Origin of the sequence: Nostoc sp. PA-18-2419 (genome assembly GCF_005869855.1) — a bacterium.
Lineage (GTDB): Bacteria > Cyanobacteriota > Cyanobacteriia > Cyanobacteriales > Nostocaceae > Nostoc.
Window position 1 is genome coordinate 57,672 of record NZ_SZNH01000006.1, and the last position, 57,671, is coordinate 115,342.

At 40.6% G+C, this 57,671-nt stretch carries 44 protein-coding genes and 1 tRNA gene (1 of these 45 only partly in view); 19 read left to right on the forward strand and 26 right to left on the reverse strand.

All coding sequences use genetic code 11. The features are described from left to right. Positions 1–459 precede the first annotated feature (459 nt). From FCR06_RS08360 to FCR06_RS08375, 4 genes are all read left to right on the forward strand, one after another. A complete protein-coding gene (locus FCR06_RS08360) occupies positions 460–1,179 on the forward strand; it encodes a helix-turn-helix domain-containing protein (protein ID WP_138498519.1) in 720 nt (239 codons plus the stop codon). After that, entirely contained in the window at positions 1,076–3,799 is a 2,724-nt protein-coding gene (locus FCR06_RS08365) for a peptidase domain-containing ABC transporter (RefSeq protein WP_138498521.1), read from the forward strand. The genes FCR06_RS08360 and FCR06_RS08365 overlap by 104 nt, the downstream gene beginning before the upstream one ends. Positions 3,800–3,872: 73 nt before the next feature. Further along, on the forward strand, positions 3,873–5,399 hold the full coding sequence (locus tag FCR06_RS08370) for an HlyD family efflux transporter periplasmic adaptor subunit (protein WP_138498523.1): 1,527 nt from the start codon (positions 3,873–3,875) through the stop codon (positions 5,397–5,399). Between the two features lie 81 nt (positions 5,400–5,480). Then, a complete protein-coding gene (locus FCR06_RS08375) occupies positions 5,481–6,215 on the forward strand; it encodes a peptidylprolyl isomerase (protein WP_138498525.1) in 735 nt (244 codons plus the stop codon). Between the two features lie 125 nt (positions 6,216–6,340). On the opposite strand, the gene FCR06_RS08380 is transcribed toward FCR06_RS08375, so the two are convergent. The 9 genes from FCR06_RS08380 to trmB form a co-directional block, all read right to left on the reverse strand. Beyond that, positions 6,341–6,529, reverse strand: coding sequence for a hypothetical protein (locus tag FCR06_RS08380; RefSeq protein ID WP_138498527.1), 189 nt, complete (start codon positions 6,527–6,529; stop codon positions 6,341–6,343). Positions 6,530–6,608: 79 nt separating this feature from the next. After that, positions 6,609–6,788: a hypothetical protein gene (locus FCR06_RS08385; protein ID WP_138498529.1), complete on the reverse strand. Its 180-nt coding sequence runs from the start codon at positions 6,786–6,788 to the stop codon at positions 6,609–6,611. Positions 6,789–6,867: 79 nt separating this feature from the next. Continuing rightward, the gene (locus FCR06_RS08390) at positions 6,868–7,047 is read right to left on the reverse strand and encodes a hypothetical protein (RefSeq protein WP_138498531.1); all 180 of its coding nucleotides are present in this window, start codon (positions 7,045–7,047) and stop codon (positions 6,868–6,870) included. A gap of 87 nt (positions 7,048–7,134) precedes the next feature. Beyond that, positions 7,135–7,311 carry a hypothetical protein gene (locus tag FCR06_RS32465; protein WP_189523354.1) on the reverse strand — a complete coding sequence of 59 codons (177 nt, stop codon included), beginning with the start codon at positions 7,309–7,311 and terminating at the stop codon, positions 7,135–7,137. An 840-nt stretch (positions 7,312–8,151) separates the two neighbouring features. Further along, the gene (locus tag FCR06_RS08395) at positions 8,152–9,273 is read right to left on the reverse strand and encodes a T3SS effector HopA1 family protein (RefSeq protein WP_138498533.1); all 1,122 of its coding nucleotides are present in this window, start codon (positions 9,271–9,273) and stop codon (positions 8,152–8,154) included. Positions 9,274–9,298: 25 nt separating this feature from the next. Then, positions 9,299–10,459 carry a phosphotransferase family protein gene (locus tag FCR06_RS08400; RefSeq protein WP_138498535.1) on the reverse strand — a complete coding sequence of 387 codons (1,161 nt, stop codon included), beginning with the start codon at positions 10,457–10,459 and terminating at the stop codon, positions 9,299–9,301. Between the two features lie 96 nt (positions 10,460–10,555). After that, positions 10,556–10,993, reverse strand: a complete 438-nt coding sequence (locus tag FCR06_RS08405; protein WP_138498537.1) for a nitrogen fixation protein — start codon at positions 10,991–10,993, stop codon at positions 10,556–10,558. 126 nt (positions 10,994–11,119) lie between these two features. Continuing rightward, entirely contained in the window at positions 11,120–11,368 is a 249-nt protein-coding gene (locus FCR06_RS08410) for a hypothetical protein (RefSeq protein WP_138498539.1), read from the reverse strand. 555 nt (positions 11,369–11,923) lie between these two features. Further along, positions 11,924–12,571, reverse strand: coding sequence for a tRNA (guanosine(46)-N7)-methyltransferase TrmB (trmB, locus tag FCR06_RS08415; protein WP_138498540.1), 648 nt, complete (start codon positions 12,569–12,571; stop codon positions 11,924–11,926). A 233-nt stretch (positions 12,572–12,804) separates the two neighbouring features. On the opposite strand from trmB, the gene FCR06_RS08420 reads away from it, so the two are divergent. Next, positions 12,805–13,932, forward strand: a complete 1,128-nt coding sequence (locus tag FCR06_RS08420; RefSeq protein WP_138498541.1) for a metallophosphoesterase family protein — start codon at positions 12,805–12,807, stop codon at positions 13,930–13,932. Positions 13,933–14,049: 117 nt separating this feature from the next. On the opposite strand, the gene FCR06_RS08425 is transcribed toward FCR06_RS08420, so the two are convergent. Beyond that, positions 14,050–15,282 (reverse strand): FIST N-terminal domain-containing protein, encoded by a 1,233-nt coding sequence (locus FCR06_RS08425; RefSeq protein WP_138498542.1) that lies wholly within the window; start codon positions 15,280–15,282, stop codon positions 14,050–14,052. A 374-nt stretch (positions 15,283–15,656) separates the two neighbouring features. Here FCR06_RS08425 and FCR06_RS08430 point away from each other — a divergent pair, with 374 nt between their 5' ends. The 3 genes from FCR06_RS08430 to FCR06_RS08440 all read left to right on the forward strand — a co-directional run bounded on the left by FCR06_RS08430 (position 15,657) and on the right by FCR06_RS08440 (position 17,699). Next, on the forward strand, positions 15,657–15,902 hold the full coding sequence (locus tag FCR06_RS08430) for a Calvin cycle protein CP12 (protein WP_138498544.1): 246 nt from the start codon (positions 15,657–15,659) through the stop codon (positions 15,900–15,902). A gap of 858 nt (positions 15,903–16,760) precedes the next feature. Then, a complete protein-coding gene (locus FCR06_RS08435) occupies positions 16,761–17,357 on the forward strand; it encodes a DUF3177 family protein (protein WP_138498545.1) in 597 nt (198 codons plus the stop codon). Between the two features lie 45 nt (positions 17,358–17,402). Further along, on the forward strand, positions 17,403–17,699 hold the full coding sequence (locus tag FCR06_RS08440) for a hypothetical protein (RefSeq protein WP_138498547.1): 297 nt from the start codon (positions 17,403–17,405) through the stop codon (positions 17,697–17,699). Positions 17,700–18,056: 357 nt separating this feature from the next. On the opposite strand, the gene crtR is transcribed toward FCR06_RS08440, so the two are convergent. Then, the gene (gene crtR / locus FCR06_RS08445) at positions 18,057–18,947 is read right to left on the reverse strand and encodes a beta-carotene hydroxylase (RefSeq protein ID WP_138498781.1); all 891 of its coding nucleotides are present in this window, start codon (positions 18,945–18,947) and stop codon (positions 18,057–18,059) included. Between the two features lie 385 nt (positions 18,948–19,332). On the opposite strand from crtR, the gene pyk reads away from it, so the two are divergent. Continuing rightward, a complete protein-coding gene (gene pyk / locus FCR06_RS08450; protein WP_138498549.1) occupies positions 19,333–21,099 on the forward strand; it encodes a pyruvate kinase in 1,767 nt (588 codons plus the stop codon). Between the two features lie 92 nt (positions 21,100–21,191). On the opposite strand, the gene FCR06_RS08455 is transcribed toward pyk, so the two are convergent. From FCR06_RS08455 to FCR06_RS08470, 4 genes are all read right to left on the reverse strand, one after another. Beyond that, entirely contained in the window at positions 21,192–22,973 is a 1,782-nt protein-coding gene (locus FCR06_RS08455) for a M61 family metallopeptidase (RefSeq protein WP_138498551.1), read from the reverse strand. An 850-nt stretch (positions 22,974–23,823) separates the two neighbouring features. Then, a tRNA-Gly gene (locus FCR06_RS08460) sits at positions 23,824–23,894 on the reverse strand. A gap of 54 nt (positions 23,895–23,948) precedes the next feature. Then, the gene (locus FCR06_RS08465) at positions 23,949–25,202 is read right to left on the reverse strand and encodes a hypothetical protein (RefSeq protein WP_138498553.1); all 1,254 of its coding nucleotides are present in this window, start codon (positions 25,200–25,202) and stop codon (positions 23,949–23,951) included. Positions 25,203–25,301: 99 nt separating this feature from the next. After that, complete coding sequence (locus FCR06_RS08470; RefSeq protein ID WP_138498555.1) at positions 25,302–28,895, reverse strand: response regulator; 3,594 nt, start codon at positions 28,893–28,895, stop codon at positions 25,302–25,304. A gap of 1,262 nt (positions 28,896–30,157) precedes the next feature. Here FCR06_RS08470 and FCR06_RS08475 point away from each other — a divergent pair. Further along, positions 30,158–30,760 carry a GNAT family N-acetyltransferase gene (locus FCR06_RS08475; protein ID WP_223280077.1) on the forward strand — a complete coding sequence of 201 codons (603 nt, stop codon included), beginning with the start codon at positions 30,158–30,160 and terminating at the stop codon, positions 30,758–30,760. A 709-nt stretch (positions 30,761–31,469) separates the two neighbouring features. Continuing rightward, complete coding sequence (locus tag FCR06_RS08480) at positions 31,470–32,027, forward strand: hypothetical protein (protein WP_138498559.1); 558 nt, start codon at positions 31,470–31,472, stop codon at positions 32,025–32,027. Between the two features lie 4 nt (positions 32,028–32,031). On the opposite strand, the gene FCR06_RS08485 is transcribed toward FCR06_RS08480, so the two are convergent. The 4 genes from FCR06_RS08485 to FCR06_RS08500 all read right to left on the reverse strand — a co-directional run bounded on the left by FCR06_RS08485 (position 32,032) and on the right by FCR06_RS08500 (position 37,065). After that, a complete protein-coding gene (locus FCR06_RS08485; protein ID WP_138498561.1) occupies positions 32,032–33,177 on the reverse strand; it encodes a histidinol-phosphate transaminase in 1,146 nt (381 codons plus the stop codon). A gap of 170 nt (positions 33,178–33,347) precedes the next feature. Next, complete coding sequence (locus tag FCR06_RS08490) at positions 33,348–33,989, reverse strand: YqiA/YcfP family alpha/beta fold hydrolase (RefSeq protein ID WP_138498563.1); 642 nt, start codon at positions 33,987–33,989, stop codon at positions 33,348–33,350. Positions 33,990–34,085: 96 nt separating this feature from the next. Next, on the reverse strand, positions 34,086–35,462 hold the full coding sequence (gene gor, locus FCR06_RS08495) for a glutathione-disulfide reductase (protein WP_138498564.1): 1,377 nt from the start codon (positions 35,460–35,462) through the stop codon (positions 34,086–34,088). 304 nt (positions 35,463–35,766) lie between these two features. Beyond that, entirely contained in the window at positions 35,767–37,065 is a 1,299-nt protein-coding gene (locus tag FCR06_RS08500; RefSeq protein ID WP_138498566.1) for a FecR family protein, read from the reverse strand. 624 nt (positions 37,066–37,689) lie between these two features. On the opposite strand from FCR06_RS08500, the gene FCR06_RS08505 reads away from it, so the two are divergent. After that, positions 37,690–38,937 carry a hypothetical protein gene (locus tag FCR06_RS08505; RefSeq protein WP_138498568.1) on the forward strand — a complete coding sequence of 416 codons (1,248 nt, stop codon included), beginning with the start codon at positions 37,690–37,692 and terminating at the stop codon, positions 38,935–38,937. Positions 38,938–39,061: 124 nt separating this feature from the next. On the opposite strand, the gene FCR06_RS08510 is transcribed toward FCR06_RS08505, so the two are convergent. Next, a complete protein-coding gene (locus tag FCR06_RS08510; RefSeq protein ID WP_138498570.1) occupies positions 39,062–39,880 on the reverse strand; it encodes a sulfurtransferase in 819 nt (272 codons plus the stop codon). 54 nt (positions 39,881–39,934) lie between these two features. Here FCR06_RS08510 and FCR06_RS08515 point away from each other — a divergent pair, with 54 nt between their 5' ends. The 3 genes from FCR06_RS08515 (at position 39,935) to glmU (ending at position 44,294) form a co-directional block, all read left to right on the forward strand. Next, on the forward strand, positions 39,935–40,909 hold the full coding sequence (locus tag FCR06_RS08515; RefSeq protein WP_138498783.1) for a tRNA (5-methylaminomethyl-2-thiouridine)(34)-methyltransferase MnmD: 975 nt from the start codon (positions 39,935–39,937) through the stop codon (positions 40,907–40,909). Positions 40,910–41,500: 591 nt separating this feature from the next. Continuing rightward, positions 41,501–42,685: a two-component system response regulator gene (locus FCR06_RS08520; protein ID WP_138498572.1), complete on the forward strand. Its 1,185-nt coding sequence runs from the start codon at positions 41,501–41,503 to the stop codon at positions 42,683–42,685. A 229-nt stretch (positions 42,686–42,914) separates the two neighbouring features. After that, the gene (glmU, locus tag FCR06_RS08525; protein ID WP_138498574.1) at positions 42,915–44,294 is read left to right on the forward strand and encodes a bifunctional UDP-N-acetylglucosamine diphosphorylase/glucosamine-1-phosphate N-acetyltransferase GlmU; all 1,380 of its coding nucleotides are present in this window, start codon (positions 42,915–42,917) and stop codon (positions 44,292–44,294) included. A gap of 429 nt (positions 44,295–44,723) precedes the next feature. On the opposite strand, the gene FCR06_RS08530 is transcribed toward glmU, so the two are convergent. Next, positions 44,724–46,826: a flotillin family protein gene (locus FCR06_RS08530; protein ID WP_138498576.1), complete on the reverse strand. Its 2,103-nt coding sequence runs from the start codon at positions 46,824–46,826 to the stop codon at positions 44,724–44,726. Positions 46,827–47,115: 289 nt separating this feature from the next. Between FCR06_RS08530 and FCR06_RS08535 the strand changes: the two genes are divergently transcribed. Next, the gene (locus tag FCR06_RS08535) at positions 47,116–48,570 is read left to right on the forward strand and encodes a GTP-binding protein (protein ID WP_138498578.1); all 1,455 of its coding nucleotides are present in this window, start codon (positions 47,116–47,118) and stop codon (positions 48,568–48,570) included. Between the two features lie 57 nt (positions 48,571–48,627). Here FCR06_RS08535 and FCR06_RS08540 read toward each other — a convergent pair whose 3' ends face one another. From FCR06_RS08540 to FCR06_RS08545, 3 genes are all read right to left on the reverse strand, one after another. Next, positions 48,628–49,659 (reverse strand): HNH endonuclease, encoded by a 1,032-nt coding sequence (locus tag FCR06_RS08540; protein WP_138498580.1) that lies wholly within the window; start codon positions 49,657–49,659, stop codon positions 48,628–48,630. 88 nt (positions 49,660–49,747) lie between these two features. Then, positions 49,748–49,930 (reverse strand): hypothetical protein, encoded by a 183-nt coding sequence (locus FCR06_RS32470; RefSeq protein ID WP_223280078.1) that lies wholly within the window; start codon positions 49,928–49,930, stop codon positions 49,748–49,750. Positions 49,931–50,325: 395 nt separating this feature from the next. Beyond that, positions 50,326–51,990, reverse strand: coding sequence for a mechanosensitive ion channel (locus tag FCR06_RS08545; RefSeq protein WP_138498582.1), 1,665 nt, complete (start codon positions 51,988–51,990; stop codon positions 50,326–50,328). A 262-nt stretch (positions 51,991–52,252) separates the two neighbouring features. Between FCR06_RS08545 and FCR06_RS08550 the strand changes: the two genes are divergently transcribed. Beyond that, entirely contained in the window at positions 52,253–52,702 is a 450-nt protein-coding gene (locus FCR06_RS08550) for an SRPBCC family protein (RefSeq protein ID WP_138498584.1), read from the forward strand. 60 nt (positions 52,703–52,762) lie between these two features. On the opposite strand, the gene FCR06_RS08555 is transcribed toward FCR06_RS08550, so the two are convergent. Continuing rightward, positions 52,763–53,587, reverse strand: a complete 825-nt coding sequence (locus FCR06_RS08555) for a SirB1 family protein (RefSeq protein WP_138498586.1) — start codon at positions 53,585–53,587, stop codon at positions 52,763–52,765. Positions 53,588–54,391: 804 nt separating this feature from the next. On the opposite strand from FCR06_RS08555, the gene atpD reads away from it, so the two are divergent. Continuing rightward, positions 54,392–55,840, forward strand: a complete 1,449-nt coding sequence (atpD, locus tag FCR06_RS08560) for a F0F1 ATP synthase subunit beta (RefSeq protein WP_138498588.1) — start codon at positions 54,392–54,394, stop codon at positions 55,838–55,840. A 101-nt stretch (positions 55,841–55,941) separates the two neighbouring features. Further along, complete coding sequence (gene atpC / locus FCR06_RS08565) at positions 55,942–56,355, forward strand: ATP synthase F1 subunit epsilon (RefSeq protein ID WP_138498590.1); 414 nt, start codon at positions 55,942–55,944, stop codon at positions 56,353–56,355. A gap of 263 nt (positions 56,356–56,618) precedes the next feature. On the opposite strand, the gene secA is transcribed toward atpC, so the two are convergent. Continuing rightward, on the reverse strand, positions 56,619–57,671 hold the end of the coding sequence (gene secA, locus FCR06_RS08570; protein ID WP_138498592.1) for a preprotein translocase subunit SecA. Its footprint extends 1,740 nt past the window's final position; the window shows 1,053 of its 2,793 coding nt (coding positions 1,741–2,793); the start codon falls outside the window, past its right edge; the stop codon is at positions 56,619–56,621.

The following is a 57,671-nucleotide window of genomic DNA, read 5'->3' on the forward strand; positions in this document are numbered from 1 at the left end:
CGGTAATTTTCTGAGTTTAAAACTGGGGAACTGTCATTTCTCAAGAAAATTAAAAGCGACTGTTTGAGCATTGGATTGAAAACCGCTCTCAAAGGGATTTTTATCCGTGCTAATAGCGATCCCGCCACAACTCCTTTTTTCTCTGTTTACCAGAATTTTATTTATCTTTACAAAAAGTTTATTAAAGTTGAGCGGCCATTTTCGGAATTTATCAATCTGATTTGTAGCTTAATCTAGACTTCAAAAAGCAACAACCAAACTTGGTTGTCAAAAATATCACTGGATGATCTGAATTTTCTTGCATAAAAGAAAAAGAAAACAGTGATAAGTATTACATATAGGAAGTGAATCACCTTTCACAATTTTCTAGTTATTTCTACTAATTTTTAGAGATGACTGCCAAGATATGCATCAAGCATAAGGTATTCGTGTGTCTACAAACCGATTTATTTTACATATATGTCTGACTGTGAAACGAAACTTGAAACAAAATATACGAGTGAAACTAACAGTAAATATTTAACATCATTCCAACGAAAATTACTGTTAGTAAATTTAGAGAAAAGTTTACCGGAGTCTTACCAACAACGTATTGAAATCATGTTGTTGGCAGATGAGGGAAAAACTCAAACCCAGATTTGTCAAATTTTAGGGTGTTGTCCAGCAACAGCAAGGCATTGGACGCACATAGCCAAGATGGGGATGGCGCATCAATGGCAAGATTGTCCAATTGGTCGTCCCAAAGCAGTGAATGACGAGTATTTGGAACGTTTAAAAGAATTAGTTAATAGTAGTCCCCGCGATCATGGCTATTCTTTTCGGCGGTGGACAGCAAATTGGTTAGGGAAACACCTGGCAAAAGAATTTGGAGTTGAGGTAAGCGATCGCCATCTCAAGCGACTACTCAAACAGATGGGATTATCTACACGACCAAAAGCTAACAATTCTCAAGCAAATAGTAACGAACAGGCTAAAAATTCCAAAATATTGATTAGTGACCTTAAATCAGCAAATATTCCAGATAATTCGGAACTATTACCTATTAACTTCACAAACTTAGCCAAATCAGAGATTTATGGTACACAATCTATCGAATCAGTTGTCCCTCCAACAACTCAACAATATTCTGGGGTATTCCATTCCAACAGAGGAATATCAACAATGTTTTCCACAATTTAAAGAAAGTAACCCCAAAGTCGGTAAGTTTTGGCAAGCAACTGATGCTGAACCAGGTATACATATTGCGATCGCTGGCAAGGCAAGATTGCTTGATAGTGCCGATGAGTTAATCGCTACTGTAGAGACGGGACAATCGTTTGGGGAATCTACCTTGTTCCCAGATGCAAAATTTCCGCCCTATAGTGCTAGGGCTTCGGTAAATTTGCAACTATGCTTTATTCCGAGTCAGGTGTTGTCATCATTGATGGCTAAATATCCTCAAATTCGGGAAAATTTGTGGGCTAGGGCAATAGCCCTGACTCCCCAAGAGGAATTAGCTAACTCTACTGCGAACACAGTTGAGTCAAGTACAGTTTATAAAACAGATATTTTGTCACAACCAGAGGATTTGCCGTATGGGAAGAAGATAAGCAAAGCCTATTTTCCCAATCCCACTCAGCAAGTTGGGCATTTATGGCAACGAGTAACGCGGCGCTATCCGTTTTTTGCCCAACAGAGTGCATCAGACTGCGGCGCAGCTTGTTTAGTAATGGTGTCTCGCTATTGGGGGAAACGCTTTAGTGTCAATCGCTTGCGGGATATTGCCAATGTAGACCGTAATGGTGCATCTTTGCGGGGACTATTGACAGCAGCCGAAAGTCTCGGCTTTGCCACACGACCTGTAAAAGCTGGTTTGAAGCAATTGGCAAAACAAAGCTTGCCAGTCATTGCACATTGGGAAGGCAAACATTACATTGTTGTCTACGAGGTTACCCCTAAATATGTGATTGTAGCCGACCCAGCGATCGGTCAACGCACCCTCAGCCACGCTGAATTTAAAGCTAACTGGACTGGTTATGCATTGCTGCTGCAACCGACAGCCATGCTTAAAGAGACTCCAGAGAGTTCTACACCCTTTTGGCAATTCTTTGAGTTGATGAAGCCTCACGCTTTAGTGATGCTGGAGGTGTTTATTGCCTCAGTATTTATCCAGATATTTGGACTTGTGACCCCCTTATTCACCCAGTTAATTTTAGACCGGGTGGTGGTGCAGCGATCGGAACTGACCTTAACAGCGGTAGGGATAGGGTTGCTGATGTTTAACCTGTTTCGAGTAGCGATGACAGGCTTGCGCCAATATCTCCTAGACCACACAGCCAATCGGATCGACTTGGCACTAATTGTAGGGTTTATTCGCCATACCCTACGGCTGCCCTTGAGTTTTTTTGAGTCCCGTTACGTGGGAGATATTATCTCTCGCGTCCAAGAAAATCGTAAAATTCAACGCTTTCTTTCTGGTGAAGCATTGTCAATCCTGCTCGATTTACTCACCGTCTTTATCTATGTGGGATTAATGTTTTGGTACAGTTGGAAAATGGCGTTACTGGTATTGTTAATTATTCCGCCTTTTGCCTTACTGGCATTGATTGCCACACCTTTTTTACAAAAAATTTCTCGGGAAATATTTAATGCTGTTTCTCAAGAAGGTAGTTATCTAATTGAAGCCCTAACAGGTGTGCGGACAGTCAAAGCTACAGCAGTGGAACAAACAGTGCGTTGGCATTGGGAGGAATTATTAAATAAAGAAGTAAAAACTAATTTTTCTGGACAAGTTATTAGCAATTGGCTGCAAATTTTCAGTAACACAATTCAAGCACTAATTACTACAGCTTTGCTCTGGTTCGGTGCATACCAAGTAATACATAACCAATTAACTATTGGACAACTAGTGGCATTTAATATGTTACTAGGGAATATTATTACGCCCTTTCAACGCTTAACTGTATTGTGGAATCAATTTCAAGAAGTCGTGATAGCGATGGAACGTATTAATGATGTATTAGATGCCGAACCAGAAGAAGATTTACATCACCAACCACGGCAAAATTTACCAAAAATTCAAGGTAATATTCGCTTTGAAAAAGTTACTTTTCGTTATCACCCAGAAAGTGAGATGAATATCTTAGAAAATCTCAGCTTTGAAGTAAGACCGGGGCAAATGGTGGCACTGGTGGGGCGTAGTGGTTCTGGGAAAACTACCATTTCTAAGTTGGTTTTAGGGTTGTATCCTCCGACAGATGGGAAAATTTTAATTGATGGACAAGATATTACCAGCATTTCCTTAAGTTCCTTACGCCAGCAAGTAGGGGTAGTTGACCAAGATACCTTTTTATTTGGGGGCACAATTCGAGATAATATTAGCTTAGGGCATCCTGGGGCTGCTTTAGAAGAGGTAATCCAAGCAGCAAAACTAGCAGGTGCTGATGAATTTATTAAAAAATTACCAATGGGGTATGAAACCCAAATTGGTGAAGGTGGAGGATTATTATCTGGTGGACAAAGACAGAGGATAGCTATTGCCAGGGCTTTATTAGGTAATCCTCAATTATTGGTTTTAGATGAAGCAACTTCCCATCTCGACACCGAATCAGAGAGGATTATTCAGCAAAATTTCAATACAATTCTTCGGGGAAGAACCACTTTGGTAATTGCCCATCGTCTTTCAACGATCCGAAATGCCGATTTAATTTTAGTACTAGACAGAGGCGTTTTAATTGAGAGTGGAAATCATGAAGAATTGATGGCGAAACGAGGACATTATTTCTATCTCAATCAACAGCAGCTACAGGTGGCAGCGTAAGCTTAAAAATATAAAAAATATAATTAATTATTAATAGATTATCCACCTTTTAAAATCTGTATCGAGAACAATTATGCCAGATACTATATTGAATGGACGAGTGACTAACTCAGTACCAGCAGAAATATTTGAGCAAGAAATATTAGCTCCACAAACATCATTCAGAGCAACTGATGATTGGTCTGAAATTACCAAGGAATCGCTTGACAGCTTTCCCCAGGTTTGGACAAGAGGATTACTATATTTTTTAATGATATTTGTCTCTATAGTTTTACCTTGGACAATGCTATCTAAGGTCGATGAAACTGGTACAGCAAGAGGGCGAACCGAGCCTAAAGAAAAAACAATTAAACTTGATGCTGCTGTAGGAGGAACTGTTGCCCAAATTAGAGTTAAAGAAGGTGATACTGTAAGGGCTGGGCAGACTTTATTGGTGCTAGAATCAGAACTTGTAAAATCAGATTTGCAGCAGGCGCAGGATAAATTAGAGGGACAATTAAATAGACTTGCTCAATTAAATGCTTCTAAAAATCAATTATTTGTATCTTTAGCAACTCAACAGCAACAAAATCAATCTCAACAATTAGAAAAACAGACACAAATCGACCAAGCACGCCAAAATTTGGATGCGTTGAAGAATGCCTATGAATTACAAAAAGATGAAAAATTAGCTCAAGTTAATCAGGCACGGCAAACTCTGGAACATAGTCGAACTACTACTAAGTTAGTTGAGAGTAGTTTGATAAGTACTCAGCGGGAAGTTGAACGCTATAGCAAGCTAAAACAAGAAGGAGTTGTTCCAGAAATTAATGTTGTAGAAAAAGAAGACATAGCTAAAGAAAAACAAAAAATATATGAACAAAGTAAATCAGATATTGAACAAGCAAAATTAACTTTAGCAGAACAAAAAAGTAGTTACGAGCGTAGTATTCGCCAAACTAATGCAGATATTGAACAGGCTAAATTACGACTAAAAGAACAAGAAAGAAGTTATGAAACTTTGACTCGTTCTAATCAGCTAGCTGTGCTAAAAATTGCAGAGCAGCAAAAAAGCCTGGAAACTGACATTACTTCATTACAATCAGAAATTGCTCAAAATAAAAGGCAAATTTTATCATTAAGATTCCAATTAGGGCAACGAGAAATCAGAGCTACTAGTAGTGGAACACTATTTCATTTACCCATTGAAAAAGCTGGTTCTGTTGTGCAGTCTGGGACAATGGTGGCGGAGATTGCATCTCTAAATTCACCTTTAATTATTCGGGCGCAAATGGCAACCACAGAAAGTGGTTCTTTGCGGACAGGATTACCAGTCAAAATAAAATTTGATGCATATCCATTTCAAGATTATGGAGTTGTATCAGGTGAATTAATTAAAATTTCTCCTACTACTACAGAAATAGATACACCTAATGGAAAAGTGGCAGCTTATAACTTAGACATTTCTCTAAAACAGAATTGTATTCCGTCTGCAAATAAATGTATTCCCTTGCGTCCTGGAGATACAGCAACAGCTGAGGTGATTGTGCGCCAGCGCCGAATTATTGATTTTCTACTCGATCCGTTTAAAAAGTTGCAGCAGGGAGGTGTTAAATTGTAAGGATTTTACATTACTTTTACATTTTTCAATTTCACCACCCACGCCCATTAATTTTGTTTAGCTAATTTCAGGAAAAATCTTATGTCACAATCTATCACTATTACCAATGAAGATATTCTTAATCAAGTCAAGCTATCCTGTAAAACTCCTGAGCTTGTTGAACAGATTGCTAACCGCAAGGTTATTACATTTGCTGCTGAAGAAGCTGGCATTAAAGTAGAGACAGAAGAATTACAAAAAGCAGCAGATTTATTACGGGTAATGAATAAACTCACCAGTGCTGATGAGACATGGAAGTGGTTAGAAAAACACGGTTTATCCTTAGATGATTTTGAGGAAATGGTCTATCACGGTATACTTGTGAGCAAATTAAGCCAACATCTGTTTTCAGAGAAAATTGAACCTTATTTTTTTGAACATCAGCTAGAATTTGCTGGCGTAGTTATGTATGAGGCAGTCTTAGATGATGAAGATTTGGCGCTAGAACTTTTCTACGCTATTCAGGAAGGTGAGATGAGTTTTTATGATGTTGCTCACAAATACATCCAGGATATTGAGTTACGCCGAAAATCTGGATATCTGGGGTTAGTTCACCGTAAGGATTTGAAGCCGGAAATTTCTGCTGCTATTTTTGCAGCTAAGCCACCACAGCTTCTCAAACCCATTGTGACATCTAAGGGCATACACTTGATTTTAGTAGAGGAACTAATTCAACCAGAATTAAACGAAAAACTCCGCACAAATATAATTTCAGATTTATTCATAGAGTGGCTCAAACAACAGGTTGAAAAATCTGAAGTAATTCAAACCTTTTAGATATATAGCTATTTCTCTCTCAAATTGACTATCGAAATGATTTTTATCTGCTAAAAAAATACCTGCATCTGAATTTTATGATGTAGGTATTTTGACTTTAAACTCTTAAAATAATCAATTAATTTTTACTTTAGCAAGTAGCTAATAGCAACACCAGCAGCAACCCCAGCAGCAAAGCCAAGAACAAACGCTGGAGTAAAACCACCCTTAGTAATATCTAGTTCGCTATCGGTTAAATCATTCATAAAGCTTTCAGAACCATCGAACAAATCAGCGCCAGCAGGACGTAGATTTGAAATTGCAATGTTAGCCATAGTAACTTTACTCCTAAGTTAATTTGTTTGAGTTTTTGTGAGGAGTTGTATTTCCTCCTCACATCTATATCATCGATTTTTACTTCAGCAAGTAGGTAATAGCAATACCAGCGGCAACRCCAGCAAAAAACACTGCTGGAGTCAAACCACCTTTAGTCATATCCAGTTCGCTATCAGTTAAATCATTCATAAAGYTTTCAGAACYATCGAACAAATCAGCACCAGCAGGACGTAGATTTGAAATTGCAATGTTAGCCATAGTAACTTTACTCCTAAGTTAATTTGTTTGAGTTTTTGTGAGGAGTTGTATTTCCTCCTCACATCTATATCATCGATTTCTACTTCAGCAAGTAGGTAATAGCAATACCAGCGGCAACGCCAGCAAAAAACACTGCTGGAGTCAAACCACCTTTAGTCATATCCAGTTCGCTATCAGTTAAATCATTCATAAAGCTTTCAGAACTATCGAACAAATCAGCACCAGCAGGACGTAGATTTGAAATTGCAATGTTAGCCATAGTAACTTTACTCCTAAGTCAATTTGTTTGAGTTTTTGTGAGGAGTTGTATTTCCTCCTCACATCTATATCATCGATTTATCGATTTCTATTTCAGCGCATAAGTAATAGCAATACCAACAGCAACGCCAGCAAAGAATGCTGGAGTCAAACCACCTTTAGTCATATCCAATTCGCTATCAGTTAAATCATTCATAAAGCTTTCAGAACCATCGAACAAATCAGCACCAGCAGGACGTAGATTTGAAATTGCAATGTTAGCCATAGTAACTTTACTCCTAAGTCAATTTGTTTGAGTTTTTGTGAGGAATTGTATTTCCTCCTCACATCTATATCATCAATGATTTTATTAAAAACTACAAGGCTTTAATAACTATAAAACATGACATAAAAAATCCATTTATAGGCTTTATATTAATAAAAAAATAAATTTTTTAACCTGTTTACTAAAACATACAACTAAAAATTTCGGAAACTACTCTTGATGTTGTGGATACTCTTTACATCGTCTATTGTTCAAAGTTAAAATAAAAAGTTTTTAGCCCCGGAAATACAATTGATATAAATATATTCAAATACATTTGGTTTTTATACACACAATTACAACATTTATGTCTCTTTTTATTTTTAGTATTAAATCCGATTTATTGAACCTTCTCTTCTGCTTCTTAAATCAGTTTTTCCCGTACTCCTAGTTAACGCATCGCATTTCTCTACAAGACACTTAGCTTAGTTCTGTGCAGGAGTTCCGCATGGGAATGGGAATGCCTATCTAAAAGTTAATAAAACCCTGCTTCTTTATGCCTCTTAATGCATCTACCGTAGGGGTGTCCTACACCTAGATTCATTAAATAAAATTAGACACTTTGATTTTTATTTGATGAGAGTAATATACAAGGGATAAATATACTGCGATCGCCAAAATAAAATCGACCTTAAATCACAGGTTTTACGATACTTGTATTCAGCTTTATAGGCATAATTTATGCAAAAGTATGAAAAAAAAAGCAGTCCAAGAATTATCTTGAACTGAAAGAAAAAATTAACTATAAGTTGTCATGTATTTTCGGTCAAATCGAGGTTCTTTGACACGCCTCTATAAACATTAGCGACTTATATCTAAAATTACATAAATATCTTCAGATTTAGAATTCAAGTAGCTCCGATCTAGGCTGATACCTAAAAGAGAAAATTTATCACATATAGCCTGTTTTCGTTCCTGTGGTGAGTCATTACTTTCATGCCGAGCAGCCAGCAATCCATTTGCCACAATTTGGCAGCGATTCATGCCAAAACTTTCCTGAATAGCAAATTTATGATCTGGTTCTTCTGCCAACCCCAACCCTGGTGCTAGCTGTTTGGTAAATAGAGGAATTTCTGGCTTAAAAAATGATTGATATTCTTGATAAATATTTGTTAAAACTTGTCGGACTATTTCATAGTCTCTGCGATCAAAGTAAAGTACCCCTGAATCATAACGTTGGTATTCTTTTGGGTTATACAGAACTTTAAAACTAAAAGGAACTGCTAACTCATTCAACTGTTGTGTTAGACGACCCATGACGGCAACAGCACCTTCAGGAGTTATATTGAAATAGATTCGCACAGTTACAGACTGATTTTGTACATCGTCAAGATAATTGAGTCCTACATTGCTAACTGCCATATAAAAGCCGTTTTGTACCCTATTTTTGGGCAATTTGATAGAGACAGTATCACCAACTAAGGCATCTTTTTCGATAGTTTTAAGATGCTTATCTCGCTGAATATATAATCTCAAACCGCCTTTATTTACTGCTAAACTACCACCATTTTCTTCTCTAATAACACACCAACCTGGGTCAAAATAACCTTCGCCGGAATTACTTTTATCTAATCGTTCATAAAAATCCAAATCTACCCCTAAGATTGTATTATTCTCTAAATTTAGAGGCAGACTATTGTTTTCTCCATCCAGTGCTAATGCAGTTCGCATTGAACCATTGTAATAGATACCGTAGAGAAAACTCCTTAGTTGCAGACTTATATATTTCTGCTGCATCTGGGTTGGCATTTTCTGAAAACGAGTAACCACCCCAGATGGTAATTCCAAAGGTTTATAATCTGGATGGCGAATTGAAAAATCAGACTGAATCTCAACTTTGCGAACAATGTCTTCTACAACTTCGGGCAATCGTCCAGTTAACTCAGTTAAAGTCTGCGGTTCTGTAAAGTTTAATAATGGCATGATAATTTAGTAGTAACAAAATCTTTTAAGCTACGGAAGCACTAAGGTAAGTTAATTCAAAAGCAGCAGAACCAAAAATAGTTGGTATTGATTGTTCCGGACGACATAATAACGCTTTAGCAACTTGAAGCATGGCGATTTCTATATTTCCAAAAGATTTTTGATATTGAATCACAGCTTGAATCTGTTGAATCAAAGCAAAACCTGCAAATTGTAACACCCGTAGCAAAAAATCAGGGCGGTATTCTACAATTTCTGAAAATTTGTTGAAATAAGCTTGAGTTAATGTAGCAATTGAAGGTTGAAGAAGTTCTAGGGGCGTTATTGCTAAACGCAGAGATTCTTCAATGCTCAAAGAATTACTAATAACTAAGCTACTTAACCAGATTTGCACATAGCTGCTAATGAGTGTTCCTAAATCAGAAGCAGGATCTCCCCAAGTAGAGCGTTCCCAATCAATTAGCCGCACAATACTGTTACTTGAATTCTGCCAATCTTTTTGCAAAAGAATATTATTTAGTTTTAGATCGTTGTGAGTCAGACAACAGGGATTCATAGCGTTACCCAGTTCAGTAATTGCCTTACTCAAACTATCAAATCGCTGATAAAGGACAAAAAATCTTAACCCATCATCAGGCACCGAACCAAAAATTTCTGGTTCAATTTGTTCCAATCTCTGGATCAAATGTGATACTCGATCTTTTACAAGATTATGCTGTTTTTGAGAAAAAAAATCTTGATATTTTTGGTGATTGTAAGTATCACGGTGGATGGTTGCTAAAATAGTGCCTATGACCCTAACTATTTCTGTAGGAAAGCTATTTTCTTGAGCATAGAAATCCATTAAATCCCGATAGTCATCCAGATATCTGAAGACAATAATGGAATTCTCGGCATCAAAATGCAGTACTTCTGGCAAAAATTGGCGATAGTGGTTAAGTTCTGGAAATCGGTGTGATAACTCTTGAATTTGCCACTCCCTGAAAAACTCACCAGCGGCTTTGCCTTCCCTGTTGTGTCGTTCTTGCTTAACTAAAAGCTGGCGATCGCCTGGTAAACTTAGTAATAAATTAAAGTTCTTCGCTACAACTGGTTCCACTGTAGTCAGTAGTTTGTCAGACTGCTTACATAACCCTTGTTCAACTAAATAATCAATAACATTATGAGAGTTTAAGATAAATGTCATAAGCTTTAAATGTATCAACCTTTGATGTAGAGAAAACTGTGGTAGTTAAGTTACTACCACAGGCTGTTCTAGCAAGGAATCTTAAAACTAGTACTGCTAACTAATAGTTGGTGTTGCTACTTTTACTAGTAATTCTGAAGCATTGTAATTATCTGTAATCACTTGCGGACAACGCATACAAGCTGCCTTGCCTTCTTGTTGCCACCAGCGACAATCTCGGCGTATGGAACAAGGTGGTAAATCCTCTACTACCTTTGGAAAGTTTTCTACAATTCGCATTGCCAGACGACAATCTTTGCCATCAAAATGTTGACAACTTTTAGTTGCACAGGGTGCCGCGGTGCGAAAAATTTCCGTGGGTGTTACTGGCGCAGCTTTTGCTATCAGTTCATCTGTGAGGGCTTGTGGCTGCTTGAGATAAGCTACGCGGGGTTCTGTGACTGTGCCACTAACGACGCCGAAAACAACACTATCCTGCCATTCTGGTCTGGCACTAGGGCAAAGTGTAGTCTTTTCTGTAGCCATGTCTTCCATAAATTGAACCTATAGTGAATTATATTTTTAAGCTGATGGAGAGTTACAGCCAGTATTAAGTCAAACTCGTCTCCATCAACCTAAATAAGCAAATTAAATGTGCAAGAGTTTATACTAATTACTAACTTAATAAACTGATGTTTGATTGATTTGTGGTAGCACTCGTGGTAGTGCAATCAATCCACAAATAATCGGTATTTTCACAAGAGAAACGCTTGCAATACCACCTTCAACTTTTGCTGTTTCTTCATCAGACAGATTTAGCAAAGTATCTTCTGAATCCTCACCTAAGTTCCGTCGTGCTACTGCATTGTTAACAGCGTCATCAATTAGATTATTGATTTCTAAGCGCATATTTGAATTCTTCCTTTCCATTGTGCTTTTCCTCAAAATATATAACTAGATATAGGCTTAATTACAAATTACTGTAATTCCCAAATCTGTTTATATTTTAGGCATCAATGAAATGATTTAAGTGTGTTTTTAAATTTTAGACTAGACAGAAGTAGAACTTTTATGTCACCAAATAATAAATTTACAGTTTTTAGTTAAAACTATTTATTTGTCTAACTTATATATCTAGGAATTACTTCAGTAAAAAGCTTTTACAGCAATTATTAGGGTATATTTTATTAACTTTTCGACCCATAATAAAACATTTAAGTCCCCAACTTTTACCCAATCTGTAGGCAATGTCTAACTAGAAAACAACAACTAATACTTAAATCTATATAGGACTCATATTTGATTTTTCAAGAAGCTAGGTACACCTTTATTCCTTCTTCCCAGTCCCCAGTCCCCAGTTTCTACGAGTAATTCATCAATCAAATCGGATTTCTACAGTACTATAGCAGTTGGCAATTACATGAGATACAGCAATTTGTCGGTTGGCGCAACTAGTTGTGCTAACCTAGCTTGTACCACAGTGTACTAGCCTAAACTTGTCACCTTTTCAAACAGAGCTCGATAAACAGGTTCACCCTTGTTTTGAGTATATATTTCTCGTTCTGTGGGGACTGGTAAGGGATTTTCGTCTAACCATTCTCCTGTACCAATTTTCTGATAAGCTGGGTGAGCAGCAAAGCGATCGCGCATTTCCACCGCAATAAATTTCATATCTGATTGCAGAAATACAACGGAACCAACTGCAAGATAATTTGCTAATTCTGCCACTAGTTCTGGTTGGACTACACGGCGTTTAGCATGGCGGGTTTTAAACCAAGGATCGGGGAATTGAATTGTCACCCGCTGTAAACTTCCCAAAGGCAGAGAAGATAAAAGCGATTCCAACGAATTATTTACATTACAAAATAAGTAATGCAAGTTTGTTAAACCTAACTGAGAACGCAACTTATTCGCCTCCAGTACAAGCGGTTCCCGAATTTCTAAACCAAGAAAATTCCAGTTTGGTTCAATCTTGGCCATATTCAACAAAAATAGTCCCTTAGCACAGCCAATATCTAGATGTAGCGATTGATTTGGCTTTGAATAAACTTTTTTCCAGTCAAGAGGACTTACTGGTGTTTGATACTTTTGGGCAAGTGGATTAACATGTTGGCGGACTCGGACTGCTGCCAAAATTTGCTCTCCTGATTAGTATTCCTAATTTTTAGTAATCAAATTTTTGTTTAATTTATGCAGATTGAATATATTTCATAACTATTAAAGTTAATTGTTACTATAACGTGTAATTGATGCTAAATGTGTACAAATGTTAAGTATACTTATTCCCCTGCACCAACATTGAGTAAGGGTTATACTTTTTGGAAAAGACTTGTTTTAACTCCTCCTTTTAACATTTTCATAAATCGATGACTCTCAATTTTCGCTTTGCGGTAGTCAGTGACTTACACCTGGCACTTCCCCACACAATCTGGAATCATCCTAGTCGGTTTCATTTAGTGGAAGTCAGTATTTCAGCGTTTGAAAGTGTACTACAACATTTAACACAGCTCGATTTAGATTTCCTCTTGTTGCCAGGAGATTTAACTCAACACGGCGAACCGGAAAATCACGCTTGGTTGCAACAACGCTTAGCCCAGCTACCTTTTCCCGTCTATGTTGTTCCTGGCAATCATGACGTTCCGGTACTGCTGGCCGATCGCCAATCAATTGCTTTTGCAGATTTTCCCTACTATTACACTAAGTGTGGCTATGACGATCCACAACAAATGTACTACATTCATCAGTTGCTACCAGGAGTGAAGCTGATTGGATTGAATTCTAACTCTTTTAATGACCAAGGCGAGCAGGTCGGATGTTTGGATCTCGAACAGCTACGCTGGTTAGAAGATGTGCTAGCGGCGTCTGCTAATGAATTAATTTTGGTGATGGTGCATCATAATGTGGTCGAACATTTGCCCAATCAATCGAACCACCCACTAGCAGATCGCTATATGTTGGCAAATTCAGCCGAAACGTTGGAGTTACTCAAGCGCTACGGAGTAAAGCTAGTGTTTACTGGGCATTTGCACGTTCAAGACGTTGCTTACTCAGATGGAGTATATGATATTACCACTGGTTCTTTGGTTAGCTATCCTCACCCTTATCGCCTGCTGGAGTTTCATCGGGATAACCAAGGTAAAGAATGGCTACAAATTTTATCCTATAGAGTAGAGTCAGTACCCGATTTCCCCAACTTGCAACAGTCATCACGGCAGTGGATGGGCGATCGCTCTTTTCCCTTTTTAATTAAACTACTAACTAACTCTCCCTTAAACTTACCATTATCGCAGGCAAAAGAATTAGCTCCTAGTTTGCGCGACTTCTGGGCGACTATTGCCGATGGCGATGCCGTATTAGACTACCCACATTTTCCAATAGAAGTACAGCGCTACATTCAGACTTATGGTGCATCCCAGCCTAACTCAGGCATCGCTACTGGTGGAACTCTGACTTTGATTGATAATAACAGCACACTTTTACTAGATAGGAGTTAGGAGTCATTGAATTTTGGATTTTAGATTGGGTATTAGGGATTGGGGATTGTATACTGAGTAAGAAAGTATTCCTAAATATTTATTTTCTAGTTCCCAGTCCCCAGTCCCCAACCCCACTCATAACTGATTTTGCCGACAAATTCCAAATGCACAAGTGTAAGCGTGTAAGAAAGTTCTACCACCAACAGGGCCGATTTCACCGCCACAGAAAAACCCGCCTACAGGAATATCTTTGAGGTATTGGCTAAATAGTTCTGAATCAAAATTAGGTTTACCATACAGTCCTTCGCCTCTTCCCACACAGGCAAACATCAAAGCAGCTACGGCAGAGGGTTCGGCGTTGCGTTGGTCTTGATAACTTTGGAGAAGTAATTCTAAATCTTGAGCAGAGGCTTGAGCATCGCGCAGGTGGAATTGCAGCCTTTGTCCGGGACGAACCCGATCGCCAATTGCGATTGCTCCTGCTGTCGGATCTACACCAAGAATACCGCGAATTAAAAAGTCTCCCTGTTGTAAAGCCAGCTTAAATTCATCCATTGCCACACCCACAAACAAAGAGTGTTGTGCTAGAGTACGTTCCTCTTCGCTGAGACTGGCGATTAAATCTCGTAACACTATTAAAGGTACTTGCTCATCTAATTCGATGATGATGTTGCGATCGGCTTTTGTGACTTGCAAAGGTTTGCCAATAGGTCGGCATCCTTGGGCAACAATTGTTTCCAAAACAATATTCCCAGTCAAAGCTATGCCAATAGTGCCCTCACGATACAAGCTTTGACCAAAATCGCTGTGGTCATCTTTACAAAATAGAGCAACACGACCACCCATACCCCCACCACTAGCTTGTCCCCCGATTATTACCGATCCTGGATAAGCAAAATCTAGCCCCTGCAACAAATCGTTAATTCCAGAGGCGAAGGAACTAGACAGCAAAATAAACTGGGGTGTGGGGAAGGGTGGTAGACCAACCAAATCAAGCCAAGCATCTGGTGGACTGTCTAAGTCTGGCAATTCTTCAGCAACAACATGAAACACTTGCACCTTCACGCCTGGAAGGTGGGCTAAAGTCAGGCTGATAGCTGGTTCAGCTTCTAGTTCTTGGATTTCTCCCTTAACCGTTGTCCCAATCACACCTCCGCCACTACAGCCAATTAACACCGGCACAGAAAGTTTCTCAGCTAACAAAGGTAATAGTCGAGAATACTCACTCGTAAAAGCAGACGAAATGAATACCAGCCCTAAATCCGCAGGTGCTGTTAACGACGAGACAGCTCGTTGTACCACATCTGCAACTGCTGCTTCCAATGAATGATGGGTTGATAGGGCATTTGACCACTGCATTTGTGCCATGAGTTTTGGGCTTCTTTTGCTTTTTAGGCTAGTAGTTTTTGATTTTTCATTTTGCGAAGAATTGCATTCTACAAGAGTTGCCCCCAGTTGTTTGTATTCGCCATTCCACGAAACTGGAGTTATCATTCCCTAATACATGCATCTAAATATATTGTATGATTATCTATCTGTAGTACTGATTCCATAAAATCTTAAAAAATAAAGGTCAATGCACTATACATTTGGCAATTTGCTGTGTTGGCTAGAAATCAATAGGCTCAAACGCTAACTTAATTCTCGGCCAAGTGGTTAAAATGGTTAGTAATAAAACCAAAAACTGTCATTTTTGAAGTTTTTCTATACTAGTAGTAACAACACGCAACGAGACTAAAACAATGACTAACATTCAAGGAACAGCAAAGGGCGATATTCAACAAAAAATTCAACAAGAAGTGGAAGAAGCACGTACTGTCTGTGACACCAGCGGTGACACCTCACCAGAGTGTGCTGCTGCTTGGGATGCAGTAGAAGAATTACGAGCCGAAGCTTCTCACCAACGCCAAATCAAGCCAAAAAACTCTTTTGAACAATATTGCGATGATAACCCAGACGCAATTGAATGCCGAGTTTACGACGACTAGAAATTGAGGCAAATGAATTTTCTGTTTGTTCGGTCAACAGGCAGCTAGAATCTATTTAATGATATCTTGCACCTTGGCATCACTCCCCGATAAAATCACATTCTCGCCTTTTTGCCATCTTTGCCAAAAGTGGAAAATTGGTAAAAATGTCTAGAATTAGGGATTTTCATTTTGGAAGTAAATCTTTACACCCTAAAAAATTCCGAGTTTTGCCTGAAGCTGTTATATGTATAGGCACTGGGTAGATTTTCCAAGTCTTTCTAATGCTGTTACATCTACTTAGGTGCAGAATCAAAGTTTAGAATCTTCGAGTTGGTTGTTGTTTTGGCAAATAGAGAGATTCACAAAAATCAATTCATTAACGTATTACTGTAGTACTTGTTACGAAAAATTTTTGTAACAAATCGACTGGTTGTAGGGGTGTACAAATGTATGCCCCTACAAACATGTTTTATAGTACAATCCGTTTAGTGTGAGACCTAAAAACTATTTGGCTGTATAGGTTGAGAAGCCACTGTATTGGCGTTAACGAAGTTATAGCAACAACCTGCGGTCATCCTTGAGGTAATGAAATTTTCTGTTTCTACATCTTCATATTATTTGCATCCTTGTGATACGTTAAAAAAGTAATTTTCATAACTGGGATAGAATTGCTATAGTTAATAGCTTAGAGGTATGTCAGAGTTGATTTACCTAAAAAATAACTTTTCATACTAATTTTGATGTCATTTGTGTAATTTATAAATTTCTACTTCTTATCCATCTAAACTAAAAATTACACTTTCTAAAGTAGATTAGTCTTAGTTCTATATATTTGGTCTTGGTTGAAAATGTTTTATTTATCACTTGATAAAAACTATGGATTATAATGTTTGGTTTCGCCCTTTTGTCTGGATTGATTATCGGCTAGCAGTATTATTTCTGGTAATTATTCCATTAATTCTGCTAATTTGGGCGTTTGTGCAAAAAGCAGAAGGCATACAACGCTTATTAGGCATATACTGGCGAATATCAAGTTTACTGGCAATCACCGTTTATCTAATGATTGCCCAATATCCAGTTAGCTTTATTTCTGGATTTATGGCTCGGATTTTGATTCCGATTTCATTATGGTTTTGGGTAGATCTCAATGATGAAATTGAGTATCAAACGACTAAATATTTAAAGTTAGTTTTTACTTCTTGGCGCTGGGCTACAACTGTTTATTGTATTTTAGGCGCAGTAACCTCTGCACTTTTTTTAAGTTGTGCTTTTTCTGGAAATGCGCTCAAGACGCCCTATTGTCGTGTCTGGTTCGAGGCTCCATTACTATTTAAAGAATATTTTCATGCTAATAGTAAAGCTGAATTCTTAGGTTTCCTTGGCATAATTGGTTTAGTAATTTATGTACTTTACTTAAGCTACTTTGTTCTAATTAAACTAGGCAAGCAGGGACGCACAGCTACACCTCAATAATTATGCTTGTGCTTTAATTGAAGATTGAAAATTTAACCTTCAAAAATGAATTCCATTGGCCAGCGACTGGAACAATATACCGCTAAACGCCCTCAAGAAGTCTTACTTGTAACAGTAGAAATTGCTGGTGAGCAAGATTCAATTGCTGTTTTCAAAGGTTTTTCCAGTTCTTTGATGCATCCAACAGCATTTGATCCAGATGTACCTGTTTTGCCAGATGAGGCAATTATTCTTAATATCGACCGACTAGCTAGTCCTTACAATCCTGAAGCCCCTCGTTACATTCAACAAGGACTTTCTTGGGAAGCTATGCAAGCTCTATTATTAGAAGTAGGTGTTTAACTAACAAACTTTTTATAAGGGAACTCCACGAAATAAAATAACTACTTGAAGTTGCTGACTGACTCTCATCAGTCAGCAACTTCAAATCGGGAAACCCGCCTACAGCGCTGTCTACCCCACGCACTGGTTCCTGTTGAGTGTGAACACCGGGATATTATTTTGATTAACTTTGTTTGGTGCATTATAGTGCAACGTAACGCACTATTAATCTAGGTGCGTTACGCCAAAAATATTTATTTTTACTATCTTTAATCGGAGAGTAGAGAGGTTTCAAGTATATATTTTGACTTTTCAAACATGCTTTGAGCTACACCTGGCTCCCTTACTTCAGATTCACTTTATAAATATGCAACAATTTTATTTTTCATGATGATGAAATCTAATTCCTAAAAAGATGTCGTAAACAAACTCAAAAAAGTCTTTTTTCTGTAGTAAACCAGAAGTTTGATAACAGCCTTTTTCATCTAACAGAGGCTTCATCAGGTAATAAGTAGGCTGATAATTATACCAAGGAATAGAAGGCCATAAATGGTGAATTAAGTGGTAGTTCTGTCCTAATATTAGGATATTGAGAATTGCATTAGGATAAACGCGGGCATTTTTCCAGCGATCGCGCTCTACAAATGGACGATGGGGTAAATAATCGAAAAATAATCCTAGTGTTATCCCTACTACAAAAGCAGGTACAAACCAAAAATTCAAAATATAACCTAAAAAGTCGTACTGAACTGAAATATAAACAATTAAACCGACAATTAAACGGCTAATCAACCATTCTAGTAGCTCATATTTACGCCACAATCGGCGTTGAAAGAAAAATACCTCATGGTACAAAAACCGAAATGCAATCATCCACAAAGGCCCACCTGTAGAGACATAATGATCCGGGTCGTCTTTCGGATGGTTGACATGACCATGATGTTGTAAATGTACCCGCGTAAACACTGGAAAAGCAAAAGCCAACATCAATGCACTGCCATGCCCTAACATTGCATTAATTAGCCGATTGCGATGGGCAGATTGGTGACAAGCATCGTGAATTACTGTCCCAGCACAATGCAAGGCAATAGTGTTAACAGCAAAACACAGCCAGTGCGGCCATTGCCACAGCCAGTAACCAAAGTTAGATAATACCAACATTCCCACAGCAACCGAAAATAGCAGTTGTGTTGGATTGAAATCACCAGGAGGCGCTAAAAATTCCTTAGGAGGAATTGTTAATCGCTTTTGTGCCTCCGACGTGAGCATTATTGACATCGACTCCTTCTTTATCAAACATTACGAATATACGATAAAAATTAGTGAATAGTAAAGTTTTATGAAGTTTTGTATAGCAAGATTTATCCGCAGCTTAGCATATCGGCAGATGAATAACGCTATGATTCCAGACGAGGCTTAGTCTTTACCTATAAGTGAGGTATGAGAATTGGCAAGATGTTGATAGGATAAACTGCGCCGTGAAGAAGATAAGGAAGCAGCCTTTGCCCTGTGTCCCGTGTCTTTTCTATTCTCTCCATCTCCCTTGTCTCTCATAATCCTACTTTAACTGCTTAAATCTGATAGCAGTGACCAAAAAGGAGATGCCATTTAAAGTTACGATGACTTCCCAGATAGCTCCCTAAATTCAGCTCCTATGCAATTAAGAGATTCTCTACGCCGGACAAAAATTGTCGCTACTATCGGTCCCGCCACAAGCAGTCCTGAAATGCTCAAGGCGATTATTGAAGCGGGAGCAACGACACTGCGGCTAAACTTCTCCCACGGGACTCATGCAGATCATCAGCGTAATATTCGCTTAATTCGACAAACAGCTTTTGAACTAAATCAACCAGTGGGTATTCTCCAAGACTTGCAGGGACCAAAAATTCGCTTGGGGAAATTTGACAATGGATTTATAGTTCTGGCAAAAGGCGATCGCTTCACCTTAACAAATCGTCCGGTTATTGGTACCCAGGAAATAAGTTGTGTCACCTACGACTATTTAGCAGAAGAAGTCCCGGTTGGTGCAAAAATCCTCCTTGATGATGGACGAGTAGAAATGGTCGTGGAGGAAATTAACCGTGACAAAGGTGATTTGCATTGTCGCGTGACTGTGGGTGGTAAACTTTCTAACAATAAAGGTGTAAACTTTCCTGGAGTTTACTTATCAATTAAAGCGATGACCGACAAAGACCGAGAGGATCTAATGTTTGGTCTAGATCAGGGTGTCGATTGGGTAGCACTTTCTTTTGTCCGCAATCCTCAGGATTTGATCGAAATTAAAGAGCTAATTTCTAGTACAGGCAAGCAAGTGCCAGTGATCGCCAAAATTGAAAAGCACGAAGCTATTGAACAAATGGAAGCAGTTCTGGCTTTGTGTGATGGCGTGATGGTTGCTAGAGGCGATTTAGGCGTAGAACTGCCAGCAGAAGATGTCCCAGTGCTGCAAAAGCGGCTGATTGCCACAGCAAATCGCTTAGGGATTCCGATCATCACCGCTACTCAGATGTTAGACAGTATGGTGAGTAATCCCCGTCCCACTCGTGCTGAAGTGTCAGATGTGGCAAACGCGATTTTAGATGGCACAGACGCGATAATGCTGTCCAATGAAACTGCTGTAGGAAACTACCCAGTAGAAGCAGTGGCGACGATGGCACGTATTGCCGAACGTATCGAGCAAGAGGAGGCACAATCAACAGTACGTCAACTCAGAGATGCCAGGCGTTCTATTCCCAATGCTATTAGCCAAGCTGTGAGTCAAATTGCAGAGCAACTGGGAGCAGCAGCAATTATGACTCTAACCCAAACTGGGGCAACAGCTCGCAATGTTTCAAAATTTCGTCCTCATACACCAGTTTTGGCAGTGACACCTCACGTAAACGTGGCGCGACAACTACAGATGGTATGGGGAGTAAAACCACTGCTAGTGCTGGGATTACCTTCTACAGGTCAAACATTTCAAGCTGCAATCAATGTAGCTCAGGAACTGAAGTTACTCTCTGAGGGAGATTTAGTAGTGATGACTGCTGGCACACTCCAGGGAATTTCTGGCTCCACGGATCTAATTAAAGTTGAGGTGGTAACCGCAATATTAGGCCATGGAATTGGACTGGGACAAGGTTCAGTGAGTGGTCGCGCCCGAGTTGCTAATACTGGCATGGATGTAAGTAACTTTAATCCTGGAGATATTTTGGTTGCTTCTGGCACAAATGCTCATTTTGTGGAAGCAATTCGCAAAGCAGCCGGGATTATTACGGAAGATGAAAGTCTCACAAGTCACGCAGCAGTCATTGGCTTGCGTCTTGGTGTGCCAGTGATTGTCGGCGTGAAGCAAGCAACACAGGTAATTCGGGATGGAGCTATTCTAACGCTGGATTTACAGCGGGGTTTGATTTACTCTGGGGCGGTGAAAACATCTTAGCGTTGAGGGCTGGGGAGATGGTGAAATGGGGAGATGGGCAGAGAATTTCACCCCATCACCCTACCTTTTCGATACCTCCCATGCTCAAGACCCTAAACAGTTGTCAGCGCTACCCCAAGCCAGCCGACAAAGTTTCGCTGTTGTGTAGAGTCAGGAGAATCAACAGGTTTTACTTGATACCGAGTGGGATTTGGTAATGCTAGGGTAATGGAATAAGTACGTAGTTCATCTTGGTGGAAAACTGTGACTTCAATTTTCTCGCTTGGTTGGTAATCTTTGAGGCGATCGCTTAAGCCACCTGCCGTAATCTTAATCCCATCAATTGCCAGTAATTCATCACCTGCATCAATTCCCCCTGCTTGTGCAGGTGAATCCGCTTCAACAAACTTAATTATCTCCCGTCCATTTTCGGTATTTGTTCTGACACCGAGATGAGGTTCTTCCTGTTGCTCAGTTACTAACTGCAAGCCAAAGGGTTCTAGATACTGATTAAATGGCAAATCTTCAGTGGTATGAATGTAGCGCTCAAAGAAATCAGTTAAGTCGATTCCTGCCACAGATTCTATAACTTCGTGCAACTGTTCTGAGGTATAGCCAATTTCAGCTTGCCCAAATTGCTGCCACATTTTCAGCATTACATCATCGAGGGAACGCTGATTGTCGTGAGTAGAGCGAATCAGTAAATCCAGCAATAACGAGATCATTTCTCCTTTTAAATAATAAGAAATTTGAGAATTACCGCTATTAGGATCTGGACGATAGAGTTTGATCCAAGCATCAAAACTCGACTCGGACAGTGGTTGTACTTTCCGCCCCGGTGTAGTTTGATATCTGGTAATTTCCTTACCCAAATTATTTAAATAGGACTTAGCATCATAAATTCCTGCCCGCAAGGGAATTAACAAGTCGTAGTAACTGGTAGTCCCTTCACAAAACCATAAGCATGGGGTGTAATTTTCTTGGTCATAATCAAAAACCTCTAATGCTTTTGGGCGAATTCGCTTGACGTTCCACAAGTGAAAGAACTCGTGTGCTACTAATTGCATAAAGCGATCGTACTTTTCTGGAACGCGAAACCCAAAACGCTGGTAAATTAACGAGCAACAGTCTTTATGCTCTAAACCGCCAAAAGCTTGGCTAAATAAATGTAACAAAAATACATATCTTTCATAAGGCAAACCGCCAAACATCTGTGCTTCTACCCGAATAATTTTTTCGATATCAGCAATCATCTGTTGGGCTTGATAATTACCTTGCCCCCAAATTGCCAGTTCATGGGGTTTTCCCAAAACCTCAAATTGATATAATTGGTGACAACCAATTTCAAATGGACTATCAACAAGAGTATCAAAATCGCTAGCCAAGAAAGTATTTGTTTGCTCGCCAACGGCAGGTAAAGCAGTAGTTACCTGCCATTCCGGGCGTGGTGGTACGATGGTGACACGAATCGGTTGCTTCTCCCAATCAGCTATTCTGAAAAATATTGCCGCACCATTAAAATAACCGTGGCTAGCATCCAAGTGATTTGTCCGCACCGATAGCTCATTGGCAAAAATACGGTAACGTATAGTTAATTTGGAAACACCTATTTTATCTATTTGCCAGTGATTTTTACTAATTTTGCGCCAAGATAAAGGCTTATCCTCTGCAAAAGCCGCAAAATCCTGTAAGTTCTTGGCATATTCTCGAACTAAGTAAGAGCCTGGTGTCCATACTGGCAGTTTTAAATCGAGAATTGGCCAGGGGTAATTCACGAGCTGTAAAGTCACCTCAAACAGATGGGTTTCTGGTTGGGGCATTGCCACCGAGTAATGAATCGTTGGCGCAGTTTCCTGGACGTAGGTGTTAGGACGGGATGCAGTTGCTTTGGTCATCTTGTGTTTTGAGTTAATAGTCAATAGTTAATGAGATTACTAACTTGTCCCATCATGACAAATTTATTTTTTAACTTTTGACGGGTTATCAATTACGAATTATTTTGACTGGTTTGCTCAAAATGCAACTATAGAACTTTTAGGGATTTCCAGAGAATAAATTATCCCTCTTGTGGGGTGGACAGGAAAGCCCGCCCTGAATATAGGACGGGTGAGGACACCCATCCGACAAGAAAATTTGGGATATTTTTTATTTGTCAGTCCCTTACAAAAAGTTTTTTATTTTATGCGTGACGAAAATACAAAAAATAGAGCCATAGAAGAATTAATAAACAATTTATACCAATTTAAAATGAAGCTGCATATAATGAGGATAAGCAAACTTGGTAAGTTGACATACTCATGAGTCGCCCATTTAAAATTGCGATTGCCAGCTTGGTTGGCTAACTGTAGAAGTGGTAAATCAAGAGAATTGTTTTTCTCTGCTTGCTTTTTGCTGTTTTTCCTTGTTCCACGCGGCACTATACTTACTCCTGCGATGCTTTTATCTTATGAAAGAGAATTTCTATTTTCCTAGTTTCTCGGCTAATTGTTGATAAATGATATCTAACCACACAGGAGTCACAGGCTAACCTTGTTCTAGAGATGCGTATACGCGTAGCCGCTTATCATCAGACATCACCTGTCTTCGCTCATACGCTACAACAAGAAGCGCAAATTTACGTATTCATCGATTCGTTTGATGTTGAAACGTCTGGCAAAACCTATTTTAACTACTTGATAATCGTTTATAAATAGCTTCTTAATCTGTTAAGAGTAACAAATAATTAGTTTCTAAATAACGGCAACAAGCGGGCGGCGGGAATCGAACCCGCATTAATAGCTTGGAAGGCTATAGTTTTGCCACTAAACTACGCCCGCAATTTTCCAACTTATGAAGTATAACACACTTATCGCTAAAAATCAAGCATTTCGTTAGTTGGAATTGGGAGATTGAATTTTGATTATGACATACAGATTACTTAAATCTGGTTTTGTACCATCGTTATTCTGGGCAGCAACAAAGTTTTCTGTTTTGAAAATTTCGTTTAGGACTTGCTGATATGTGCTTTTTTGACTTTGTAGTGTTGCTGGTTGTATTTCTAAAACTACAGCCTGTTGAAAGTTGCCATTGCGATCAATTAGTAAGCTAGCCAAGAGTGATGCTGGCTTGAGTTCATAATTTTGGGGGAGAAAACTAGAGTCGAACTGTTTTGTGCTACTACCTTTGTATACAGCGATCGCATCTGGTAAACCATCTTGTCGCAATCTTCCTGCTTTTATCAAGCTACTAACTTCATTTTTAAGTAGAGGAGCTACTATCGCCACTGATGCTCCTTGAGTCGAAGTTGGCAAAGTTTCTCTAGTCGGGGTTGACGGGGTTTGTCCCGTGGGAATTGATGGAGTTTCCCTAGCTGGAGTTGGTGAAGTTTGTCCTGTAGAAGTTAGCGGAGTTTGTTGTGTGGGAGTTGGTGGAGTTTCCTTAGTTGGAGTTAATGGAGTTTGTCCTGTGGGAGTTGGTGGAGTTTGTCCTGGAGGAGTTGGTGAAGTTTCCTTGACTGGTGGATTTGATGGAATACCTGCTGGTAGTGGTGTTCCCTTTCCAAATTTGAGTTTTTGACGGCGGTTCCAAGGAAGATTAGCGACTGGAATTGTAGGTGTCGCTTTAGGTATAGGTGTAGCTATCGACTTGGGAACTGATTGTTGGCGAGAGCGTTGACTATTAGTTTGAGAAGCGTCAGTTGGAATTTTAGGTATCGCTGTAGGTGTAGGTTTAGGTATCGGTTTGGAAACTGTTCGTTGGCGAAAGCGTTGACTATTAGATTGAGAAGCGTCAGTTTTACTCTTAGCTTGGAGATTACCACTGGAATTTATGGCAGAAAAATCTTGATTTTTTGGGGTAGTTCGTGCTGGTACAGACTTTTGAGTTGAGGATAATCGTTTTGGCGAAACTGTCTTGGCTGTTGATTTTGTTTTAGAAGAAATGTCTATTAATTCAATGGGTACAGCCGATTGAGTTTCTTGAGGAAACCATAGACTAAACGTATTTGATGAGCGCATCAGCCAGAACACCAGCAAGTGGATAGAGACTGAACCGATAACTACAGAAATCCACAAACCTGGTGGGTCGGTGTGTCGTCTCCGGACTATGGCTGGAATTGAAGTTTTGTCTGCAACCAATGGTTTCATATTATATTTGAAACTGGATCTGATTAGGCACTTATACTAATTGCTAGGCTTTAACCAGTTATCAGTGTTCACTCCTTAATTTAAAATCCAGTCTAAATTTTAGCGATTAACCATAATTTCTGGTGTAACAGCGAAGGTCAAAACTGTTTCATCTACTCCTTTAAGTTCTAGGGGACTACCTTTAATAATTTCTTCTTCTTGTAAATAATCTGCTACAGCAGCAGAAACCAAGATAGTACCGGGAACAGCAGCAGATTGCAACCTAGCAGCAATATTCACACTCGGACCAATAGCAGTATAATCAGCACGTTCAGCGCTACCGAACATCCCTACAACCGCCGTACCTTGGTGGATACCACAGCGAAACTGGACGCCAGTTTGTCTGTCACCATCAAATACACCTTGTTCTCGCCAACGCTGATTTAATTGATCGAGAGAACGGTGCATTCCTCTTGCTGTATTTATGGCACGACGTACCTGTTCATTGGGAGTTAATTCTTCCGGCGCTCCATACAAAGCTAAAATAGCATCTCCCATAAATTTATCTACAGTGCCACCATTAGCAAATACAACCTTGGTCATAGCTTCTAAATATTCATTGAGTAACTCTGCTACTCGCCGGGATCTAAGGGTATTTGCTAGCTGTGTAAAACCCACAATGTCACTAAATAAAACTGTAATTAAGCGTGGTTCTGGGCGCAAATCTAACGCCAAATCACCAGCAGCAGCTTTTTGCACCAATACAGCTGGCAAGAACCGCTTTAGTACCGATTCTGTGAGGTAAGTATTTAACTCCAAGATTCGTTTTTCATTTTCTTTCAACGCTAAGAGATTGCGAACTTCCGCTAAAAGTTCCCGGTCATTGAATGGTTTTGCTAAATAAGCATCAGCACCATGTTCTGTACCTTCGATGCGGGTTTCTTCGTCAACTTTTGCTGTAAGTAAAATGATTGGAATTCCTTTCAACTTCTCCTCAGTGCGGATCATCTGAATCATCTCAAGTCCGCTGACCAAAGGCATCATTAAGTCAGTAAGAATCAAACTGGGTATAATTTCCTTAGCTATGCGATACCCTTCGTAACCATTACGAGATGTTTGTACTTGATAGCCATTGCGACGGAGTATATCAGATACATAACTTCGCAAATCGGGGTTGTCGTCTACAACTAAAATAGAGTGCTCAGTCCCCAATGTTGTTAGCGGTAGCGGGGCGTTTAGCCCGTAGTGAGTGTCAGAAGTGGGTGATAAATTTTTTGTGATATGTTCAATATTATCTGCTGTCCGATCTAGTAGTTCTAAATCAGCCAATTCTACGCTAGCGCGGCTTGTATTTAGTTCAACAGGTGTTTCCAGCAGTTGCTGTGTGGGTAAGTGAGCAGTACCAGTAACCAGCAATAATGTAAAGGTGGTACCTTCACCATAAACTGATTCCACACTAACTTGACCACCATGTAATTCTACTAATTCTTTAACTAAAGCCAAACCTAAGCCACTGCCTTCATAGGAACGGTTTGCTGAACCTTCAGCTTGGCGGAAGCGCTCAAATAAATAAGGAATTTGTTCTTTAACAATGCCAATTCCAGTGTCTTGTACTTCCAATATGCAACAGTCATTTTCAGATCTTAGTCTGACACTGACCGTACCACCTTCAGGAGTAAACTTCATGGCATTTGATAGGAGGTTGTAAACCACCTTATCAAATTTTTCTGTATCTAAGTACACTGTAGGACATTTATCTAACTGAGTGGTCAGATGCAATCCCTTTTTCTCGCAGTAGGGGCGAAAAGACTCAACAATTTGGCTGACAAATTCGACTAAATCGCAGGGGCGGAAACTAGGCTGCATTCTGCCAGCATCTAGGCGTTGTAAATCCAGCAGTTGATTTACTAATCGTAGCAGGCGACGGGAGTTACGTAGAGCGATCGCACTTTGGGAGTAAGATAAACCCTCTCCTGCCCCGACTGCCGACTCTAAAGGCCCTTGAATCAAGGTAATTGGAGTCCGAAACTCATGGGAAATATTCTGAAAAAATTCTGTTTTTTGCTTGTCTAATTCCAGTAAGCGTTCGGCTTGTTGACGAGTTTTTTCATATAGACGTGATTGTTGCACAGCGATCGCTGCTTGAGCTGCTACTGCTTTAGCTAGATCGATCTCAGATGACATCCACTGACGTATTTTATTACTCTCGCACAAAGTAATACTACCGATACATTTTCCATCAGCCAATAATGGCACGACCATTAGCGATCGCGCTGGCATTTTCAAAGACAAATCAAAACCCTGTATTTCTTTAGGAGAATGGTTCACATTACCAATTACTACCGGTTCGTGTGTCTGTAAAATTTCTTGTAAAATTGGATTTTTCTGTATAGAGGTTTGAGAATAAGGTAATTCTTGAGTAGATAAATGATTATTATTACTTATATTTCTGTTTGAGGCTGGTAACGGCTGAGTTGGGCTGTGCCTACGGAAATTTTCTGGATGTTGAAAACTGTCATACAAGGCGACAGACTGGACAAACTCATCTTCCTCTGTCCACAGAGAGAGAACACAGCCATCAACTTGTAAGGCTTGTCCTAATTGCTGGGTAATAGCGGCAAAAATCTCCTCAGGGTCTAGGCTAGAGCGAATCGCGCTAGTAATCGTATTAATCAAACTTTCTCGTTTAGCCAAAGCACGTACTTGTTCATAAGCATACGCTTGAGACAAAGCTAAGGCTGCCTGATCGGCTACCATCATCACTAGCTGCACTTCATCATCCCCCCACAAACGGGGTGGAGAACACTGGTGCAGTGCCAAGACTGCCATGAGTTCCTGTTGACAGATCAATGGCACAACTAAACTAGAACAAATATTAGCAGCAGCAAAAGCCTCTCTACGTTTGCTCAGTTCGGGAGTGTTACCCTGAATCCGCTCATCATCTATCACATCATGAATTACTTGAACTTCGCGGGTTTCCCAAACTGTGTGAGCCAGCAGGGAAAAAGAAGGGGGGATGGGGAGAGCAGGAGATGGAGAGACTAAAGGAAAATTCATCTCGCTGTCAGAGTGTCCCCGTGTCAGAGTGTCAAAGTATCCTTGTTCATCCAAAAGCTTTTGATAAATAAATCCTTTCTCTGCCAACTGTTCATCTTGGAAGGGACGCAACAGACAGACATCTACCTCCAACATCTGACCCACAGAATCTACAATTGCCTGCAAAATTTGCCGATAGTCTAATGCACCGCGAATCGTATTTGTGACCGTATTCAATAGCGACTCTCGCCGCAGTGTACGGGTAAGTTCGCGAGTGCGGGCTTTGAGGACATTGTGTGTATCTAAAGCTTGGCGTACAACTCCTTTAAGCTCGTCTGCTTCCCACGGTTTAGTGACATATTTGAAAACCTTACCAGCGTTGATTGCTTCCACCAAGTCTTCGACATCGGTGTAGCCAGTTAAAATAATCCGAATAATATCTGGATATTGAGTTGCTGTTAGGCTCAAAAATTCTGTACCGCTCATCATCGGCATCCGCTGGTCGGAGATGATCAATGCGACCTCTCCCTCTTGAGCCAGCAAATCGAGTGCCGCAGGACCAGAGGTTGCTCTTAGCACCTTATAGTCCCGATAGAAAGTGCGGTAAAGCAAGTCAAGGTTGTCTGGCTCATCATCGACAACCAAAATTTTAGGCTTACTGTTTGCTTGGGATTTCATGCACCGCTTTCCTGCTGCAACGGCAGTGGGATAAAGAATAATCTGATCGGATAAGGATTTTCTGAGTCAGGTAAGAGCAGAGCATTTCGACCAATAAGGCTGTTTGGCTACATGACTGCCGAGTGTAGGACGGTTTACTCACAGTGATTTATCTCAATGGCTGATATCGATTACTATTTGCTCTGGTATAGAGTAATTGACTTCATAAGTCAGCTTTAGTGTTACAGAGTCTATACTTGCTTGCCAAATCTTCATTCACCTCCACTAAGCAATCTTTGATACTACATACAGCACTCATAGCTAGCTGAAAAATCTAGATAAAGCTGCATATTAAGTTTTCCCTTCATAGCAGTTGTACTAACACTTGCAGGTAAATTTTATTTATGGTAGTCATGGTAGAGCCAATAATATTAAAACAATAAGATTTAAAGTCCAAGTATACTATTAGACAAATACCTCTTTCCAATTTAGCAATCAGAACTATCATTAAGACAAGTGGTAGTGCTTGAGAAATTGGGAATTAAGGGTTTGTAAACAAGCAGAGGAGCACAAAAACATTGGGTACTGGGAACTAGATATGGGTCGGGAAGAGGAGGGAAGGACAAGAGGGACTAGGGACAAGGAGAGAAGTTGGAGCGGAGGAAATCTCCGCTCCAAACTTCGGAGGAAAGACTTATTGAAAGTTGTCTTTTTTTCCTTTGTTTGATTGTCTGACTAAAGTTTCCAGTCCTTTTTTAACACTTGTCAAATTTTTTCTTGGAACTGCCTTGTTTTTTCAAAGTCCTTATAGCCCAGAACGAAGAAGTATTAGTCTAGCGGCAAGTGCAAAAACAACTCAGTACTTTGAACAATGAGGGTTTGAAACTAGAGTTTGTCAATGATATATTTAACTAAAAATTTTGTACCTGCTGCTTATGAACAAGTTATACTATTTCTCTACCCATTTACCCAATCTTCAGCATTTTATAGATGGTTTTGCAAACAACAGATTAATTTTTTCTCTTAAAATTAGGAATGTGCCTGAATTTATTAAACTTCAGATTAGAAATTAACGAAACTGTAACTCATAAGACGCTTTCACCAATGCAGTTTATAAAACCTCGAACAAGTTTTACACTTTGTTTCAACGAAAACCAAAAACAAATTAACAGTCCCAAGTTAGTTTAATTTCTTGGATGACTCTTAAGTTTTTATTGACTTTCAATGGTGTTTTTGGACTTTTGATAAAATTTTACTTAAATAAAATTAATACTAGAGTAACCTTGAAATATCGGTTTTTTCACCCTTACTACCAACAGCCAATCGATCCAGCTTGCCGCCATTTCCAAATTCGTATGGCTACACCTGCTGATTTAGTTAGTGTTGCCCAAATTATTGCTGAAAGCTTTCACTCCCAAAAAGGTATGTGGGGATGGGCTTTTCCATTGCTACGTTTAGGTATTTACGAAGATTTAAGACATCGTATCGTGTCATCTGCGTCGCGCCATGTTTGTTTAGTTGCGCTCGATTATACTACTAGTGCTCACAACTTAGTGGGAACTGTAGAACTGGGTGTACGTTACAGCGATTCCTGGAGTCAGGTCGGCTTGGGTTTTCCTTACTTATCTAATTTAGCCGTTCATCCAAATTACCGTAGACATGGTGTAGCTTCAGAGTTACTMAATAGCTGCGAAAAAATATCTCAAGAATGGGGATTTAAAGACTTATACCTCCACGTTTTGGAAAATAACCATCAAGCAAGGCAGCTTTATTTCAAGCTAGGATTTCGGGTACATAAAGTCGAATCGAATTGGAATACATTCTTCCTTAAGCGCTCAAGCCAGATGTTATTGCACAAAGATTTCGGTGCTGAGTCCTCTATTTAAATTTTGTTTTAGCAGTTGTAAACTTTCAATATTGCCTTAGCGAAGCGTGTGCGTTTGCGCAGCGTCCCGAAGAGAAGCACTCTGACTATCAATAAAAACTGTCATTAATATTAGCAGTGAAACATAACTTTATTTTATTAAAAATCTGGTCAAACCACTTAAACATTGCTAAATACCTGAATCTTAACTCAAAAATATAATTTAATTTATGAGTGATTTGACGAACCCATAATACAGCTTTTTATAACTAATTTAAATACATTTAGAGTTTTGAGAGAATTTACTCTCAGTGATTTTAATAAAACTACAATTTTGTTAAAGTATCTTCTGTTTATAAAACTTTATATTTTAAATTTTTTATTTTTGATTAATAAAAAATTTAAAATATTATATTGTAACTAAATCGACTATAATCAAGATATTCATAGATTTTTATCAAAAAAAGTCTCAATTCCTCATAATAACTTTGTAATTAAGATATTCATCTTTATAAAAACTTTAAACAAAGACGATCGCAAGTTGGAGACAAATTTCCTCATATCTCATAAAATATAATCACTCAATTAATGAACAATGCCTATTCATTCTTATCTTAGTTAAATTGACCATAAGACTGTTAATAATAAAAGAATTGAAAAATCTCATTTGATATAACAGTTAGTTCCTTGTTGAAGTGCATACTACTAAATTCGTTGAAAGTTTAAAAAACATGGATAGCGAACAGCATCGCCGCTATCAACCCGCTATGCTATCAACCTATTACCCTGAAACTAGTTTCCTTGACTATCTCGTCATGCCAGATGGAACTGAGCAATCCCCAGGCTCGGATATCCTTACACGTTTGCACAGTGGAGAAGTTTTCATCGTCAATAGTCGTAGGCGAAATGGATTAATACTGTTTAAACGTTACCATGCAGAGTTTGCTGGACCCGGAGCTGCTGTGGGTGGGGATTACGATTTTGATTGTCAAAGGGCACTGCCTATAGGTAATCTGTCTTTATTAACTCCAGAATCTAATGAAGAGCGTCAGAAAGCGTACTTAATTAGGCGACAATGGATTCGACTGATTAAACAAATTACAGAAAATCCAGTGCCCGGGCAGCGAGTCCAAAAAATTCTTGATCAATTTGAACAATACTTTCCACCAGAAATAGTGGCTCTTTTGCCGGATGTAGCCTTTGCTCTTTTAGTGGGTGTACTTCCACAAACAGTAGGAATAGTCCGCCGTTTGGGTACTGAAGTGGACAGCAGGTTTAATAGTGATTGAATTGCTAAGATTCCAAATTTGCTAAAACAGCTTTTACTCGATTAGTAGTGCGGGCATTTTCGTCGCTCGTTCCTACAGTAATTCGCAATCCGCCGCTAACATATCGTACAAGAGTGCCGAGAGTCTTGAGTTGGTAGTGTAAACTTTTTAAAGTAGCGTCTTTATCGTGCGAATCATTCGATTTTAGACGCAGGTAAATAAAATTAGCAGCACTAACTGTGATTTCTAATTGTGGCTGCTGAGATAAAGCTTCAATGATTTTGCCTCGTTCGCTCAAGGTTTGGGGAATTGACTCAAGTAAGAGTGTGCGGTTTTGTAAAGCAATTAAGCCTGCTGCTATAGAAAAGCTGGGAAGATTGTAGGGTAAGCGGATTTTTTCTAAGATGGCGATCGCTTCTGGGTGAGCAACACAATAACCAACGCGAAGAGATGCCAATCGAAAAGCTTTAGAAAAAGTACGTAAAATCACCCAGTTAGAATGATGCTGCAATTCACCCACTAAACTACTTTGGCTAAATTCAAAGTAAGCTTCATCAATTACTACCAAAATATGCTCTGGCAAACTTTTTAACCATATTAACTCTGCCGCACTTAAGCTATTAGCAGTTGGCGAATTGGGATGTACTACAAAAACTACCCGAATGGGAGGATTTTGAGTTTCTTCAATGGCAGACTGTGCAGCTTMTAAGTCAATTTCAAAATTTGTTTCATTTCTACCCACCATCACTACAGGAATGCCCAAAGTTTGTGCCAAAATCCCGTACATGGAGAAAGTGGGATTGGCAACGAGAATTGAACCTTCTCCTCCTAAACAGGTAGCGATTAACAAAGAGCGGATTAGTTCATCTGAACCATTGCCTACAGAAATATTGGCAGCGGTAAAGGATGATGAAACATCCGCTGATTCATTAACGTACTCGGCGATCGCATTCTTAAGTGTCTCATGTCCGCCATCAGGATAACGATTTGTTTCAATTACTTGCTGATATGTCCAGGCTAACTTTTCTTTTAATTGAGGCGGTAAATCATAGGGGCTTTCATTTGTATCAAGGCGATCTAACTGCGTTGGGACAGATGCTGCTGTATCGCTGCCAGGGTGGGGTTTGTAGGCGGTAAATTGTGCTAAATCTGGTCGGATGAAGGGAAGCATATCGGTTTTAGATTTTAGATTTTAGATTTTAAATCAATACTGTTTACAAAAGTTTTAATTTCACTCAATGATTTTTAAGAGTGACTGAATATAGCCTTCATCGATCTACGAATTAAGTAGTACTTACTGCAAAATATTTTAATTATATGTAAGTTTAATATTTTACAACTTCAAGGCAACTGGCAGAAGAGGCTAATTGCTTGCCAAATTTCTTCCACAACATTACCTAAAGCATGGTCACTATCGAATTCAACTAATTCCACCCAAGGACGCCAACGCTTAAAGTTACGACTTGCTTGAATGGGGATAACTTCATCATTCTTTCCGTGCAAAATCAGCGTAGGAATGAAACGTTGCAAAAGTTCCTCTTGGTATTGTGCTGCATCTGTCACAAAATCATAACTTAAGGGAAGCGATCGCCTTTCCCCATGGTGATACACCATAAGATATTTTTCTTGCTGCCAATGCTGTATTTCCTCATCTGTTAATTTCACTAACCAATGGGATAAAAACCCAAAAGCTGGGGCTAGCAAGACTAAGCGTTGTACTTGTAAATGTTGCTGTGCTAGGTGGGCAGCAGTTAAACCACCCAAACTTGAGCCAATGAGCGTTACTGGTATAGAATCCTTCGGGAATTCTGCTGCCACTTGAGCAATTTGACGGGTGATTGTCAACTGGGAAAAATCACCAGCATTCAAATCAGGAATTTTCAGTTCAGTGTGAATTTGGCTAAAGCGATCGCCTATGTACCGCGCTTTGGCAGATTTGGGACTGGAAGCAAAGCCATGTAAGTATATATACTGAGTAGGCATTCAAGTTTTTCCATTGGGTCGTCCTTTGTCATTGGTCATTAGTTATTGACAAATGACAACAGACATTTGACAGATGACAAAGGACTAATGACCTAGTTATCGCATTGTGACAAATTCTTCAGCTACCGAGGGATGAATGCCAACAGTAGCGTCAAAGTCTTTTTTGGTTGCGCCCATGTTGACAGCGATCGCCACACCTTGAATGATCTCAGCAGCATGTTCACCCACCATGTGAGCGCCTAGCACTTTGTCAGTGTTGTTATCAACTACTAGCTTCATCATTGTTTTCTCTATCTTACCAGTCAAACTATGATACATCGGGCGAAAACGGCTACGATAAATTTTGACGGCATCACCTAATTTCTCCCGGGCTTCGGCTTCTGTCCAGCCTACTGTTGAGGCTTCCGGGGTAGAAAATACGGCTGTGGGCACATTTTGGTAATTGAAGGCTCGGCGACTATTGCCAAATTCGCTATCAGCAAAGGCGCGACCTTCACCAATTGCTACAGGAGTTAAATTAATTCGGTCAGTGACATCACCAACAGCAAAGATATTTGGTTGACTAGTTTGACTATATTCATTGACCGCGATCGCACCTGTGGTGTAATACCCTGGTCTTTCTACAGAACTGGGCACGATATTAACTCCAGCGTTTTCTAAACTCAATCCATCTACATTGGGAGCGCGACCAGTGGCTACTAAAAACACATCGGCAATTACTGATTCTTGGTTTTCCCCTGATAAAGTTAGCTTAAACCCTTGTGGTACACGTTCAATTACTTTTACGACATGATTCTTAATCAGCCGAATTCCGTGGTTTGTCATCCCCTCTTCAATTTCTTTGGCGATGTCTTCATCGAACCCCTTTAAAATATTGTTACCTCTGCAAATTTGGGTTACCTCAGAACCCAAACCGCGCATAATACAGGCAAATTCCGTGCCAATGTAACCAGCGCCAAGAATGACGATGTGTTTTGGTTGTTGTTTGAGATGAAAGATTTCGTTGGAGGTAATGCCGTATTCCATTCCTGGTAAATCCGGTTTCACAGGACGTCCGCCAACAGCAATTAAAATTTTGTCTGCTGTAATTTTACGTCCATCAAGTTCTACTGTGTGGGGGTCTATAAATGCGGCGCGACCTGGAATTAATTCTACTCCTGCTTTTTCTAAAAGGCTGATATGTAATTGTGACAGTCGCCGAACTTCCTGGTCTATAGATGTAATAAAATGTTCCCAGTCCAATTCTGTATTACCTACTTTCCAGCCATAGCCTGAGGCCTCAGTGAAGAGTGCAGGAAAGTGAGAGCCATAGACCATAAGTTTTTTGGGAATGCAACCGCGAATTACACAAGTGCCACCAACTAAATCATATTCAGCGATCGCCACTTTAGCTCCGTAGCTAGCCGCCCGTTTGGAAGCCGCTAAACCTCCAGAACCCGCACCAATTACAAACAGGTCGTAATCAAAAGTCATAAATTTTTGTATCTCTCTAGCAAGAAGTTAGTTCCTAGTAACTTTCACGCAGAACGTAATTCAACTATATAAGGATATCTGGTGAATCCTGTGTAAGTCCTGTCCTTGATTTAATCTAGCGTTAGCAGATACTCTCTGGTGGTAGGGAATATCACTTTTTGCTTTAGTGAGTGTAGAGGCAGTAGTTAAAATTTCTGATAGTTCTGCCTCTGGTATAGGGTATAAATTTATCCTTTCATTAGGTTTGAAAAACTAAGTTTAGAAAATACTACTGAACTCTGAAAGTCTTAGCAAAAAAGTTAGCTCAAGTTGTCTCCGGTGCAGGTGGCGTTGGTTGTGGGGTAGTAGTTCCCGACCCAGTAGGTGGTGTTGGTTCTGGAGTAGTAGTTCCCGACCCAGTAGGTGGTGTTGGTTCTGGAGTAGTAGTTCCCGACCCAGTAGGTGGTGTTGGTTCTGGAGTAGTAGTTCCCGACCCAGTAGGTGGTGTTGGTTCTGGAGTAGTAGTTCCTGACCCAGTAGGTGGTGTTGGTTCTGGGATAGTAGTTCCCGACCCACTAGGTGGCGTTGGTTGTGGGATAGTAGTTCCCGACCCACTAGGTGGCGTTGGTTGTGGGGTGATAGTTACTGACCCAGTGGGTGTTGGCTGAACCAAAGGAGTTTGAGGTTTGGTTATGGTTCCAGTAGAATCAACATTAGCGTTATTATTACTAGTTGTATTACCCTGCCTATTATTTAATAGGATTTGTCCTGTTTCTTCAAAGGAGTTTACTGAGGAATCATCTTTAATAGGGTCTACAGCGGGAGCATTCGTGACAATATCGTTGGTCACAGAATTTTCAGGGCTAGCAGTTAATTGTAAGAAAGATGGGTTTTCAACTACTCCCTGACCTGTTACTGGCGACTGTGCTTGTAAAGCCGTAGCAGTTTCAGCTTGAACGCTGGCGATCGCTGGGTCAGCATTAGGTGTAACATTTTGCCTAGTTAAATCAAGTCCCCGAACCAGATCGCTCGTTTCATAAAAACTTCTCAGATCAAAATCGTATAAACCCTGAAATTTACCTTTAACTATAACCATCAGCTGTCCTGCTTGCAGCATCTGAGTTTGAGAAGCTTCCTTATTAGAAACTTCAATGCCACTATTTGTTAGCGCACCGACAATCGTAGTATCTGTTTGTTGGTCGTAGCGTACAAATAATGCTGAACCACGAATTGCCGCTGCTGCACTTGGCGTTTGTATACGTGTTTGCCCCCTTCCAGGTGGTATAAGCAGCAACGCAGTCCCGTTTGACAGTCTAAAGCTGCGAGTCTTGGGCAAAAATTGAAATATCGCCTGTTCCCCAACTCTTGCCAAAGAGCCATCGTTAAACCGCAAGTCAGCTAACGAAGCTCGACCAGTTGATAATCCATCCCCAGGAATCATTGCATCTGATTTTTGTGCCGGACGCTTTTTGAGTTTGTTTTTGGGTATTAGTTGTACTAAGTTGCGGAGATTCTGAATCTCAGCTCGTGTTAAAGGAGTTACGGCACTTACCCGATTTGGCAAAGGCAGTACCATAATTCCCCATAAGCTTATTACTAATAGTGGTAATGATTTATTAATCATAGTTTGATAATTTATAAACTTCAATTAATACCAAAAATACTGAATTTTTCAGCTGTGGGTAATTTTTATAGCCACTTTTTGAGGTAAATTTATCTGCACTTTAGTTTACATTTAACAAATAAAATAAACAACCTCTAAAGATGTATTGAGTTTCTTTAGCTTTTTATTCTGAAATTTACGTTTAATGAAACTAAATATAAAGCAGCTTTAAAACTTAATGAATGATACAAATAACTAAATGCACAATAATTTAGAGGATATCTCTTGAAATATTAAATATTTTATTTATCACCAACTCTGCTAAATCACCTGAAAGTTTCCGTATAATAGTCATTGTTTCTCAGTTTTCATTGTAAAAGTTTGAGTAATGTTGATATTTTGTAACATAGCTCTATTTATTTCCGCCTACTGATTTAACAATAATTGAGATAGCCTTGTATGATAACAGATGATTCAGGCAACAAAGTCTAGGAATAAATCCAAAAAACTGCAATATGAATTTGTAGCTCTAAGTATATACCTAAAAAGCTGAGTTAGCTACACTCAATTGTATTTTCTGAATCGGAACTTATGATGCAGCTTTTAGGTCTATATTCGCCAAAGGCGCTCAACGCGATCTAACAGATGCAACTCAAGAACTGGAAAAATTTATTTTTTTGGATTTTGTTAGCTTCCAGTTGTGGAAGCTGTTGTTGCATTAGAGTTGATGCAGCGGAATCTGCAAATCATGATTTGGGATCAATGAGTTACGCCCTCTCCCCGACTTCTCTACAAGACGCAACGCCAATAGCACAGCGAGTTAGGAAAGAATGGGCGGCTTGGAATCAAGTAGCACTAGAAATTACACAAGCCCAACCAGCACCAAACCAAGAACCGGGGGATACTCCAGCAGAAAATGACCCGCCGCCGCTAGAATCGCAGCCGAGTAATTTGCCTATATCTCCTCCAGACTCAACACAACAACTATTGAATCCACCTGACTTCAATCGTTCTCAAAGGCTAGAGAGACTAAGAAACCTGCTACAACAGCCAAAACAGCCGCTTGAGTCTAATAGCGCACGCGAACTTGGGTTGCGCGTGCGCTTACGACCCTTAGAACAACAGCCACTCCCACCGCAACCTGTGTCTAAGTTTAAACCCATCGGCTATCTACAAGGTCGTGTAGGTTACTTCCAGACGACTAACATTTTTTCCTCAAAAGATAATCCCATAGAAGATGGTTTAATTATTTCTGGGCTGACACTATCCTCTGCATATTTTCCTATAGGATCTAAAACTTATTTAAACGGCTCAATTGATGGCAATATCATTCGTTATCTAGATCAGTCACAATACCATTACAACCAGTTAAGATTTAATCTCAGTCTTTACCGACAGCTCTCGAGGCGAATGTACGGAGAACTCAATTTCAGTAATCAGCAGTTATTTTATGCCAATAACAGTGCTCACCCCAACAGCTTCAATGCAGGCGATCGCTTTTTAAACGAAAGTTCCGTACAACTGTCTTTCGGACGCCGAGATCCCTTAACCTCAAGATTAGTCTTAGATAGCTTCTACGAACTAAGTGTAAATTTTGCCGATCCCCTAAGTCGCAGTCGGATTATCAATTCTTTTTGGTTTTCTCTAAACTACTACTTGCAAAAGCCTCTGCAAGTTGGTATTGACTACCAGGGAAACTTCTCTGACTTTACCCAGCGCGATCGAGAAGACCAATTTCATCGGCTATTTGGGCATTTAAATTACCGAATATCCGATTTCAGCAGCATGAATGTCCAGACTGGGTTTACTTTAGGTAGTTCAACCGCCCAAAATATTGATTTTGACAGCTGGTTCTTCAGTATTAATTACAGTTTGGAATTAGGTCGGTTTTGAAATTTGTGATTAGTCATTAGTCATTTATCATTTATCTTCTGTTACAGAGTTTTAATCGCAGAAAATCTTCGAGCTAACTTCGCACTTTGTTTTTTGTCCTTTCTAAATAACTAATGACCAATGACTAATAACTAATCCAATCGCTCCAGCTACCAGCATAAAGTTTTCCCTTGCTAATGCCAGCTAATTCTAGAGAAAGTAAGTTTACACAAGCAGTAACGCCGGAACCGCAATAAACTAAGATTTCTTGGGCTGTTTCTAAGTTCTCCCACCGACGGCGCTGTTCGGCTTGCGGGAGTAGGTAGCCAGTAGAGTCTGTAACTTCTCGCCAAGGATAGTTAACCGCACCAGGAATATGTCCAGCAATTTTATCAATTGATTCTCCTTCACCTCGGTAGCGATCGCTTTCTCTAGAATCTACTAAGACTACATCTGGTTTATCTTTGCGGCTTTTCACGGCTGTAATATCTACAACTTTTTCTGTTTGCACTTGAGATACAAATGTCGCCATCTGCGGTTGAGGAATAACATCTGTAACCGGATACCCAGCTTTTTGCCATCCAGTGAAGCCTCCATCGAGTACTGCTACTTGTTCGTGTCCTAGATAGCGTAACAACCACCACAAACGAGCCGCAAAAGCAAAGCGGGAATCATCATAAGCTACAACTAGAGTTTTTTGGTAATTCACCCCTATCGTTGCAAATTTATTAGCGATATCATCAGGGTTAGGTAGAGGATGTCTCCCGCCATGCTTACCCACTGGACTGGAAAGATCCTGGTTTAAATCAAGATAATATGACCCCTTAATATGACTTGTTAGGTACTGTTGTTGTCCTAATTGCGGTTCGGCTAGAGAAAAGCGACAATCCACGATCGCTACTTGCGGATCTTCTAGGTGTTCAAACAGCCAAGTTGGCGAAACAACAAATTGGGTATTGGTCATAGGGCATGGGGGATTGATAATTTGCTAATGACTAATGACAAATTTATTTACAAGATGTCAAACTTAGAGAATTTTACACCTCAGATCACAGCAGATGGTTCTTTCACCTTTGTCTCTCAAGAGTTTAATGAATCCTTTCATAGCCATTATGGTGCTAAACAGGAAAGTTTTTTCAAGTTTGTGGAACCAACTCAGCTGACTACAGCTGCCCAAAAACCAGTCTTACGACTGTTGGATGTTTGTTATGGTTTAGGATATAACACTGCCGCTGCTTTGCAGACAATTTGGGCAGTGAATCCCAGTTGTAATGTTGAAGTAATCGGGTTAGAACTGAACCCAGCAGTACCACAAGCGGCGATCGCTCATCATTTGTTCGACAGCTGGAACTGCAATTACATTAAAATTTTGTCCCAATTAGCTTCTGAGCTTCAAGTACAAACAGCTTGTCTGAAAGCGAAGCTGCTAATTGGTGATGCTAGAAAGACGATCGCCCTAGTACGTCAGTTGGATTTCTCGGCAGATGCAATTTTCCTCGATCCCTTTTCACCACCACAGTGTCCCCAATTATGGACTGTTGAATTTATTAAACAACTGTCATTGTGTTTAGATCGAGATGGTTTATTAGCTACCTATTCTTGTGCTGCTGCTGTGCGTACAGCACTTTTGTCTGCTGGGTTAGCAATCGGTTCTACTCCACCTGTGGGCAGGCGATCGCCTGGTACTGTAGCAGCACACAATCAGCATACTCTGACACGGGGACGCTCTCAGACGCAGAATTTTGCAACAAAATTCTCCCCTACCCCTTTGCCCCCCTGCCTTTCTACACTCCTCTCCCAACCTGAGAAAGAACACTTACTAACTCGTGCTGCCATTCCCTACCGCGATCCCGAATTGAGCGATCCCAGTGAAGTTATAGTCAGACGGCGACAAGAACAGCAACAAACCTCTTCCCTCGAACCTACCTCCCACTGGCGAAAAAGGTGGCTATCGGCAACACAAGGCAGGGATTTTATGGGAACTAGTTTATAGTTGCACGAGCAAAATTATCAGCCTTGTCCTCAGTCCTTGATTCCACAAAAGTTAGACATATTTTTCTTTAAAATTCTCATTTCGTTTTTTAGTACTCAAGCAACAAGTTTTTTTTAGCTAAATAACTTAAACTATAATAAGTAATTAATATTACATTGTGGTTAGCAGTATTTAACTATTGCTATAACTGAGTAAGTAAAAATGTTTAGACCTAATGACTACTATCAACACTGTCAAGTCAAAATCGGATATTTCGCTAATAAGCAGGCAATTACAAGCTTTTGTGGCGCTGGCATCCTTAAAAATCTCCGTGAAAAGCCTGATTTTACATTTGTACTAGTTATATGATACTAGAATCAGAAGCAAAAAATTTGACAATAATATACTGCTTATTCGTAACATAAAAAATACATAGGGTGAAAAATCTATATCAGCAGCTTGACATCATAAGATAATGCCTATGGAAAGCCTAAGTCAAATACAGTCAAATACTAAATTTGTTTTTGAAATCTGACACTGTTAACTTGTAGAAATAATTGCAGTACCTTTGTAATTCAATGGAAATCCAACCATAGAAGCTTTACAGAATAAATTGTTAATGGGTCAAACCCCCTAAGCAAAGTGAAAAGTATCGGTTCAAATCATACCGTCAGATCGCAAAATATAGAGGGTTATTCTTTAGGCTTATCTCAAGAACACTTGATGCTTGAAGATACCCAAGCAGCGTCTTCTTGGATGAAAACTTGCAATCAAGATTCATTGGTCTCTAAAACACTACAACCCAAAGCTTCTAAAGTGAATGGTTTTGATTTAGATCCACCAAAGGTTTTAGTGGTTGACGACCATGCAGCTAGTCGCCTGACTGCTGTTGCTCTCTTAGGGATGGAAGGATACGAAGTCATTGAAGCGGACAGTGGTTCTATTGTTGTGGGATTGGTAAGGCAAAAACAACCAGATTTGATTTTGCTGGATGTGATGATGCCGGGAATGGATGGATTTGAAGTCTGTCAATTGCTCAAACAGGATGAGCAAACCAGGCTAATCCCAGTAATATTTATTACAGCATTAAATGACAGGCGATCGCGTATTCGAGGAATTGAAGTCGGTGGAGATGATTTTCTCACCAAACCTTTTGATCGTGTGGAACTGGCGGCGCGTGTCAAGTCCCTGGTGCGGCAGAAGCGTCTCAACGAAGACTTAGACCATGCCGAACAAGTGCTGTTTTCCATTGCCATGTCCATTGAAAGTCGCGATCCCAATACAGGTGACCATTGCGAACGCTTGGTAAAACTGGGACAAGCCTTTGGTGAATACCTCAATCTCTCGCGCTACCAAATTCGAGATTTGATGTGGGGCGGTTATCTTCACGATATTGGCAAAGTAGGTATTCCCGATGCAGTGCTGCTCAAAAAAGGCAAACTCACCCCGGAAGATTGGCAAATTATGCAGCAGCACGTTTTGATTGGAGAGAAAATCTGCCAACCGCTACGTAGTATGCAAGGTGTAATTCCGATTATTCGCCATCACCACGAACGTTGGGATGGCTCAGGCTACCCCGATAAACTTAAAGGGGATGAGATCCCATATTTGGCGCAGATATTTCAGTTAATTGATATTTATGATGCCCTAACCAGCGAACGACCTTACAAAGAAGCTTTGACAACACAAGAAGCACTCTCAGTGATGCTTGAAGAAGCTGATTCTGGTTGGCGCAATCCTAAACTAATGCAGCAGTTTGCGGAGTTTATTCGTTTTTTCACAAAGAACAGGGAGTAGGGAATAATGACTTCTAGCTACTGTAATCAAGGCTAATTGACATTATCATACTCTCGGCTTTTTATTAAGTGAAGTTCTTTTGAGTTATGAATTTTGAGTTCTGTACTCTTAAATTTTGAATTCTGACTCCTTTGCTCAAAGGAGTCTTCTATGATTAGCTGGTATATGATTTGAGCCTACATCTGGAAGTAGGAAATAGCATTAATTACAGTTTTACTAATAGCTGATTATGGTAGTTGTAGCAATTCTAGCAGCCGGACGCGGCACACGAATGAAATCAGGTTTACCCAAGGTTCTACATTCTTTGGGTGGGCGATCGCTACTAGAGAGAGTTATCGAAAGTGTAGAGCCTCTCTCGCCCTCACGACAAATCGCGATCATCGGGTATCAGTCTGAAGAAGTGAAAGCTGCTATGCATTCAATTTCCAATTTGGAGTTTGTCGAACAGACTGTGCAATTGGGAACAGGTCATGCCATCCAGCAATTACTTCCCTACTTACAAGATTACACTGGAGATTTACTGGTACTCAACGGTGATTTACCGTTGATACGTAGTGAAACCCTTCAGCAGATGTTACAAACTCACGCCCAAAATCAGAACGCCGCCACTATTCTCACCTCACACCTACCCGACCCCACAGGCTACGGGCGTGTTTTTTGTAACGATATAAATATTGTGCAGCAAATGGTTGAACACAAGGATTGTAGTGCTGCCCAAAGACAAAATCACCGGATTAACGCTGGGGTTTATTGCTTTCGCTGGCAAAATTTAGCCCAAGTACTCCCCTACTTACAGGCAAATAATGCCCAAAAAGAATATTATCTTACCGATGCCGTTACTCAGGTTGGACAAGTGATGGCAGTGGATGTACAAGATTATCAAGAAATTCTCGGCATTAACGATCGCCTACAACTGGCAATAGCCTACGAAATTCTGCAAAGGCGAGTCAAGGAAAAATGGATGCTAGCAGGTGTTACCCTCATCGATCCCACAAGCATCACCATCGATGAAACAGTTGAGTTACAGCCGGATGTAATTATTGAACCCCAAACTCATCTGCGGGGAAATACGGTGATTCAAACAGGAAGTCACATCGGTCCGGGAAGTTTAATTGAAAATAGCCAATTAGCTGAAAATGTCACAGTACAGTATTCAGTAGTAACAGATAGCACAGTAAAAGCAGGCAGCCGAATTGGTCCCTACGCCCATTTGCGCGGTCAGGTACAAGTTGGTGCTGGTTGTCGTGTCGGAAATTTTGTGGAATTGAAAAACACGCAGTTAGGCGATCGCACCAATGCAGCACATTTATCGTACTTAGGTGATAGCGTCGTCGGCAATCAGGTGAATATTGGTGCCGGTACAATTACTGCCAACTATGATGGCGTTAAGAAACATCGTACTAAAATAGGCGATCGCACTAAAACAGGTGCTAATAGCGTTCTAGTGGCTCCAGTCACCTTGGGTGATGATGTCTATGTGGCTGCTGGTTCCACAATTACAGAAAATGTTCCTGATGATGCTTTGGCGATCGCTCGTAGTCGTCAGGTGGTTAAACTAGGTTGGCGTAGGAAGACTAATGCAAATGAAACTATAGATCGACATAAATAAACGATTGCTGTTAATCGCAGTTGTTCTCTAATCAAATTTGAGTGTTATCCTTATTCGGTTAGTTTTTCAGAGATTAAGTAGGTTTGGTCTGATAAATTATCCGTCTTTCCAGTCCAACAGTGGTTAGTGTTCGGCTTTTTTGCTGATTTTTATAAAAATCATTGTTTGTCTAATTTGTGAATACGTAATTTATAGGGAAGTCGGCGCTCCGACTTTCCGCAAAATCTGAAATGGAATCAGATTCAAATGGCACGCTTGTTAAGCGGAAATCATTGATCTTACTGGTTTTGGGGTGTGGGGAATGAAGAAGTAACCTCTGTTTCATCTCTAAGAAATGAATATCGATCGACACTACACCCTACCTCCTACCCCCAACACCCTTGCCCAGAAGAGGTTTCACATGAGTTCTAGTAACATTTTGATCGGCTCCTACTTATCTACAGGAAAATTCGCAATTATGGGTGGAATACCGTTTTCTGTGGTTGATTGTGTTTGGCTTATCGGTTGTGGATGTAAAGGTGTTGGTGTCAGTTCGCCCTGTTTAGCGGTTTGATTCCATAAAATCAATGATAGTAGACCATCTACTAAGCCGTTATTAGTGCCGTTACTGCCAACCAGCACATCTGGAATCAAGCGGACATGGCGATCGCCTATAATCTGCATCAGTTGCATTGCTGTATAACCTTGTGCCCCCAAGGCTTCCACACCAGCACGGTAGGTTTCAGCTTTGGCGTTACCTGTAGCCCGAATCCCTTCACCCTCGGCAATTGCCCGGAGTTTTGTCCCCTCAGCTTCACCTGTGGCTTGCTTGATTTCGGCTTGGGCTTTCAAGTCGGCTATATGCACGCTCTGCTCAGATTTTACCATTTCTTGCTGGATATCAGCTAAGGCTGTTTCTCGAACAAGTTGCTGGCGTTGGGTTTGTGCCATCTGCTGGACTTCATAAGTCTTGCGTTCTTCTTCGGCAATTTTTCGGTCTGTTTGTGTCCGCATTAACGACGCTGGTGGCTGAATATCACCAATCAGGGTGTCGATCGCTTGCACGTCATAAGCCCGCAGTGCTGTTTTAATATACTCAGCAGCCTCAGCTTGTCGCTCGCTGCGAGCTGTTAAAAAGTCTAATACTGTATAATCTTGGGCTGAATTGCGGAAATAATTACCAATAGTTGGTTCTAATACGTGGTCTACAAGATTTTGCATTGCACCAACGCGGGAAATTACCTTCGGCGCATCCAAAGCACCCACATGGATGATTTGTGCAACTTCCAAATCAAAGGCAAATCCATCACGCGATCGCACAGTTAAGGAAGCCAGTTGAGCATCGTAACTGTGACGTTCGGTACGGTCTGACCAGTTTAATACAATATTGGTCGTTGGTACAAGTTCCATTTTCATGATCCGCGAATTAATCGGGTGCTTCCCAGGATACAGGGGTTCCACCCATACACCCTTGTGTCCAGTATTCACCAAGTTACCATGTGTGAAGGCTGCACCGCTGACATCTTGATGTGCCTTACCGACGAAAGAAATCACCACACCTACATATCCAATAGGAATTTCCGTCATCGGCACTTGTTCAACCTGGACAAACCAAGGATTCAAGTTCCAAGAACCAGAAAGCAGAATTTGCTCTTGTAAGCCTCGTCGGCCACCGCCATCAATAAATTTCTGACCATTTTGAAAGTTGTTATGTCCCTCAATTATCTGCCCTGCGATTTCACCATCACAAATTGGTAAACCGTCCAGAGTAGTGACAATGCCGACTTTATCAGAAGCTAGGCTGTAAACCCGCAACTGTTCTAGAGTCATACCATGAGTTGTAGCATTTGCTGCGGTAATAATTTTAAATAGAGCAGTGTTAATACGGTAAGTCCCAGCTGTCAGAAAACCCATTTGCCGACCTTTTTCGCCACCTTGGCTGAGGAACTTCCGGGCATCTTGGTAATTATCACAATCTACGATTTTCCCCAGGATACGCTGTGGTGGGTTGGGTTCACCATCTGCGGCTACAATTAAAGCGATTTCACCTTGGGGAACAACAACTACTGACTCTTTGCGAACCGAGTATTGCCAAGGCCAATAGCCCCAATGCCAGCCGGGAGCAAGAGTATCTGCCTGTAAACCAGCTTCACCATTGAGGGCAATTAACCGTCCAGCAGGAAGTCCGCGTCCCGAAAGGGTAAACTTTCTCACAACAATACCAACTTCCCGTTCGCCAATCACCACTAGCCCGCCAAAGAATAGGGGAACAAATATAACTAAACCGCCAACAAGTACGATGGGAACCAGTACAAAAGCATCGATTCCAGCAGTTTGATACTGAGTGTGATTAATTTGTAACTGAGGAATATTTAGTTTAACTGGACTTAGTTGGACTGATAGTGGAGTGATTTCTTTTGCAGTAGTTATTTTGACAGGAGTAGCACTGACATAATTAATATTGCCTGCGAGTGCCAACGTTGCTATGGCTGATGCTGCAAAACGAGCTATTTTATTTTTACGGATACCAACACAAGATTGAAAGCTTTTCATAATTTTTGCCCACTTGGGCAACTAATTAGCTAAGTTAACACTTCAACAAAACAGTCCTCAATTTCTTAAACTTGCCTTCAAAAGTTAAAAGTGGAAAGTACGGAGATGCGGTTTGACTTCACTCGATTTTTGGGTAGTCGAAACTCACCAACCGAGAGATAGAGAGAAAATTTCATCCCCCACCTCATCACTCCTAAGTCCTAACTCAGCACTTCCATGCCCAATTCCCCATTTCCTGGTAAAAATAATTAGGATCGAATAGCGAGGTGAATTTAAAATTTAATTTAATATGACTTCCATATTGCCCGAACCTCATCACAGCCATTCACCCACTTGGGAGGAAGAACTAGATAGTGCCATTTTCAGTTTTGAAGATATTCAGACGGAACTGAATTATAAACAAGCACAAACGGCACTACGAAATTTAGTGACTAATCTTGACCTGAGCCCCCAAGAAAAAGCGGGACTGGAGGCAGAAATTACTGATTTGGAAACCATGCTCTTAAAGTTAGACCGCATGGTGGTGCAGATTGCAGCTTTTGGCATGGTGGGACGTGGTAAGTCTTCACTACTCAATGCTTTGGTTGGACAATCAGTATTTGAAACCGGGCCGCTGCATGGTGTTACCCGTGCTGCACAAAGAGTGAATTGGATTATTAGCGAAGAGGCAGTAGGGGAAACCGAACGTGCTTTGCGAGTCACTCTCCCTGGTATCGGTCAATCACAAGTAGAATTAATTGACACTCCTGGGTTAGATGAAGTAGACGGGGCAACCCGCACTGCATTGGCTGAACAGATTGCCAAACAAGCGGATTTGATTCTGTTTGTCATCTCTGGCGACATGACAAAAATAGAACATATTGCCCTTTCGCAACTGCGAGAAGCAGGTAAACCAATAATTTTGGTGTTTAACAAAGTAGACCAATATCCAGAAGCCGATCGCACAGCAATTTATCACAAAATCCGCGATCAAAGGGTGCGCGAATTACTCACGCCTTTGGAAATTGTCATGGCCGCAGCATCACCATTGGTGAAAACAGCGGTTTTTCGTCCTGATGGCAGTAGAGGCATACAGTTGCGTCCAGGTAATGCCCAAGTTGAGGAACTGAAGCTAAAAATTTTAGAGATTTTGCAGCGTGAAGGCAAAGCCTTGGTGGCTCTCAATACCATGCTTTATGCTGACACTGTAAATGAGCAACTGATAGAACGAAAACTGATGATTCGTGAGGTGAATGCCAATCAGTTGATTTGGAAAGCTGTAATGGCTAAAGCAGTGGCGATCGCTCTTAATCCCGTAACTGTGGTAGATATTCTTAGTAGTGTGGTAATTGATATTGCTTTGATTTTAGGTTTATCAAAACTCTATGGCTTCTCCATGACCGAAGCTGGAGCCGTACAATTGCTCCAAAAAATTGCTCTGAGTATGGGCGGTATCGGTGCTAGCGAACTCTTGGCAAACTTGGGCTTGAGTGGATTGAAAACTTTACTTGGCATCTCTGCAACAGCTACGGCTGGCGTGGCCCTTGGCCCTTATATATCAGTGGCAATTACGCAAGCGGGAGTGGCTGGTGTTTCTTCTTACGGTATTGGACAAGTTACTAAAGTTTATTTAGCTAATGGTGCAACTTGGGGGCCTGATGGGCCCAAAGCAGTGATTAATCGGATTTTGGCAAACTTGGATGAGACTTCAATTCTCAACCGTATTAAAGATGAATTACTCCACAAGGTAAAACTCAGAAAGTGATACATATAAGTAGAGTTAATAAGGTTCCGTTAGCGATGTTCATTTTTAGAAGTCGCTTTAATCCATGCTACTTGCTTCTCCTGTTGAGACAGAGTGCGCGTATTCTATCCCAAAACCTCCAGCTTCGACATGACGAACCAGCGATTGAATGATGGGTGTAGCAATACTAATACCAAATAAAGCATTGAACCCTGCAACAACTACTGGCGCTGACAGAATAACAGTAAATTCTGGAAATAAAGCTAACACAGCAACCAAGAGCAAAAAAATAATTGGTGTCGCAATACCTGCTGCCTTTGCTGCTTCAAAAATTAGATTTTTATACTCTTCAACACTGATGTCGCCCCGATAGAGATCCAAAGAGTAGGAAATCGCCGTGACTACAACCTGAGTGAGAATAGCTGTTCCCGTTGCAGTAATGCCAAGTTTAGCGATCGTCCCAGAATTGCTGACAATAGAATCTACCGCATTATAAACCCGAATATAGAACTGTTCGCCAATGGTCATTACTTTGGCACCTCGGCGGAGATTGTCAACACCTACTTCCCAAAGGATATTATCAGCAGCATTCGATCCACCTTGGGAACGTGGATTGATGTGGCTACCATGCTTATCTCTAAGAAATTGACGAATTGTATATTCTTTACCTCCAAGCTTTGATGTGCCAGGAATTTTCTCAAAGAGCTTCATCACATCTGTATCAGAACGAGGTAAGTCTCCTACCCGAACACCAGCACGATATCTTAGCCTATTTGCAATCTTAGGCATCTCTTGGGCTAATTCGGTAGCTGTCTTTGGTAAATTTTGCAAAGCATCAGCCATAACAATGCTAGAAGCGGCAACTCCAACAGCAGTTTCTTGAAATGTTTTACTAACATTTTGAACAGTTTGAAAACCTGACTGTACTGCTATGGTTGACAAACTTTGTAAATCATTAACTGCATGGCTACTTGAAGTAGTTATCTCGGTAGTAACGTTCTTGATTCCATCAACTATCTCATCTATACCGTTTACTACATTGTTGGCTGCTTCTTGAGTTTTATCTTTAACCGTATCTGCCAACCTCTGTGCTTGGTTAATAAAATCCATATTTTTTGCTGTAGAGTGTTTGCTCCAGTTTCTCTTTCTAAAACTGAGAAGCACCTCAGCATTCATGATGAATTTACTTTCAAAAATTTTAAAGAGATAGTGAATCACTCACAAAAGCTGCCAAATCAAATCTTGACTCAAGATTTCCCACCAACACGGCACTCATCACTTCAATAACCCACATCAGCACGGCTTTCAGTAATTTTGGGAGAATCGATTGTTCCTGCGATAAGGGACTTCCAGAAAATAAATTATCCAATTTCATGCCCATCAAAACGACTTTCTCTCCCCCTGCTCCCTGCTCCCCTGCCCTCAAGGCGTTCGGGTAGCGTCCCGCAGGGATGGAATATTTTTTTAATTGGAAGTCCCTAAACTACGCCTCGCCTTCTTGCGATGTCTACGATGAGCTACGCCTACGCGTCCTTGGTTTATCCCCAGCTTTTCTGCAACTAAAAAGGTGATTCGGAAAAGTACGATTAAATTGAGCTTCAAAACTCGGAACTTGAGCTTTAGAACTTAAAACGTCAAATTCTCTACTCAAAATCCGAGTTTCTGAGCTCTAACTTTCAACCTCTTAAGCAAAATTGCTGATAGATTTTCTGCACTATTGATGTTTACGGCTGCACTTTTTCAGATTTACAGATGAAATTGCGGCGTCATCAATTTTTAATTTCTACCTTTGAAAGAATTAAGCCATTCTTGAACTTGTTCGCGGGCAATATCACGACCTCCCAGACCAAAAGCTAAGGCAATAGCAACAGCGATCGCACCTAATAAAAGTCCAAAGGCTAAATTCACAATATCACTAGCAACTCCAATCTGTTGCAGTGCCATTGCTGAGACTAAAGTAATGATGGAAATCCGCGCTACCTGTCCTAAAATCTGTGCTTGGCGGTCGCCGGAACTGGTAATAATGTTAAAAGCTAGATTTGCCAGGAATAAACCAATTGCAAATATTACCAAGCCTGCCAAAATCCGTCCGAATATAATCAAAATACCAGATACTAAGGCTGTAAGGGCTGGAATATTTAAGATATTTACTGCTGCCACCGTTGCAAATAACATAATACCTACTAAGGTAACAATGCCTGCAATTTCTGATGGGGTGCGGGTAGAAATCCGAGGAGGTATTGGTTGTGTTGGTTCTGCGGAAATAACAATTCGTCTGGTAGGTGTTGTCAGACCCAATACACTGAAAATGTTATTAAAGCCTAAATTAGTCAGAATACTTGTAACCAAATCTGCTACAAACTGTCCCAGAAAATAGGCAACAATCAAAATTGCTGCCGCTGTAAAGATAGCAGGTACAGCGTTGAGAACCTGTTGTAGCATAGCGATCGCTGGCACTGATATCGCTGCAATTTGTAAAGCATCGAGCGCTGCGATCGCCACAGGAATCAAAATCAAAATATAAACAATCGTGCCGATAATACTCGATAGAGATTGCACTCCCGCAGTCGAAGATAATCCAAATCGATTACCTAAATTGTCAATACCAGTACTCAGGAGCAAGTTTGTTACAATTCGCCGCACCACATTAGCTATAAACCAGCCAACAGCAGCAATTAGCGCCGCTGCTAAAATGTTTGGCAAAATTACCAGAATTTTAGTAATTAGAGCTTGTACTGGTTGTAGAGCTTCCCTGAGTCCGAGAGTATCCAAAATCGGAACGAGAAACAGTAAAAATACAAACCAATAGAGAGCATTGCCAATGGTTTCACTTAGAGATAATTGATTGAGGCTGGGTACGCTATCGGCAGGTTGTGGATTCAAACGCTCATCTAGGTTAAATGTCCGTAATAAGCGCACACTAATAATCTTGACAATAGTAGCTAACACCCAAGCGGTTCCTAAAAGGATTCCCGCACCAACCAACTTTGGCAGAAAGCCAATAAGTTGATCGAGAAAAGTATTGAGCGGTCGAGAGGCTACCTCGAGATTCAATGTTTGTAAAACAGCTACCGCCGTTAGCAGGATAATACTCCAGAAAACTAGGTCGGAGATTAATTTCTCCACCTGGGGAATATCCTGACGACCTGTTACTCCTGCGGCAATCCGGTTATCTATATTTGTACGTTTGAGGATTTTCTGCACTATCGTCGCGGCGATCGCTGCAATTAGCCAACCTACAAATAAAATTAGCACTGCCCCCAGTACACGGGGCAAAAACAGAATCAACTGTTGAACAATTCCTTGCACATCACCGACTCCTTGATTTACTGCTGCTTGAGTTTGTTGCAGGTTGGACGGCGATTGTGCCAAAAATTGCTGTCCCCTGATTGATAAACCAATATCTATCAACTGGGTTATTCCTGGCCAACTTGTGTTCATGCTTTTTTGCTATCAGGGTTTTACATCTTTGCTAAAAACACTTGAGATACTTACCAAGTGGCTTAATTTAAACGAATAATTTTTGCATCCCAGTAAGTTTACTAGTGTTTTGCCTATTAATTTACCAGGAAATTACTAGTAAACTCATATATGCCCTCGATATTATGAGTATTTTTTGTTTACCAATACATCAGCCCAAAAATAGATTGTTAATAATTTTTTAGTACTATTATGTATATTTATTTTTATTGATTAATCACTAATGACAGACAACCAAGTATTGGAACAATCAATTCAAATTAATGCTACAGCCACGGTAGTCGAACGCTGTATTACCGATTTAGCTCTCATGCACCGTTGGCTTAACCCACTCCTTCGTTGCGAACCTGTGGGCGAAACTTGGAGTACCGATTTAGGCAGTGAAAGTCGCTTTATCATTCAAATTCCCCTACTCAAACCTACTTTGAATAGCGTAGTTGTGGAGCGACAACCGGGTTTGGTAGTCTGGGAATTTGAAGGATTTTTTGAAGGGCGCGATCGCTGGGAATGTCAATCAGCACAAAATGGAACACTCTTACTTAACCGCTTTGAATTCTACATTCCTAACCCTTTAGTAAGTTGGGGTTTCAAAACCTTTGCTGCGTCTTGGACAAAACAAGATATGCAAGCTCAACTTTCCCGGCTCAAACGACTCGCAGAACAACAAAATTAGTCATTAGTTTTTCTCCCCATCTCCCCTTATCCCCTGAGGGGGCCCCACCTTCCCATCTCCCTAGCCATCCTTACCCAATTCGCCAAGTAGCCGCCGAATTACCGATGCATCCTTAGCATCAGGAACTTTTAGTAAATAAGTTTGTAAGTCTGTTGCGGCTTGGGGGTAGTAACCGAGTTGATAATAGATCAAACCGCGATCGCGCAATTCTAAAGTTAAATCGGGAAACAATAGTAAAATTCGTTCAACTGCGCCTAGTGTTTTTTCTAACTCTTGCTGTTTCAAGTAGATAAATTTGAGATTTGTCAGCATTCGTGCCAAAAATTGCCGATGAGTTACTATAGCTAAAAATTCTGGTTGTAGCGTCATTGGTTGCTGATAAAGTTGAGTTAGTCTTTCTTGACAATCTTCGGGAAATATTATTTCACCACTATTGAAGGCATCAACAAAAATTTCCATATCTGCAACATCTGGGCGAATCAAGAAATGTCCTGGCATTCCTATACCCACCATCGGAAAGTCAATCCGTCGCGCAACTTCTAAGTAAACTAGCGCTAAAGTAATGGGAATCCCCAATCGTCTATCAATTACATCATTCAAATAACTGTTGCGCGGATCATAGTAGTCAATTTTATTACCAGAAAATCCTAAATCTTCGTAGATATATTGATTAATAGTTTGAATTATCCGCAAAGGATATCGCTGTTCTGGCAGGCGTTCTTGCACCTCCCATGCCATTGTATCAAGGGCGTTAAGATATTCCTCTGGGTCTAAGTTAGGATATTCTTCTTGTGCAATGTATAAAGCTGCCTTTGCTAAATTGATTTCCTCGTCAGACTGCTGAATCTCCTGATAAAAATATTGTCGTGCTGACGATAAATTCATAAGCTATTGCTTGGTGGAAGTGTGAGGATGAAGCGAAAACGGCTTAGCTAAACTAAAAACTGTTTCTAGAATTATGTTTGCCAAAAGCCACTTGCTGGGACTTTCCGCTTTTTGTACCTGTTTTTATATTATAAATATTCATTAAATTTAAAAATGTAATTTGTAGATAGATTTTATCAAAACAATCTATCTAAGGTATGGAAATAAATTAATATAGCTCTTTTTTATTGACTAAAATACATATTTATAGTAGTGTTATTAATTCATTTACATCAGTGCATAATGTATATTAGAAAACTATAAATTTTTAGCTTCTGCTTTATCCAATTCCGAAACTGCATTCAGAGCATTTGTATTAATTATTTGAATGAAATGGCATAGTACTGCTCTTTTAAGCGATCGCTCAGAAGGGCAGATTTTTTGTTTCGGTTCATTGAATTTCAACTTTGCTTTGCAGGCTTCTTTGTTGGCGATACCTTACGAGGGGGTGTGCTTATGCAAAGCAAATAACATTTTATCATATGTTTATATATAAACTTACCATATATTTATCTAGTTTTCGCTCGTGATTATTAATCTCATAGCTAGGGCGATCGCATCTAGAAAATGAGATTAGGGATAAACTGGAGTCGATTGCATCAATCTAGTCAGGATGAGGACTACAACCACAGCCATTAAACTCCTTTTTAAGGAATTACTAAGGGAGTTATGTCCCCGTCCGATGCTAGAGTGAAAGATGACATTGCTTAATCTTATGTCTTCAACGACCTTATCTGAAATATAGCTTCAATCATTAGGCGCAGCATGGTCACAACCGCAGAAAAAACAAACATAGGCTACATTACCCAAATCATTGGTCCAGTTGTAGACGTTAAATTTCCCGGCGGGAAATTGCCGCAAATCTACAACGCTTTGACCATCAAAGGCACCAACGAAGCTGGACAGGAAATCAACCTCACCATTGAAGTACAGCAATTGCTGGGCGACAACCAGGTGCGGGCTGTTGCAATGAGTTCCACTGATGGCTTGGTACGTGGTCTGGAAGTCGTCGATACAGGCGCTCCCATTAGAGTGCCAGTTGGTAAAGCCACCTTGGGTCGGATTTTCAACGTCCTTGGCGAACCCGTGGACAATAGAGGACCTGTAAATGCTGAGGACACCTTACCTATCCACCGCTCTGCTCCCAAATTCACTGAACTGGAAACCAAACCTTCAGTGTTTGAAACTGGGATTAAAGTTGTTGACCTCCTGACACCCTATCGACGCGGCGGTAAGATTGGTCTGTTCGGCGGTGCTGGTGTTGGTAAAACCGTGATCATGATGGAGTTGATTAACAACATCGCTACTCAGCACGGTGGAGTGTCTGTTTTCGCTGGTGTGGGTGAACGCACCCGTGAAGGCAATGACCTCTACAACGAAATGATTGAATCTGGGGTTATCAACAAAGATAATCTCAACGAATCGAAGATTGCTCTAGTTTACGGTCAGATGAACGAGCCACCCGGAGCGAGAATGCGGGTTGGTCTGTCCGGATTGACAGTGGCAGAGTACTTCCGTGATGTCAAAAAACAAGACGTGCTGCTGTTTATTGACAACATCTTCCGGTTCGTACAAGCTGGTTCAGAAGTATCAGCGCTCTTGGGTCGGATGCCTTCAGCGGTAGGATATCAGCCCACATTGGGAACTGACGTAGGTGAACTGCAAGAGCGGATTACCTCAACTACAGAGGGTTCTATTACCTCAATTCAAGCAGTATACGTACCAGCGGACGACCTCACTGACCCCGCACCTGCAACCACCTTCGCCCACTTGGACGGAACTACAGTACTGTCTCGCGGTTTGGCTGCTAAGGGAATTTATCCAGCGGTGGACCCCCTGGGTTCAACTTCCACCATGCTACAGCCGGGTATTGTCGGTGAGGAACACTACCAAACTGCTCGTGCCGTGCAATCAACTCTGCAACGTTATAAAGAATTGCAAGACATTATCGCCATTCTCGGTCTAGATGAATTGTCTGAAGAAGACCGTCTAGTAGTGGCGCGGGCACGGAAAGTTGAGCGCTTCTTGTCTCAGCCGTTCTTTGTGGCAGAAGTATTCACCGGTTCTCCTGGTAAATACGTGAAGCTGGAAGATACCATCAAAGGATTCAAAAAAATTCTCTCTGGTGAGTTGGATAGCCTGCCAGAGCAAGCGTTTTATTTGGTGGGCGATATTAACGAAGCAATCGCCAAAGCTGAAAAAATTAAAGGTTAGTCATTAGTCATTAGTCATTAGTCATTAGTCATTAGTTCAAATTCTAATGACTAATGGCAATTGCAAAAGACAACGGACAAAGGACAAAGGACAAAAGACAAATGACATTAACCGTTCGCGTAATTTCTCCAGATAAAACAGTCTGGGATGCTCCAGCCGAAGAAGTAGTTTTACCTAGTACTACTGGTCAGTTAGGTATTTTAACTGGACACGCACCACTGTTGACCGCCCTAGATACAGGTGTGATGCGAGTCCGTGCCGCTAAAAATCAAAATTGGGAAGCGATCGCTCTTTTAGGTGGTTTTGCTGAAGTAGAAGAGAATGAAGTCACAATTCTCGTTAACGGCGCCGAACGTGGTGACAAAATTAACCTTGAAGAAGCCCGTACTGCTTATAACCAAGCAGAAGCACGTCTGGGTCAAGTGACAGCAGACGACCGTCAAGCACAAATCCAGGCGACTCAAGCCTTCAAACGTGCCCGCGCTCGGTTTCAAGCTGCTGGCGGTTTACTCTAATACCAATAGACCATTTGTAGAGACGCGATTCATGAGCCAGCGCGTTGCGTATTTTCCCTCCGTTGTAGCGACTGGTGTCGCGTCTTGACCCAAGGATGTGTTGCAATGATTAATTGAATTGGTATAACAATTTTGGATTTTAGATTTATTGCAAAATCGAAAATCACAAAAAACAAAGACGCAAAGGCATTCTTAGTGCTTCTGCGTCTTTTGTACGTTAAATCAATCAACAGACGCGATTTATCGCGTCTGTACACTCTCAATTACACCATCTCCGAAGAAGCCTGCACCACTGGCTGCGGCTGTGGCTGGAACATGAACAATGAGTAGACTACATCTCGGCGAATATTCACCATCATATCCAAGAACAGCTCGTAACCCTCGCTCTTGTATTCAATCAGCGGGTCTTTTTGACCGTAACCACGTAATCCCACTGATTCACGCAAAGCATCCATTTGTTGCAGGTGTTCTCGCCATAGGGTATCGATGCGTTGCAAAATAAAGAAGCGTTCAGCTTGGCGCATCAGTCCGGGTTGAACTTGGTCAATTTGCGCTTCTTTAAGGTCGTAAGCAATTCGCACCTGTTCGTGGAGGAAGGCTTTAATCTCAGTAACAGACATATCCTCCAATTGACTAGGCTGCAAATCCTCTAGCAGATAGACAAATTCTTTGACTTTCTCAACTAACTTTTCTAACTCCCACTCTTCAGAAGGTAAGTCTACGTTGATGTAGTAGTCAACGATGTCATCCATCGTTTTTTCGGCGTACTTGATTACCTGTTCTTTTAAGTCTTGACCTTCTAGCACCCGACGGCGTTCGGCGTAAATAGCACGACGTTGGTTATTCATCACCTCGTCATACTCAAACACCTGCTTGCGGATGTCATAGTAGTAGGTTTCGACTTTTTTCTGTGCGCCTTCCAAACTACGAGTTAGCATCCCCGATTCAATAGGCATATCTTCTTCCACTTGGAAGGCATTCATTAAACCAGCAACGCGATCGCCACCAAAAATCCGCAGTAAGTTATCTTCTAAACTCAGGAAAAATCTTGTCGAACCAGGGTCGCCTTGTCGTCCGGCGCGTCCCCGCAACTGGTTATCAATCCGGCGCGATTCGTGGCGTTCTGTACCAATGACGTGCAAACCGCCAAGTCCTACTACTTCATTATGCTCTCGGTCGGTAAATTGTTCGTATTCCTGTTTAATACCCTTATAAGCTGACCGCAATTTCTGAATTACTGGATCTGCTGTAGGGGCTTTTTCAGCCGCTATAGCTACTTTGTCTTCAGCTTCCAGTTCCGGTAAACTGCGATCGCC

Bases quoted from the DNA above. Each gene is read 5' to 3' on its own strand.
- FCR06_RS08360 (WP_138498519.1), top strand. From the start codon at position 460: ATGTCTGACTGTGAAACGAAACTTGAAACAAAATATACGAGTGAAACT.
- FCR06_RS08365 (WP_138498521.1), top strand. From the start codon at position 1,076: ATGGTACACAATCTATCGAATCAGTTGTCCCTCCAACAACTCAACAAT.
- FCR06_RS08370 (WP_138498523.1), top strand. From the start codon at position 3,873: ATGCCAGATACTATATTGAATGGACGAGTGACTAACTCAGTACCAGCA.
- FCR06_RS08375 (WP_138498525.1), top strand. From the start codon at position 5,481: ATGTCACAATCTATCACTATTACCAATGAAGATATTCTTAATCAAGTC.
- FCR06_RS08380 (WP_138498527.1), bottom strand. From the start codon at position 6,529: ATGGCTAACATTGCAATTTCAAATCTACGTCCTGCTGGCGCTGATTTG.
- FCR06_RS08390 (WP_138498531.1), bottom strand. From the start codon at position 7,047: ATGGCTAACATTGCAATTTCAAATCTACGTCCTGCTGGTGCTGATTTG.
- FCR06_RS32465 (WP_189523354.1), bottom strand. From the start codon at position 7,311: ATGGCTAACATTGCAATTTCAAATCTACGTCCTGCTGGTGCTGATTTG.
- FCR06_RS08395 (WP_138498533.1), bottom strand. From the start codon at position 9,273: ATGCCATTATTAAACTTTACAGAACCGCAGACTTTAACTGAGTTAACT.
- FCR06_RS08400 (WP_138498535.1), bottom strand. From the start codon at position 10,459: ATGACATTTATCTTAAACTCTCATAATGTTATTGATTATTTAGTTGAA.
- FCR06_RS08405 (WP_138498537.1), bottom strand. From the start codon at position 10,993: ATGGAAGACATGGCTACAGAAAAGACTACACTTTGCCCTAGTGCCAGA.
- FCR06_RS08410 (WP_138498539.1), bottom strand. From the start codon at position 11,368: ATGGAAAGGAAGAATTCAAATATGCGCTTAGAAATCAATAATCTAATT.
- FCR06_RS08420 (WP_138498541.1), top strand. From the start codon at position 12,805: ATGACTCTCAATTTTCGCTTTGCGGTAGTCAGTGACTTACACCTGGCA.
- FCR06_RS08425 (WP_138498542.1), bottom strand. From the start codon at position 15,282: ATGGCACAAATGCAGTGGTCAAATGCCCTATCAACCCATCATTCATTG.
- FCR06_RS08430 (WP_138498544.1), top strand. From the start codon at position 15,657: ATGACTAACATTCAAGGAACAGCAAAGGGCGATATTCAACAAAAAATT.
- FCR06_RS08435 (WP_138498545.1), top strand. From the start codon at position 16,761: ATGGATTATAATGTTTGGTTTCGCCCTTTTGTCTGGATTGATTATCGG.
- FCR06_RS08440 (WP_138498547.1), top strand. From the start codon at position 17,403: ATGAATTCCATTGGCCAGCGACTGGAACAATATACCGCTAAACGCCCT.
- crtR (WP_138498781.1), bottom strand. From the start codon at position 18,947: ATGCTCACGTCGGAGGCACAAAAGCGATTAACAATTCCTCCTAAGGAA.
- pyk (WP_138498549.1), top strand. From the start codon at position 19,333: ATGCAATTAAGAGATTCTCTACGCCGGACAAAAATTGTCGCTACTATC.
- FCR06_RS08455 (WP_138498551.1), bottom strand. From the start codon at position 22,973: ATGACCAAAGCAACTGCATCCCGTCCTAACACCTACGTCCAGGAAACT.
- FCR06_RS08465 (WP_138498553.1), bottom strand. From the start codon at position 25,202: ATGAAACCATTGGTTGCAGACAAAACTTCAATTCCAGCCATAGTCCGG.
- FCR06_RS08470 (WP_138498555.1), bottom strand. From the start codon at position 28,895: ATGAAATCCCAAGCAAACAGTAAGCCTAAAATTTTGGTTGTCGATGAT.
- FCR06_RS08480 (WP_138498559.1), top strand. From the start codon at position 31,470: ATGGATAGCGAACAGCATCGCCGCTATCAACCCGCTATGCTATCAACC.
- FCR06_RS08490 (WP_138498563.1), bottom strand. From the start codon at position 33,989: ATGCCTACTCAGTATATATACTTACATGGCTTTGCTTCCAGTCCCAAA.
- gor (WP_138498564.1), bottom strand. From the start codon at position 35,462: ATGACTTTTGATTACGACCTGTTTGTAATTGGTGCGGGTTCTGGAGGT.
- FCR06_RS08500 (WP_138498566.1), bottom strand. From the start codon at position 37,065: ATGATTAATAAATCATTACCACTATTAGTAATAAGCTTATGGGGAATT.
- FCR06_RS08505 (WP_138498568.1), top strand. From the start codon at position 37,690: ATGCAACTCAAGAACTGGAAAAATTTATTTTTTTGGATTTTGTTAGCT.
- FCR06_RS08510 (WP_138498570.1), bottom strand. From the start codon at position 39,880: ATGACCAATACCCAATTTGTTGTTTCGCCAACTTGGCTGTTTGAACAC.
- FCR06_RS08515 (WP_138498783.1), top strand. From the start codon at position 39,935: ATGTCAAACTTAGAGAATTTTACACCTCAGATCACAGCAGATGGTTCT.
- glmU (WP_138498574.1), top strand. From the start codon at position 42,915: ATGGTAGTTGTAGCAATTCTAGCAGCCGGACGCGGCACACGAATGAAA.
- FCR06_RS08530 (WP_138498576.1), bottom strand. From the start codon at position 46,826: ATGAAAAGCTTTCAATCTTGTGTTGGTATCCGTAAAAATAAAATAGCT.
- FCR06_RS08535 (WP_138498578.1), top strand. From the start codon at position 47,116: ATGACTTCCATATTGCCCGAACCTCATCACAGCCATTCACCCACTTGG.
- FCR06_RS08540 (WP_138498580.1), bottom strand. From the start codon at position 49,659: ATGGATTTTATTAACCAAGCACAGAGGTTGGCAGATACGGTTAAAGAT.
- FCR06_RS32470 (WP_223280078.1), bottom strand. From the start codon at position 49,930: ATGGGCATGAAATTGGATAATTTATTTTCTGGAAGTCCCTTATCGCAG.
- FCR06_RS08545 (WP_138498582.1), bottom strand. From the start codon at position 51,990: ATGAACACAAGTTGGCCAGGAATAACCCAGTTGATAGATATTGGTTTA.
- FCR06_RS08550 (WP_138498584.1), top strand. From the start codon at position 52,253: ATGACAGACAACCAAGTATTGGAACAATCAATTCAAATTAATGCTACA.
- FCR06_RS08555 (WP_138498586.1), bottom strand. From the start codon at position 53,587: ATGAATTTATCGTCAGCACGACAATATTTTTATCAGGAGATTCAGCAG.
- atpD (WP_138498588.1), top strand. From the start codon at position 54,392: ATGGTCACAACCGCAGAAAAAACAAACATAGGCTACATTACCCAAATC.
- atpC (WP_138498590.1), top strand. From the start codon at position 55,942: ATGACATTAACCGTTCGCGTAATTTCTCCAGATAAAACAGTCTGGGAT.